The sequence below is a fragment of the Micromonospora sp. DT53 genome, assembly GCF_049841535.1.
In the GTDB taxonomy this organism is placed as follows: domain Bacteria; phylum Actinomycetota; class Actinomycetes; order Mycobacteriales; family Micromonosporaceae; genus Micromonospora.
Window position 1 is genome coordinate 351,810 of sequence record NZ_JBNCKM010000005.1, and the last position, 55,845, is coordinate 407,654.

Here is a 55,845-nt window from a genome sequence, read left to right on the forward strand (position 1 = left end):
CGACTACCGTCCGCGCACCGTCGTCAGCGGCGGCGCGACAGAGCTGGCCGTCATGTGGGGTGGCTTCCCGCTGGCCGGCGCCGGCCTCGGATGGCTCCTCGCGGCGACGACAGGTTGGCTGGCCCGGCTGCCCTGGGTGCCGTTCGGTGACCTGATCGAGTGGCTGGACCGGCTACCCGAGCCGCAGGCCACCGCCGGCGCGGTCGCGGTGGGCGTCCTGGGCGGCCTGGTCGTCGCCGGGATCGGCACCGCCGAACGGCTGATCGTCACCGTCGACGCGGCGCAGGTCCGGCTGCGCCGCTCCAACGAGAACCGGACCGTCGCGCGGGCCGACGCCCGGGTGGTGTTCCTCGCCGACAAGCACCTGGTGCTGCTGCACGCCGACGGGACGGAACTGGTCCGGGAGTCGACGGACCTGCCGGCCGCGAAACTGGCTGCGGCGTTCCGGGCGCACGGCTGGGGTTGGGCCGACGAGGACCCGCACCGGCCGGCGTACCGGCTGTGGGTTCCGGGCCTGCCCGGGTTGCCCGCCGGCGCGGACGCGCTGCTGCGGGCCCGGGAACGGGCGATCGGGCGGGACCGCCGCGACGACGCCCGTGAGCTGCGTCGCGAGCTGGGTCTGATCGGGGTGGTGCTGCGCGACGAGGGCAAGCGGCAGTACTGGCGGTTGACCGCCCGGGCCCTCGCCTCCGGGCCGGAGCAGCCGACTTCGGCCGAGCGGGAGCCGGACGGGCGGTAGCGTCTGTCCCAGCAGACCCTGGGAGCCGCGCGATGACCGAACAGCAGCCGTACCGGGTGGTGTCCCGACACCCCGGCTTCGAGCTGCGTCGGTACCCCGCCCACCTGGTGGCCGAGATGCAGATCCAGGCGTCCTTCACCCGGGCGCCGATCGAGGCGTTCCGGCCGCTGGCCGCGTACATCAACGGCGCCAATCGGGCCCGGCACCCGATTGGTTCCGCCGCGCCGGCGATGTCGGCGGCGGCCAGCGGCTCGGAGAAGATCGCCATGACCGTGCCGGTGGTCCAGATCGAGGGCGAGTGGCCGGGCGCGTACCTGATCCAGTTCGTCATGCCGGCCACCTTCACCACCGCCACCCTGCCCGAGCCGGTGGATCCCCGGGTGCGGATCCATGCGGTTCCGGCGCGGCTGGCGGCGGCGATGCGGTTCTCCGGACGGTGGACGGAGCAGGCGTTCAGCCAGCGGGCCACCATCCTCGGGCGGTCGGTGACCGCGGCCGGGCTGCAACCGACAGGCGCCATCCGGTACGTGCGCTTCGACCTGCCGTGGAAGCCGTGGTTCCTGCGCCGCAACGAGGTCGTGCTGCCGGTCGTCGAGTGACCTACCTGAGCTGTCGGCGGTCCTCGACGCTCGGTCGCGCCAGCAGCACGGCCATTCCCAGCCCGGAGAGCAGCCCGGCCAGGGAGATCAGCAGATCGGAGTCGGCGGTGCTGATCGGGCTGTTGCCGGCCAGCTCGGTGAGCGTCGCGCCGATCGGCAATATGGTCATCATGGTGATGGCCGTGGCCACCAGGAACACCACCGGGCCCACCAGCGCGATGAGCGCGACCAGGGCGTGGTGCCACCAGATCGGCCGGCCGCCCGGCCAGTCCCAGGCCAGCAGGGTGACTCCGGTGAGCAACACCGCCCCGAGAGCGGCCTCCGGGAGGAGTCGTTCGCCAGGAGCGACGGCACGGACCCACCCGACGCCGAGCAACGCCACCACGATGAGGCCGGCCGCCAGCCCGACCCGAGCCCGGCTCCGCGCCGGAGCCGCCGTCAGCGCGGCACCGACGGCCAGGGCCACCAGCAGCGCGGCGGTGGCCAGGGCGCCCTGGTTCAGCTCCGGCTCCCGGTCGGTCGGTGACTCCATCCCGGCCGCCACCAGCGTCAGCACCCCGGCCACGCAGGCCGCGCCGGTCAGCACCCGCCGGTCGGCCGCCGACGGCCTCCCGCGCTCCCCTGCCGAGTACGTGTCGGGATCCGACGCCGGCGGGGCGGCGCGCTCCCACCAGAGCAGGATCGCCGCGACCAGCCCGAGCACGGCGTAGCCGGCGACGGCGAGCCGCACCGTCGCGTCGACGCCGATCAGGTCGGCCCGGTCGATCGCCACGTCGGCGGCGACCCAGCAGCCGCCCAGCACCACCGCCGGGCCGCTCCACCGCACCTGCCCCCGCCCGGCCAGCACCAGCCCGGTCGGCACCGCCATGATCGCCATGAACCGCAGGTCGCGCGCCCAGTAGGAGTTGTTGCCCGGCAGGTGCTCCGACCACGGGCCGAGAGGCTCGGTCAACGGTTGCCACGTGGTCATGCCGTACGCCCAGAGCGCGACGGCGGCGGCGGAGAGGAGCAGCCCGACCGGGCGTGCGGATCGCATCCGTGGACGGTAACCGCCCGACCGCCCACGCGGGGGGAACGGTCATCCGACCAGGCCGACCGGCGACCGGGCCGGACGGTGTCGTAGCAGCCGCCACGTCGGCAGCACGCTGGACACCACGGCGAGTAGCAGGCACAGCCCCACCACCCCGGCGACCACCGGCCACGGCACCACCAGGTCGACGGGGGCGCCGACCTGCTCGGCGAGACCGGCACCGATGCTGAGCAGACCGACGAACGCGACAGCCCCACCCAGTAGCGCGCCGATCAGGACCACCAGGACGGACTCCGCCGTGACCAGCCAGATGACCTGCCGTCGGGTCGCCCCGGCCATCCGGATCAGCCGCAGATCCGCGGCACGGCCGGCGGCGGCCAGCAGCAGCGTGTTGGCCACCGCGATGGCCCCGTAGCCGGCGGACACCCCGATCAGCAACAGGGTGAAGAGCCAGACGAGGCGGTCCTCGGCGGCGTCCGCCTCGGCCGCCCAGCCCGGGACGTCGAGGATCCGAGCGCCGACCGGCGGATCGATCCGGTCCCGGAGGTACACCGTGGACGTCAGCGCCGACGGGTCGTGCGTCCGCACCACCGCCCGGGGCACGAGCAGGTCGCCGGGGATCGAGGTGTCGCTGACCACGGCGACGACGCGCAACGACACCGACGTCCCGTCGGCGAAGATCACCGGGTACGGCTCGGACGGCAGTCGGTTCGCCGAGGCGGTGACCACCACCGTGTCGTCGCCCCCCAGGTCGTTGAGCGAGCCGGCGACGACGGTGAGCACCCGGTTGGCGGCGGTGAAGCCCTCCGGATCCACACCGAGCGCGGTCATCGGCCGGTCCCGCGGCGACGTTCCGGGATCGGTGCGGTAGACGGTGGTCGGCAGCAGGGCGGTGCCGCCGGTCGCGGCGACGGCCCGGTCGGACAGGCCGGGCGCACGGTCGGGCACGACGATCCAGCCGGCGTTCACGTTGTCCGCCCGACCCGCCGCGTACGCGGCGGTGGTGGTGCGCACCATCCCGGACACCAGCACCGCGAACGCGACAGTGAGCAGCACCGGCGCGGCGATGGCGGCGGTTCGCCGGGTCGCGGTCAACGCCCCGCCCCGGACCAGCATCCCGATCGCGCCACCGGGACGACGCACCGGCGAGCGCAGCAACCACACCAGCGGCCCGATCACCACAGGGGCGAGCACGGTGGCGCCGGCCACCAGCGCCATCACCGCGTAGAGCGCGTACTGCGCCCCGACCCGAGCCTCGTCGGCGGTCGCCGTGCCAACACTGAGCGCGGCCCCCGCCGCGACGAGCAGCCCCCCGGTGGCGGCGCGCAGCCACCCGATCGGCCGCTGTTCCACCGCCGCATCACGTAACGCCTCCAACGGGCGCACCCGCGCCGCTCGGCGGGACGCCGACCAGACGGCCAGCAACGCGATCACCGGCCCGGCGGCGAGCGAGACGGCGATCGGCCAGAGTTCGTAGTGGACCCGGAAGGTCGACGGCTCGTAGCCGACGTCGACAAGCAGCCGACCCAGCAACGGGGCGAGCGCCGCGCCCACCAGCAGGCCGACGAGCCCCGCCGAGACGCCCACGACGAGCGCCTCCAGGTACACCATGCGGCGCACCTGGCGTCCGGTGGCGCCGACGGCGCGCAGCAGGCCCAGCTCACGGCGGCGCTGCGCGATGGTGAACGCGAAGGTGGAGGCCACCACGAACACGGTGACGAAGCCGGCGAGGGCCGCCGTGGCGGTGAGCACCTGCATGCCGATCCACCGGGTACGGGCGTCACCGCGCGGCTCCAGCGCACCACGGGCGTCGCCGGTCAACACCCGTCCGTCGCCGCCGACGACTCCGCGAGCCGCCACGGCGACCCGTTCGGGATCGGCGCCCGGCGCGAGCACCAGCCCGATGGCCCGTACGCCGGGCGCGAGCGCGGCGGCGACCTCGTCCGCGACATGGACGCCGGGGCCGTCTACCAGCCCGGAGACCGTGTACGACTCCGGGCCGACGGCGGTCAGCAGGGTGACCGGGGCGCCGGCGCGCAGCCCGAGCGCGCGGTCGACGACCACCTCGCCGGGCCTGCGGGGTGGCTCTCCGGCCGTGAGGCGCAGTCCGCCCAGCTGGGCGCTGGACCAGCCGTGCCCCTGGTAGGCGTCCTCCCGACGGGTGTCGGTTGCCGAGGGCCGGCCGTCGACGAGCGGCTGAGCGTAGAAGGTGCGGTCCGGCACCGCCGCCACGACGTCCGGCAGACCTGCCAGCCTGCCGACGAACTCGGCCGCCGCGCTGGCGGACCAGGGCCGGGTCGGCACGAACTCCTCCGCTGACGCGCCCGCTTCGGGGCTCTGCACCACGACCGCTGCCCGCGCCAGCCGGTCGGGCACCTGTGGTCGCCCGGAAGCGAGCAGCAGGGTCGCCGCCGCGACGAGCGTGACCCCGATGGCGACGGCCACGAACGCGCTGGCCGACCGCCGGACCCTCACCACGACGACTCCGCGACGGTCTCCCGCTCGGCGATCCGCGCGGCGACGGCGGCGGCGGCGATCGGGCCGGTCAGCTCGTCGACGACGCGGCCGTCGGCCAGCAGGAGGACCCGATCGGCGTACGCGGCGGCGGCGGGATCGTGGGTCACCATCACGACGGTCTGCCCGTGGTCGTCGACAAGCGCACGCAGCAGCCGAAGCACCTGCCGGGAGGACGCGCTGTCCAGCGCGCCGGTGGGTTCGTCGGCGAAGACCACCGCCGGACGGGTGATCAACGCTCGGGCCACGGCGACGCGCTGCTGCTCGCCGCCGGACAGCTCACTCGGCCGGTGCCCGGCCCGGTCGGCGAGTCCGACGGCGGCGAGAGCGGCGGCGACGTCCCGGGCCGGCGGGCGCCGGCGGGCCAGGCGCGACGGCAACTCGACGTTCTGCGCGGCGGTCAGCGTGGATACCAGGTTGAACGCCTGGAACACGAAGCCGATCCGGTCCCGCCGCAGCCGGGTCAGCTCGTCCTCACCGAGGTCGTTGAGGCGGATGCCGTCGATCGTGACGGTCCCCTCGGTCGGACGGTCCAGCCCCGCCGCGCAGTGCAACAGGGTGGACTTTCCCGAACCCGAGGGGCCCATCACCGCCGTGAACGTGCCGCCCGCGAAGCCGGTGGTCACGCCGTCGAGCGCCGTCACCCGCCGGGTTCCGGTGCCGTACACCGCGCGCAGCCCCGTCAGGGTCACCGTGTGTGTGGTCATGACCGATACGGTCCCGAATGCGGGGCTGCGGCGCGTCGTGCCAGGACTGGCACTTTCCGACCCTCCCCCGGGTGGAGTCGGCGGCCCGCAAGCGCCGGCGCGTCGTCCTCGGGGATGACCACCCACAGGCGGACGCGGCCGGCCCACCCGGCCGATACCGTTCGACGGGTGACCGCTCTCCTGCTGACCCGACGGATGCGACCGGTGGACCTGTACACCGTGGACGCCCTGCTGGCGGTGGCCGTGGGCGGGCTGCTCTGCCCGTACGCGGCGCTGGAGTCGCCGCTGCACGGTGGCGTACGCGAGCCGCTCTGGGTGTCCGTGCTGGTCGGGATGGCCCTCGGGCTGCCGTTGGCCGTCCGGCGACGGTGGCCGATGGCGGTGGCCGGCGTGATCAGCTCGATCACCACCGTCGCCCTGATCACCGGGGTGATACCGGACTTCGCGGCGGCCGCGCCGGCGTTCGCCATCGGCCTGTCCTTCTACACGGTGGCCGTGTCGACGCCCACGCGCCGGTCGATGCTCTGGGCTGCCGGTTGTCTCGCCCTGGTGAGCGTCGCCCTGGTGCTGACCGCGGGTGACCTCTGGTCGCGGACGGGCGCGGTCGTCTACGCCGCCGTCATGGTCGCGCCGGCCTGGGTGATCGGCTGGCTGGTCCGGGAGCGACGCGCCCTCGCCATCCGGCAGAGTGACCAGCTGGTCCGTCAGGCCGCCACCGAGGAGCGGTTGCGGGTGGCGCGCGAGCTGCACGACGTGGTCGCGCACACGCTGAGCCTCATCGTGGTGAAGGCGGCCGTCGCCAACCACGTCGCCGAGGCCGACCCGCGTGAGGCGGGCGCCGCTCTCCGGGTCATCGAGGAGACCGGCCGCACCGCGCTGACCGACGTGCGTCGCGTGCTCGGCGTCCTGCGGGAGGACAGCCCGTACGCGCCGACGCCCGGGCTGGACGAGTTGCCGGTCCTCGCCCGGCAGGCGGCGATCGGCGGGGTCGACGTGCGGCTCGACGTGCGGCGGGAGGAGCCGGCCGGCGCGGTGCCGGAGTCGGTGGGCCTCGCGGTGTACCGGATCGTGCAGGAGGCTGTGACGAACGTGGTGAAGCACGCGGCGCCGGCCGCCTGCCGGGCTACGGTGACCGTCCTGCCCGACGAGGTGCGGGTGGAGGTGACCGACGACGGCCAGCGGCCGGTCCTGCTCGGCGGGGAGGGGCACGGGTTGATCGGCATGCGGGAACGTGTGGCGTTGCACGGCGGGGAGTTCCGCGCCGGCCCACGCTCCGACTGTGGCTTCGCGGTGACGGCCAGCCTGCCCTACCGGGTGGCCGCGTGATCCGCGTGCTGATCGCCGACGACCAGGCGCTGCTGCGCGGCAGTTTCCGGCTGCTTGTCGATCTCAGCCCGGACTGCGAAACCGTCGGCGAGGCGGGCACCGGCGTGGAGGCTGTCGCGTTGACCGGGCAGCACCGGCCGGATGTGGTGCTGATGGACGTCCGGATGCCGGAGATGGACGGCATCGAGGCGACCCGGCGGATCTGCGCCGACCCGGCGACGGCCGGCACCCGGGTCATCATCCTGACCACGTTCGACCTCGACGAGTACGTCTACGGGGCGTTGCGCGCCGGAGCCAGCGGCTTCCTGCTCAAGGACACCCCACCGGCGGACCTGCTCACCGGGATCCGGGTGGTCGCCGCCGGGGAGGGGCTGCTCGCGCCGACGGTGACCCGCCGGCTGATCGACGAGTTCGCCCGGCAGCCGGAGCCGACCCGGCCCTTGCCCCGCCAGCTCGACGGGGTGACCGATCGGGAACGCGAGGTGCTCGCGCTGATCGCCCGGGGCCTGTCCAACACGGAGTTGGCCGCGCACCTCAACCTCAGCCAGGCCACCGTCAAAACGCACGTCGGGCGGCTGCTGACCAAGCTGGCGGTACGCGACCGGGCGCAACTGGTCATCGTCGCGTACGAGACGGGCCTGGTCGGGCCGGGCGGCCTACGCTGAGCCGGTCGGCCGCGAACCCAGGAGGAGCCATGAACCGCTACGTCGCCCTGCTGCGCGGGGTCAACGTCGGCGCCACCACCCGGCTGGCGATGGCCGACCTGCGCCGGATCGTCACCGGCCTCGGGCACGAGGACGTCAAGACGTACCTGCAGAGCGGCAACGTGGCCTTCGGCAGCACTGTGCGCGACGCGGAGAAGGTGGCCGCCGGCATCGCGCGGGCGCTCACCGCCGAGCTGGCGCTGACCGTGCCGGTGCTGGTGCGCAGCGGTCGGGAGTTGGCGGCGATCACCGACGGCAACCCGTACGCCGACCGGGAGGACGACCCGACGCGACTGTTGGTGGCCTTCCTCGCCACCGCGCCGAAGAAGTCCGCGGTGGACGCGCTGGCCGTGCCCGGTGGCGAGAACGTGTCGTTCACGGTGACCGGTCGGGAGGTGTTCCTGCACTACGTCGGCGGCGGTTACGGGAAGTCGAAGTTCACAAACGCGTACCTGGAGAAGAAACTCGGCGTGGTGGCCACCACCCGCAACTGGAAGTCGGTGCGGGCCCTGGCCGAGATGACCGCCCCCTGACCGGGGTGGGGGCCGCGACGCGACGACCCCCACCGACGCCGCTCAGAAGTGGTACGCGGTCTCGTACTCGGGCACCAGCACCCGGCTGCGCGGCGAGATCCGGCGCACCGCAGCGATCATCTCGTTCAACCGGGTGCGGTCGGTCGGGGCGACCGGCGGCGGGTTCTGCAACGCCGTCTCGAAGTTGTCGTAGTGCACCGGCACCACGACCTTCGGGTGGTCGAGGCCGGCCAGCAGCCGGGGCAGGTAGTCGCCGGTGGTGGTGGCGTTCTGCATGGCCACCATCGCCACGTCGGGCGCGAGGCCGGTGAGGTTCCGCTCGGCGACGTCGCTGGCCCCGGTGAAGTAGACCGACGGGCCGCCGTCGACTCGCAGCAGGTAGCCCAGCGTGTCGCCCTCCGGCAGGTCGGCGATGGTGGCCGGCTGCGGCGGCGGGCTCACCCGCACCCCGGGAAAGGCCACCGAGTACGACGGGTTGCGGCTGTGCAGCGAGCCGACCACCTCGACACTGTGGTCGCCGAAGTCCAGCACCTCCCCGCCCTTCACGGCGCTGAGCTGCGTCGCCGGCAACCCGTAGGCCAACCCCAGGTGGTACGCGGTAAGCGTGCCGAACACCCGCGCGCCGGTGCGCTTGGCGATGTACGGCACGTCCATGAAGTGGTCCCAGTGGGTGTGCGTGACCAGCACCGTCATGGCCCGGTCGACGCGCGGGTCGATCACGTCGGGGCGCACGGTCAACGGGGTCTCCGTCTTGAACGCGCCGGTGAACAGCCCGGTGTCGATCCGGCTGAGGAACGGGTCGACGAGAACCGTGCGGTCGCCGATGTCGACGCGCCAGCCGGCCGTACCCCACCAGCGGAAGCTGACCGCGCCCTTGCGGCGGGCGGTCGGCGCGGCTGCGGCGGCCGGCGTGGGTGCGGCGGCCGAGGGCGCGGCCTGGGCCGGGGTGGCGACGCCGGCGGCGAGACCACCGGCGGAGACCAGGGCGGTGGTGGCGGCGGCGTCGCGCAGGAAGCGTCGGCGGTCGAGATTGGGCATGCGGATCTACTCCCCGTGGTCGGGCGATGTGTCGACCACGAGCCAACCAGCGCCACCGGGCCGCGGTCCAAGATCGAGGGCCGCCGGCTTCGATACGCCACCGGATATCGGTGCTGGTCGGTGGGGGTGCGGCGGCGCTCGGACCGGCGGAAAATCAGTCGCCGCGCAGCGCCTCGACGGCCGTCCGGGCGGCCTCCCCCATCGCCAGGTCCACGTCGATGCGACGCGGGGTCAACTGTTCGGCACGGGCGAAGACGGCGATCGCGTACCGGCCGCCGTCGGGGTATTCGGCGACCCCGGCCTCCAGGTGGAACCCGGGCAGGGTTCCGGTCTTTCCGGAGACCCGGACGCCCGGCGGGAAACCGGCCGCCAGCCGGGTCCAGAAGATCTGCCGGGCCATCCAGGTGCGGACCGTCGCGCAGGCCGCCGCCGGCCCGGCCTCGTCCCGCCAGATCAGCGTGAGCAGCCGGGTGATCTCCCGGGCGGTGCTGGACGTGGTGTGCGCGGGGTCGAAGACCCGCATGGCCCGGACCCGGTCCACCGGCAGGGTGGGGAAGATCCGGGCGAACTCCGCCTCGGTCCGGGCGCCCACGTCGGCGAGCATCATCTCGACCAGCTCCCGAGGACCACCGAGCACACGGGTACGGGTCAGCCCCAGCTCGACGGCGAGCATCGGCAACAGGTCCGGGCCGACCCGGCGCAGCAGCAGGTCGGCGGCCGTGTTGTCGGTCACGGACATGGCGAAGTACGCGAGGTCGCGCAGCGACACCTCGGCGTCGTCGGCGCAGCCGGCCAGGCCCCACCCACCGAGCCGGTCGGCGGCGGTGACCACTACCCGCTCGGTCGGGTCCAGCTGACCGGCCTCGACCTGCCGGGCGAACTCCAACACCAGCAGGATCTTGAAGATCGAGGCGATCACCACCTGCTCGTCGGCCCGCACACCTACCTCACGAAGACCGCCGACCGGGCCGCCGCCCTCGACGGCGCTCAGGTCGACGGCGTCCAGGTCCACGACGTGCAGGCTGGCCGTCACCCCGACGGCGGCGAAGATGGCCTCGATGCGTTCCTCCACGTCCACGACAGCACGGTATCCAGCGTCGCCGTGGCGGCGCTGGCGTAGGGTCCCGGCCGTGGATCTGCTCCGGCACCTGCGGCACTTCGTGGTGGTCGCACACGAACTGCACTTCGGGCGGGCCGCGGAGCTGCTCGGGATGGCCCAGCCACCGCTGAGCCAGTCGATCCAGCGGCTGGAACGGGAGCTGACGGTCGAGCTGTTCGACAGGTCCCGTCGCCAGGTACGCCTCACCACCGCCGGTGAGCTGCTGCTCGGCGAGGCGGAGGAGCTACTCGCCGGGGAGGGTCGGCTCCGCAGCCTGATGGGGCAGATCCGCGCAGGTGAGCTGGGCGTACTCCGGGCCGGGGTGCCACCGGAGACGCCCGCCGTGACGCTGCGCTCGCTGCTGGACGGGCTCACCACCCGGGCGCCCGGCCTGGACGTGGAGCTGCACGAGCTGACCACGGCCGAGCAGGTGCGGATGCTCGCCGAGCGGACCCTGGACGTGGGGCTCGTGCATCACCCGGTGCCGGCGGAGGGGCTGCGTTTCGGCGCCCCGGTCGACGTACCCCTGGGGGTGCTGCTGCCGCGCACCTCGCCGCTGGCCCGCGGCCGTGCGGTGACGCTCGCGTCGCTCTCCGACCTTGATCTGGTGGCCGCGCCCCGCGCCACCGCCCCCGGCTGGCACGACCATCTGCTGGCGGTGTGCCGACAGCACGGTTGGCGCCCGACCCGGGTGCGCCCGGCCCGCAACCCGGAGTTCCTCTTCGGGTTGGTGCTGGCCGGAGGCGGGGTGGCGGTGGAACCGGCGGCGGTGGCCCGTCGGGAACCCCGGATGGCCTGGCGGCCGATCACCGACACGCCGCTGGCCAGGCGCACCTCGGCGGCCTGGCCGGAGCGGGCCGCGCACCCGGCGGCCGCGATGTTCGGCCAACTCGCCGCGGAGGTGCTGGCCGACGCCGAGCCCACCGCGACCGCGCCGCCCGCGACATCGGTGCCGGCGGAACGGCCGTGGCCGGTGCTGTTCGACACGACCGGGTGAACAGATCCGCCGTTGCGCTCGTCACCCGCGGTTGGGCGGTGAATCGTCCACCCACCCGGGTATGGATGACAGCTAACGAAGACGCGAAGGAGCCGCAGTGGCAATCACGATTCCCGACATCAGCCTGAACGACGGCAACACCATTCCGCAGCTCGGCTTCGGGGTGTTCCAGATCGAGCCGAAGGACACCGTCGCGGCGGTGACCACCGCGTTCGAGGTGGGCTACCGGCACGTCGACACCGCCCAGATGTACGGCAACGAGGCCGAGGTCGGCGAGGCGGTACGCGTGTCCGGCCTCGACCGGGGCTCGGTCTACGTGACCAGCAAGCTGAGCAACGCCTTCCACCGCCCCGACGACGCCCGCAGGGCGTTCGACTCGACGCTGGCGGCGCTGAAGATGGACTACATCGACCTGTTCCTGATCCACTGGCCGCTGCCGACCCTGTACGACGGCGACTACGTCTCGACCTGGAAGGTGCTGGAGGAGTTCCAGCGCGACGGCCGGGCCCGCTCGGTCGGCGTGTCGAACTTCCAGGTGCCGCACCTGCAGCGGCTGGCCGACGAGACGAGCGTCGTGCCTGTGGTCAACCAGATCGAGGCGCACCCGTACTTCGGCAACGACGAGGTCCGCGCCTACGGCCGTGAGCACAACATCCTCACCGAGGCGTGGTCGCCCATCGCGCAGGGCAAGGTGCTCGACGACCCGACGGTGGTCGACATCGCCGAGCAGCTCGGCCGGACCCCGGCGCAGGTGGTGCTCCGCTGGCACGTGCAGCGCGGCGACATCATCTTCCCGAAGTCGACCACCCCGAAGCGGATCGCGGAGAACACCGGGATCTTCGACTTCGAGCTGGACGACGCGGCGATGGAGCGGATCACCTCGCTGGACAAGGGCGAGGCCGGCCGGCAGGGCGCGAACCCGGACACCTTCGCCTACCTGCCCAACTGACCCGGGCCGCCGGCCGTCCGGCGGATGATGTCCCGGAGAGCGCCATACCTCAGAGTCTTGCGAGGTGTGGCGCTCTCCGGCGAGGTCAGGAGCCGACGCGCTCGGCGATCCGGCGGAACGCCGCCTTAGTCGGTGAGCCGGGTTCGGGGACGTAGACGATCATCCGCTGGTCGGTCTCCGGCACCAGCAACACACGGCACTCGAACTCCAACGGCCCCAGGTCGGGATGCGGCACCCGCTTCACGACAGGTCGGCGTTCCCCGACCTCGTGCTCAGCCCAGAGCTGGGCGAATCGGGGTGAGGTGCCGAGCAACTCGGTGACCAGCTCCCGGATCGCCGGGTCGGCCGGGTAGCGGCCGTAGGCGGCGCGCAGGTCCGCCACTGTGCTGCGCACGAACCGAAGCACCTCGGCGTCGTCCCAGTAGCCGTTGGTCGCCGGCTGCCGAAACGTCCAGCGGATCATGTTTCGGTCCGCGTCCGGCACGGCCGCGAGATCCCCCACGAAGTACGTGGCGAGCCGGTTCCAGGCCAGCACGTGGTACGCGGCGTCGACGAGGTACGCCGGGGTCTCGGTCATCGCGTCGAGCAGGTGCCGCAGCCCGGCAGTCACCTCCCGGCTCGGGCCGACGGTCGGCGGCGGGTGCTCCCCGGCGATCCGGAACAGGTACTCGCGCTCGTCCCGGCTCAACATCAGCGCCCGGGCCATCGCCGCGAGCACCTGCCGGGACGGGTGCGGCCCACGGCCCTGCTCCAACCGGATGTAGTAGTCGATCGACATCCCGGCGAGCTGGGCGACCTCCTGTCGACGCAGGCCGGGGGTGCGCCGGCGTACCCCGTCGGGGAGGCCGACCTCGGCGGGCCGCAACCGGGCGCGGCGGGTGCGCAGGAACGCCGCCAGTTCGTCACGCCGCAGGCCGCTGCTCGTCATGCCCCCAGCATGCCTCGGCCCGGGTCAGCGAGGGTGGTACCGCTGGTCCCAGCCTCGGCCCGTCTCTCCCCGCGTGGCGCCCACGCGGACAGGCTCGACGGCATGACGAACACGACAGCCCTGATCACCGGGGCCAACAAGGGAATCGGCTTCGCCACCGCCCGACAGCTCGGCGGGCTCGGAATGACCGTGCTGGTCGGCGCGCGGGACGCCGATCGGGGCCGGGCAGCGGAACGGGAGCTGCGCGACGGCGGCGCGGACGCCCGGTTCGTGCCGCTGGACGTCACCGACGCCGAGTCGGTGGCGGCCGCCGCGAAACTGGTGGAAACGGAGTACGGCCGGCTGGACGTGCTTGTCAACAACGCCGGCATCATCCTCGCCGACGGCACGCTGGGGCTGCCCAGCGAGACGACAGTGGCCACGATGCGCGGGGTGTACGAGACGAACGTCTTCGGGGTGGTGACTGTGACGAACGCGCTGCTGCCGCTGCTGCGGCGGGCACCGGCGGCCCGGATCGTCAACGTCTCCAGCGAGGTCGGCTCGATCGCGGCGATGACCGACCCGAACGGCGCGTTGTTCGAGTTGACCTCCGTGCCGTACCCGTCGTCGAAGGCGGCGCTGAACATGCTCACCGCGATGTACGCGAAGGAGCTGCGGGACACCCCGATCAAGGTGAACGCGGCGAACCCCGGCTACTGCGCCACCGACCTCAACAGCCACCACGGCTTCCGCACCGCCGAGCAGGGCGCCGAAGCCAGCGTGCAGCTGGCAACGCTCCCCGCCGACGGGCCGAGCGGGCTGCTCTGGGGCTTCCAGATGGACGCCGGCGGCGGGTACGGCGTGCTGCCCTGGTGAATGAGCGCTTGACCTCGAGCGCGCTCCAGCTTGCAGGGTGACCTGTGCGCCCACCGGTAGGGCGCACGAGAGGAGATCCCCATGCGGTACCGCACGATCGGCGCCGACCCGGCGACCCGGCGCGAGGTAAGCGTGCTCAGCCTCGGCGCGATGCTCTTCGGCAGCGCCACCGACGAGGCCACCTCGTACGCGATCCTCGACCGGTACGTCGAGGCCGGCGGCACGTTCATCGACACGTCGGACAACTATGCGTTCTGGATGGACGACGGGCAGGGCGGGCAGAGTGAGGAGCTGCTCGGTCGCTGGCGGCGCAGCCGGGGCGTCGGCGCCGAGATCGTCATCGCCACGAAGTTGGGCGCGCGACCGTTGGCCCCGGGCACCGGCTACCTGGACAACGCCGAGGGCCTCTCCGCCAAGGTAATCCGCGAGTCGGCGGAGCGCAGCCGCGACCGGCTCGGTGTGGAGCGACTGGACCTGCTCTACGCGCACATCGAGGACCGGACCGTGCCGCTCCAGGAGACCGTGGAGGGCTTCGCCGAGCTGGTCGCCGAGGGCACTGTGGGTCTGCTGGGCGCCAGCAACCACCGGGCCTGGCGGGTGGAGCGGGCCCGCGCGTTGGCCGCCGCCGCCGGCCTGCCGGGCTACGAGGTGCTCCAGCACCACCGCAGCTACCTGCCGAACCGCACCGACCTGGTCAGCGAACTGGACCCGGACGGCGAGCCGGGCGGCGTCAGCGGTGACCTGCTCAGCTACCTGCGTGCCGAGCCCGAGCTGACCCTGGTCGCGTACTCACCGCTGCTCAAGGGGGCGTTCACCCGGGCGGACAAGCCGCTCAGCTCGGCGTACGACCTGCCGAGCGCGCCCCGGCGACTGGAGGCGCTGCGGGAGGTGGCCGGGCAGAGCGGCGCGACTGTCAACCAGGTGGTGCTCGCCTGGTTGCTGGGCGGCGAACTGCCGTCCATTCCGCTGGTGGGCGCGTCCTCGGTGGCGCAACTGGAGGAGAGCCTGGCAGCAGTCGACCTGGAGCTGACCGCCGAGCAGCGGCACCGCCTCGACACCACCTGGTGACCCGACCTGACCGCCCCGCCGACCTCAGCTTTCGGTCGGTGGGGCGGTCAGGTCGAGCTGCCAGTCGTTGGCCCGCATCATCTGCCCCGGCGGGTATTCGAAACCGGTCTCACCGAGCAGCGTGAAGCCCGCCTTGCGACAGACCGCGTTGGAGGCGGGATTGTCGACCGAGGGGTAGGCGTGGGCGTAGCGCCGGTCCCGTCGGGCGCGGGCGACGTCCAGCACCGCGCGCACCGCCGCCGTGGCCAGCCCTCTTCCCCGGTACGCGGGCAGCACCGCCCAGCCCAGCTCGTACACCTGTCGCTCACGCCACTCGCGGGCCCAGTAGCCGACGCTGCCCGCCCGTGCCCCGTCCGGCAGCACCAGCGTGAACATGCAGCCCTGCTCGGTGCCGGAGAAGTGCACGTACCGGTCGTGGCGGGCGAGCACCTGCTCGTCGGTCTCCGGGCCGCCGGTGTGCCTGCGGGTGTCCGGTGAGTTGAGCTGCCGCAGCAGGTCGAGGTCGTCCTCGTGCCACGGCTCGATGCGTACCTGTGCCATTCCACTCCTCTGTTCGTCGACCCCAGTCAAGCCGATCCCACCGACATTCCGCCCCGAAACCGCGCCCGCTAGATCGGATCTAGCGGGCGCGTGTCGTCACCTCGCGCCTTCCTGGTGGAAGGGGGGTGGGCATGACACGGTCGACCAACTCCGCACCGTATTCACCGCACTGCACGCCGTGACGGTGCGCGACGTCGTCGGGATCGACCTGCTCGCCGGCGAGCCGACCGCCCAGTGCACGGACGAGCTGCGCCGCGACGTCGGCGTTCTGCTCGATCAACTGCGCTGGTGGGGCCTGGCACTACGCGACGGCCGGGCGGCTCGACCCTACGTCTCCTGACCACGTCCAACACGAAAGGCAAGGATCATGAGTAGACGCACCACCGGTCTGGCCATCGAGGCCGAGGGGCTCACCCGTTCGTTCGGGGACACCCGGGCGCTGGCCGGCATCGACCTGCGGGTGCCCGCCGGCACCGTCTACGGCCTGCTCGGCCCGAACGGCGCGGGCAAGACCACAGCGGTCCGGGTGCTCGCCACGCTGCTGCGACCCGACGGTGGGTCGGCCCGGGTCTTCGGGCACGACGTGGTCACCGAGGCCGACAAGGTCCGGTCCCGGGTCAGCCTCACCGGCCAGTACGCATCGGTCGACGAGGACCTGACCGGTACGGAGAACCTGGTGCTCCTCGCCCGCCTGCTCGGCCTGCGCAAGCCGGCCGCCCGGGAGCGCGCGGCGGCGCTGCTTGCCGCGTTCGGTCTGACCGATGCGAGCGACCGCCAGGTGAAGAAGTACTCGGGCGGGATGCGGCGACGCATCGACATCGCCGCCAGCATCCTGAACACCCCGGATCTGCTCTTCCTCGACGAGCCGACGACAGGTCTCGACCCGCGGAGCCGCAACCAGGTGTGGGAGATCGTCCGGGCCGTGGTGTCGCACGGCACGACGGTGCTGCTGACCACCCAGTACCTCGACGAGGCCGACCAGCTCGCCGGGCGGATCGCGGTCGTCGACCACGGCCGGGTGATCGCGGAGGGCACGCCGGGAGAGTTGAAGTCGTCGATCGGCTCCGGCACCGTCCACCTGCGACTGCGCGACCCCGCTCAGCGGCCCGAGGCGGAGCGGTTACTCCGGGAGGCGCTCGGCGTGCCTGTGCAACTCGCCGCCGATCCGGTGGCGTTGACCGCTCGCGTCGGTGAGGCCGGCACCGACCTCGACGCCAGCGCCCAGGCCGCTCGCGTGCTCAACGACCTGGCCCGCGCCGGCATCGCCGTCGACAACTTCTCCCTCGGCCAGCCGAGCCTGGACGAGGTCTTCCTGGCCCTGACCGACCACCCCGCCGTGCCGACCGACGAGCGCGACGACGAGCTGGAGGCAGCCCGATGAGCGACACCACGACCACCACTACCGAGCGGGCGCCCTCCGTCTACGTCCCGTCCGCCGAGGCGCTGGCGACAGTGCTCGCGCCCGGTGCCCGACCGCCCCGGCCGAGCGCGCTGGGCGCGTCGATCACCTTCGGCTGGCGGGCCATGCTGAAGATCAAGCACGTGCCGGAGCAGCTCTTCGACGTGACCGCGTTCCCGATCATCATGGTGCTGATGTTCACGTACCTGTTCGGTGGCGCCCTCGCCGGCAGCCCGCGCGAATACCTGCAGTTCTTCCTGCCCGGCATCATGGTGACAAGCGTCGTCATGATCACCATGTACACCGGTGTCGGCCTCAACACCGACATCGAGAAGGGCATCTTCGACAGGTTCCGGACGCTGCCCGTCTGGCGTCCGGCCGCCCTGGTCGGCATGATCTTCGGCGACGTGTTGCGCTACATCCTCGCCGCCGTGGTGATCCTGGGCCTCGGGCTGGTGCTCGGGTTCCGCCCCGAAGGCGGCGTGGTCGGTGTTGCCGCCGGGATCGGGCTGCTCGTGATCTTCTCGTTCGCGTTCTCCTGGGTGTGGACGTTCTTCGGGCTGATCCTGCGCAGCGAGAAGTCGGTGATGGGGGTCAGCATGATGGTGCTGTTCCCGCTGACGTTCCTCAGCAACGTCTTCGTCGATCCGAGCACCATGCCCGGCTGGCTCCAGGCGTTCGTGAAGGTCAACCCGGTGACGCAGCTGGTGGCCGCGATCCGGGGCGCGATGAGCGGCGATTCGGACCCGTCGGCCACGATGTGGCTGCTGCTGTGGAGCGCCGGCTTCGTACTCGTCTTCGGCACCCTGACCATGTACAAGTACAACCGCCGTTAACCCCTGACCTCGCCCCCGCGATCTTGCACTTTCGGTCGGGACAGCAAGTGCAAGATCGCGGAGGGCTGGGTGTGCGGCGCGGGGCTTAGAGCTGCCAGGGCGGGGGCTTGGACGGCAGGTAGCGGCAGGTGGCGCCGGTGGAGACGGAGTCGCGCAGGTGGCTCGCCAGGGCCGGGTGCCGGTCGTCGAGCTTGCGGAGCGTGTCGCGGATTCGCGCGGTCACCGTCTTGCGGGCCCGCTCGGCCTCGTCGCCGAGGCGGCGGCTCCGGCCGGCAAGGCCCGCCGCGGCACGCAACTCGTCGAGCAACGCGCCCCGCTCGACGTCCAGCGTGGACACCTTCTGGTCGTCGTCGCGAGCGGCGGCCCGGTCGATCTCCTCGTCGAGGCGGGCCAGGTGCCGCCGGTAACGGGCCTTCGCCTCGTCGTCGAGGACCGGGTCGGCCCCCATCCGGCGGGCGGCGACCAACTCCGCCCCGGCGGCCGGGTCGAGCAGTTCCACCGCCGGAACGTCGCTGCCCGGGCGGCCGAGCAGCAGGTGCAGGTCGTGCAGGCCCTTGGCGTCGGGCAGGTGCACCACCACACCGTCGTACGCGAGCTGCCAGACCGGCCCGTCGCGCCGAAACTCGTACCCCTCGATCGCAGGCGCGACCGGCGCGGCCCGGCCGGGCGCGACAACCCGGCCCGACCCGACACCCTGGCCCGACCGGACGGTCTGGCCCGATGCGCGAACCTGGCCCGACCCGACGGCCTGGCCCCACCCAACGACCTGGCCCGACCTGGCGACCCGGATCGAGTCGGCGGCCCGGTCTGGGCGGTCGGCGTCGTCGGCCGTCGGGGCGGTGAGCCGGTGGAGCACCTGCGTCATGCCGAGAGCTGTCGCATCCTGGATGGTCGCGCAGCGCAGCGCGGTCAGCGTCGCGGCGTCGCCCGGGTGGCCTCGGCCGGCGAGGGCGTTGACCAGGCCGGTGCGGGCGAGCAGCGACCAGGGTCGGGAGCCCATCCGGTCGGCGGAGTCCCGGGCGGCGGTGAAGCCGGCGATGGCGTCGTCCCAGCGTTCCTGGGCGGCGTCGATCAGCGCCAGCCAGTGGTCGACGGGACCGCTGATGTCGCAGCCGAACAGCCCTACCGTCCACTCTCCACGGTGTGGGGCGAGCGCGGCACGCGCGGTGTCGCAGCGCTGCGGGTCGGCGGACGCGGCCGCGGCCTGCGCGCGGAGCCGTAGCCAGAGTGGTGACACCGGGCGCGGGTACCGGGTGGCCGCGGCCTCGATGCCGGCGGTCAGCCGGACCGCCGTCTCGCCGTCGCCACGCTCGGCCGCGGTGATCGCCCGCAGCAGCTCCCGGTAGGGGTAGTCGGTCGGGGCCAGCCCGTCCACGAGAGTGGCGGCCTCGGCGATCCGGCCCTGGAGCAGCAGCCGGGACCAGCGCAGGTGGTGGCCCATGAACCCGAACTCGGCGTGGTTCGGGTCGGTGTCGTCGCTGAGGACGGAGAACCGCTCGTCGGCACTGGTGAAGTCCCCCCGGAACGCCGCGATGATCCCGCTGTCGACGGCGGCGGCCATCCGGTGCCGGGCGAAGCCGCCGTGCTGTTCGGCGTCGACGAAGGTGGTGAACTCCTCGGCGAAGCGCGGGTCGCCCAACTCCAGCAGGGCCACCCAGCGCAGCGAGGTGGCCCACAGCTCGGTCTCCCGGTCGCCCGTCCGGCGGGCCACGTCCCTGATCTCGGCAGTGAGCGCGGCCCGGGTCGCGGCGGTGCCGAGCCCCCAGGTCGTGTCGTGGCGGGCCCACAGGCTGAAGGTGAGCGCCTCGTCGTCCTGCCCTCGACGGGCGATCGTCTCGCTGGCGGTGATCAGGTCGGCGACCAGGGCGCCGACCGTCGCGGTGGCGTCCGGCTCGCCGATCAACCGGCGGTACGCCTCGCGCACCAACTCGGCTGCCTCGATCGACTGGGCGGTCTCCACCTGGCGGGAGCGGTTCACGGTGAGCGCGACACGGGCCAGCAGCACCGGGTCGTCGAGCGAACGGGCCAGCCGGGCGGCCTCGGTCAGCAGTCGCGTGACCTCTTTTCGGTCGGCGTGGTGATAGTGCGACTCGGCGAACTCGACGAGGATCCGCACTCGTTGTGTCAGGTCTTCGACGACCTCGAGGGCTCGGCGAAAGTGCACCGACGCCTCGTCGCCGGCCAACCGGGCGAACGCGTCCCGCCCGGCGGCGACCAGCAGCGTGGCCACCCGGGCCCGGTCGAGCGCGGGGCCGGCGAGGTAGGCGTGCCGGGCGAGGTCGGCCGGGATCAGCCGATCGGTGAGCTCCCGTAGGTCGTCGACCGCCCGGACGACAGCGCCGTGCCGGGCCCGCCGGTCGTCGTCGGCCAGCCCGTCGTAGAGGGTTTCGCGAACCAGGTCGTGGGCGAAGGCGAAACGGCCACCGCCCCGGGCGACCACCAGTCGGGCGGTCACCGCCCGGTCGAGCAGCCGATCGATCTGCGCCGCCGGGGCCGCCGCGCAGGCCGCCAGGACCTGACGGTGGAACTCACGACCCAGCACGGCGGCGACCGTCAGCGCCTCGACCACGGCCGCGGGCAGTTGGGCCAGGCGCCGGCGCACCGCCTCCCGTACGCCGGGCGCGATCGCGTCGACCGCGTCGTCGGCGTGCCACAGCCGCGCGGTCTGCTCGACGAAGAACGGGTTGCCGCCGGTGCGCCGGTGCACCTCGTCGACCATGCCAGCCTCGGGCTCCCGGCCGGCGGTCCGGGCCATCAGTGCGGCCACCTCGTCGCGGGAGAAACCGGTGAGGGTGATCGTGGTGGCCTTCGCGACAAGCGGCATCAGCAGCGGGCGCAGCGGATGCTCCCCCGACTCGACCTCGGCGTCCCGATAGGTGCCGACCAGCAGGAGCCGCTCGAACCAGGTGTGCTGCGCGGCGAAGCTCAGCAACCGCAGCGAGGCCGGGTCGGCCCAGTGCAGGTCGTCGAGGACGACCACGACCGGCCGGTGCTGGGAGACCGCGACCAGCGCGGCGGTCACCGCGTCGTACAGGGCGAACGCCTCCTGGTCGGCGGCGTCCGGGCCCGGGTCGACACCGGCCCAGCTGACGAGGCGACCGGCCTGCTCGCCGCCGGCACCGGACTGGCCGAGCAGCGCGACGAGGGCCGGCTCCGCCGATTGGCGCGCCACCGCCCAGTCGTCGGTGGAGCGCCGCAGGGCACGCAGCACCTGCACCCACGGCCAGTAGCCGGGGGCGCTGTCGGAATCCCAGCAGGCGGCGCCGAGCACCAGCGCGCCTCGCTGCCGGGCCTCCCGGGCCGTCGACGTGACGAGAGTCGTCTTGCCGATGCCCGGCTCGCCGGTGACCAGGACGAGACCGCCGTGGCTGCTGGTGGCGCGCTCCAACTCGGCGCGCAGCAGGCCTGCGGGGTGAGCCCTCCCGATGATGGCGTCGTCGAGCGCGTCCATGGTCCCCAGACCGTACTGGAACCGTCCGACGGTGTACGTCGAGATTTGACACTGCCATAGCTAGCGGTTATCTATTAGCGGTCTATTCGAGGGGTGTGCCGGGGTGCAGGACGTGGTGCTGGCGATGCTGGCCAAGGAGCCGGCGCACGGGTACGAGTTACGCGGCCGGATGCGGAACGCGCTCGGCCCGCTCGGCGAGGCGATGAACGCGGGGCAGGTCTACGTGACGCTGGCCCGGTTGACGAAGGCCGGTCTGGTGACCTCGGAGCGGGCCGACGGCCTGCCGGACCGGCCCGACCGACGGGTCTACGCGTTGACCCCGGCCGGGCAGGAACGTGTCGCCGGCTGGTTGACCGAGGTGAGCTGGCCGAAGCCGGACCTCACGGAGTTTCACCTCAAGCTGGTGGCCGCCGCGGCTGCCCGGTTGGCCGATCCGGTGGCGTTGGTGGACGCGCAACGGCGTGAGGTGCTGCGCCGTCTGCGCGACGCGCAACGCGCGGCGTTGGAGCGGTCGGTGGATCCGGTTGCCGGGTTGCTGTTGGAGGGCGTCGTGTTGCGGCTGCGGGCTGATCTGGAGTGGCTGGAGGCGTGCGAGCGCATGTGGTCCGAGCGTGGTCGAGCGGGACGGAAGGCGGAGGCGTGACCGGGTCGATGGCCGTGCGGACGCGTGGGCTGAGCAGGTGGTACGGCTGGGACAGTGCGTTGGTACGCGCGGTCGACGAGGTCGACCTGGACGTGCCTGCCGGCCAGACGTTGGCGATCATGGGGCCGAGTGGTTGCGGCAAGTCCACCCTGCTGCACCTGCTGGGCGGGCTGCAACGCCCCACCGACGGCGAGGTGTGGTTGGCCGACCGCCGGATCGACACGATGAGCGAGCGCGCCCTCGCCCGGCTCCGGCGCGACACCATCGGTCTGGTCTTCCAGTCCTTCCACCTCATGGACGAACTCACCGCTGTGGAGAACGTCGAGATGGCCGCCCTGCTGGCCGGGTGGTCGCCGGGTCGCGCTCGGCGGCGCGCCCTGCACCTGCTCGACCAGGTCGGGCTGGGCGACCGCGCCACACATCTGCCCTCGGCCCTGTCCGGCGGCCAGCGCCAACGCGTCGCCATCGCCCGCGCGTTGAGCAACGAACCGCAGGTCGTCCTCGCCGACGAGCCGACCGGCAATCTGGACAGCGCCGCCACCCTGGAGGTGCTGCGGCTGTTCGAGGAGTTGCGCACCACCGGGCAGACCCTCGTGGTGGTCACGCACGACGCCCGCATCGCGGCGGTCGCCGACCGGGTGATCTCCATGCGGGACGGGGCCTTCGCCGACGACAGCCTCCTCAGCGACACCGTCCACGGCGGGGTGCGCTGACGTGCCTGGCCGTCTGCTGCTGATCTGGCGACTGCTGATCCGAGGGCTGCGTCGGCACCGGACCGAGAACGTGTTGCTGCTGGTCGCGATCACCGCCGCGACCGCGACGCTGACCCTCGGCCTCACCCTCAACGAACTCGTCACCCGCCCGTACGAGCGGACCAGGGTCGCCACAGCGGGCCCGGACCTGGTGGTGGAGCCGGGCTTCCCCGGGCCGCAGGCGCTGGACGCGCTCGCCCCGCTGACGACCATGGCCGGCGTCACCGACCACAGCGGGCCGTACCCGCTGGCCTTCCTGGCGTTGACCGCCCGCGACACCACCGTCCGGGTCGTCGTCGAGGGCCGCGACGGCACGCCGGCTGCCGTCGACCGACCGGCGGTGACCGATGGCACCTGGGTACGCCCCGGCGGAGTGGTCGTCGAGCGCACCTTCGCCGACGCCCTCGGCATACACGTCGGCGACATGGTCAGCGTCGACGGCCACCCGCTGCACGTGGTCGGGTTCGCGGTCACCGCCGCCAGGCCGGTGTACCCGCAGGTCCGGTGGCACCTGCCCGGCTCGAACCTGGTCGACAAGGGCGGCCTGGTCTGGGTCGATCACCGTGACATCGCCACCCTCGCCGGGAAACAGCGGCTGTCGTACACCTTGAACCTCACGCTTGTCGACCGAGAAGCCGGCGCCAGGGTCGTGGACCCGTCGGGCAGCGATCTCCGCTACCGCGGTTGGATCTTTCGGTCGGCGCGCGACATCGCCGAGAGCAGCGGTCGACAGAACAGTCAGGCGGAGACAGCCCTGGTCGTCGGCAGTTGGTTGCTGACCGGCCTCGCGGTGGTCGGCGTCGCCGGCATCGTCGCGGGCCGGGTCATCGCCCGGCGCCGCCGGGTGGGGCTGCTCAAGGCCGTCGGCGCCGGGCCCGCCGTGATAGCCGCCGTCCACCTGGCCGAGTACCTCGTGATCGGGCTGGCCGCTGCCGGGGCCGGCCTGGCCATCGGTTGGTTCACCGCGCCTCTGCTGTTCCGTCCCAGCGCCGGATTCGTCGGCTCCGTCGGCATGAACCCGCCGCTACGCGTGGTGGTCACCGCCACCGTGTTCGCCCTCGCTATCGCCGTCGCGGCGACCCTGGGGCCGGTGCTGCGCGCCGCCGCCACCAGCACCGTCCAGGCGTTGGCCGACGCCCCCACGCCACCACGTCGCCGCCGGTGGACGATCTGGCTGTCGCGCCGGCTGCCCACCGCCCTGCTGATCGGGGTGCGTATCAACGCGCGCCGGCCACACCGCGCCCGGCTCGTCACGGTGAACACCCTGATCAGCACGGCCGCGCTCGCCGCCGTCCTCACGATCCTGGCGCAGGACGACGATCCACTGAATCTGGGCTACTCCGAACTCCCCGACCCCCGCAACGAGCGAACCCTCCAGGCCATGCTCATCGTCGCCGGCGTGGCCTGCTTCCTGGCGCTGCTCAACACGATCGTGAGCACCTGGACCGCGGTCCTCGACACCCGGCACCCGCTGGCGGTCGCCCGCGCGCTCGGCGCGACCCCCGCGCAGGCCGGCCTGGGCCTCGCCGTGGCACAGCTCCTTCCCGCCGTACCCGGCGTCGCAGCCGGGATCCCCTTCGGCATCGGGTTGTACCTCTTCTTCGACGGGGAGCGATACCCGCCCGCGTCCTGGACGGTCACCGCGGCATGCGGACTCCTGTTCGCGGTCGCCGCGGTCACCGCCATCCCCGCGCTGGTCGCCGCACGCCGCCCGGTCGCGGAAGCCCTCTGATCTTCCATCAGTCCCTAAACATCCCTTGTATGGGTAGGATAGGGAGCGATGACGGAAGAAATGTACTCAGTTGAGCAGGTGGCCGACAGGCTCAACCTGCATGTGCGCACGGTGCGCGGCTACATCCGCTCGGGCCGGCTGCGCGCGGTGCGGATCGGCAAGCAGTACCGGATCGCCGCCACCGATCTCGACGCGCTGACCGGCCAGGCCCCAGCCGCGCCCAGCGCCGCCAGGCAGGCGGAGGTGTCGAGCATCGTCCAGATCGACGGCGTCGACAGGGCCGCCGCCGACCGGCTCGGCACGCTCGTGCTCACCAGCGCCAACACCGGCCACGACCAGGCCAACCCGCTGCGGGTGCAGGCCGTGTACGACGAGCAACGCCACCGCCTGAAGATCATCATCCTGGGTGACCCGGCCGCCACCGCCGAGTTGTTTCACCTGCTCGACGCCGTGCTCAACGCCGACAACGGCCTGCTCGACCGGGAGGTTCACGATGTCTGACGAGATCCAGGAACGCGCTGGGGTGCCGGTGCTGGTCTGCGACCCGGCGGGGCCGTCGGTGGCCACCGAGCAGGACGCGCTGGACCTGATCGGGGCGGCGTTCCTCGGCGCCCAGGTGGTCGCCGTGCCGGCCAACCGGCTCGACGAACGCTTCTTCTCGTTGGGCACTCGCTTCGCCGGCGACGTGATGCAGAAGTTCGTCAACTACCGGGTGCGACTGGCCATCGTCGGCGACATCTCGGCGCAGCTCGCGGAGAGTGCCGCGTTGCGCGCACTCGTGCACGAGTCGAACCAGGGCGGGCAGATCTGGTTCGTCCCCGACCTCGACGCGCTCGACAACCGCCTACGCGCCGCCCGGTAGCCGCCTCACCGCTCGGGCACTACCGCTCTGCTCGCTCCCCCGGGCACTGGAGCTGAGGAGGGCTCAGGACTAGCCGCACAGTGACCGGGTACGCGCGATCCATGGGTAGCCACAAGCAGAACAAACACGACAGCGGCGGCGAGTCGGCGCGAGGCCGGCGGCATTCGGGCAGCGGCGCTCCGGGCCGCCAGGGCTCGACCGTGGAGCACTCGCCCGACCAACGGCACCGCCGTACCGCGACCGGCCCGGCCGGCACCGAACGCGACCTGGGCCGGGCCAAGGTCTCGGGCGACGGGCGGATCCAGCGCCAAGGCGGCTCCTGAGCCGAGCATTCAGCCGGTGCAGCGGCTCGCACGTTCGCAGGGCTGCCGCACCGGCTGAGCGGTTTCTACGGCGTGGCGCAGATGGCGTACGCCGTGTCGGACCAGTTCCCGGCGAACGCGTCCTCCTCGTACGCGCCGGACGCGGCGGACGTGGGGGCGGTCGCGGGGCCGCCGTTGGGGCGGAAGTCGTCGACGATGCCCTCACCGGTGACCCCGTTCAGCTCGTAGCCGGCGCCGGTCAGCACCTTCCCGACCGGGCACGTCGCCGTGACGCTGCGGAAGTCGAGGGAGTTGCTGGCCCCCAGGGCCGAGGTGCGCACCAGGCCCGCGAGCGGGTTGGCGCAGATCGCGTACGCGGTCGCGGACCAGTTCAGGGCCGTGGCGTCCGACTCGTACGCGCCGACGGTGACCGCGGTCGGTGCCGTGGCGACGCCACCGTTGGGGCGGAAGTCGTCGACGACGCCTTCACCGGTGAGCCCGTTCAGCTCGTAGCCGGTGCCGGTCAGCACCTTCCCCACCGGGCAGGTCGCCGTGACGCTGCGGAAGTCGACCGAGTTGCTGACGCTGGCCGTGGAGACCCGGACCAGACCGGGCACCGGGTTGGCGCAGATCGCGTACGCCGTCACCGACCAGTTCCCCGCGAACGCCTCGGTCTCGTAGGCGCCGACGGTGACCGCTGTCGGTGCCGTGGCGACGCCGCCGTTGGGGCGCAGGTCGTCGACGATGCCTTCGCCGGTGACGCCGTTGAGTTCGTAGCCGGTGCCGGTGAGCACCTTTCCGGCCGGGCAGGTCGCCGTGACACTGTGGAAGTCGGCCGAGTTGTTGACGCTTGTCGCGGCTACCCGCACCAGACCGGGGACCGCGGCGGACGCCGGGCTCGCCGGGACGAGCACCGCTCCGGTCGCGACAAGACCGAGCACGAGTACGGACGCTCGGGCGCCGAGCCGCCGACTTTTGTTCTGAGTACGCATGTGTTTCTCCCGTCTGAGGCCGGACGGGGCGGCAGGTGCGACGCCGACGTCGGGCCGTTCGTGATGACGGGTTCACGCTAGGTAGCCAGCCGACCAGGCATTATCTCCAAGCCGACTACGTCGCGTAACGGACTGGACCTGCCTTCAGTGCCTCTGGCCTGACGGACGATGCGCAGCCATCGATGCTTGTGCATACCATTCGGCTATGCCCGCTCGTCGCGTCGCCGCCACCATCGCCCTCGCCGCGCTGGCGAGCCTGCTCGCCGTCAACGCCGCCCGCGCCGACGGGCCGGCGATCAGCACCCCAGGCACCCCGACGGTGGTGAGCAACGAACCGCATCAGCTCACGCTCAGCTGGGCACCCTCCGCCTGGGTCGAGCCCGGCGCGGAGCAGCCGATCAACTACGAGGTGCAGGTGCCGCTGGGCCCGAACACGTACCGCTTCCTCGGCTCCACCACCGACACCACGATCACGCTGACCGACCTCGCACCCGGCACGACGTACCGAATCGCGGTTGCCGCCCGCGCGCTCGGCGGCTACTCCGACACCTCGCCCACCACCACAGTGCGCACCACGGCAGGTCGCGCGACGCTCAGCTACCTCAACCTGGACTGGTCCCCCACGAACAACCAGATCCAGCACCTCCTGAAGGTCACCAACACCGGCACCGCGCCGCTTGACCTGAGCACGGTGCGGGTGCGCTACCACCTGCGCTTCGAGGGCGCCAACACCTCACTGGTGCCGAACTGCGACTGGGCCGCGCTGGGTTGTGACCGGATCCGGCAGACCGTGCAGTTCTTCATCCCGCCGGGCGGGCCGCCCGGCGCGATGACGACGCCAGCGCCGCCGGGTTACCCGATCCCGGGAACGCCGGTCCCCGGCTGGGTGGAGCTGACCTTCACCGACGGCACGCTCGCTCCCGGCCAGTCGACCGGGCCGATCCAGCTACGCCATCACCGGCACAGTTGGAGCAACATCGACGAACGCGACGACCCGAGCTGGACCGCCGCCACCGGCCGGTGGACCGAGAACGACCGGATCACGCTGGACGTCGACGAGGTACGCGAATTTGGCGACACCAACAGTTGACGTACCAACGGCACCGCCTCCTCTGACCGTCGAACGCCTCAACCCCTGGCTTGACCCGTCACCTTACGATCCGCTCATGCGGCGCGAGGAGATAGACGGAGTTGCTGTCATCCAACGCAATGTGCCTGGCACCCTGGCCGCGTCGCTGACATTTAGCTGCGGTGCGCGCGACGAAGAGATCGACTCCATCGGCCTGACCCATCTCGTCCAGCACCTGGTGGGCTGGACCGAGGATCACATCGCGGAGAATCACCAGGACAACAGTTGGATGAACGACACGTCATTCCTCGCAGGTGGCCCACCTGATCAGGTCGTGCGGCATTTCGCAACCATCTGCTCGGCTATCAGTAATCTTCCGCCGGAGGATCTGTCCGACGCCGTCGCGGGCCTCGACGCGGACAGCCGATACGTCTCGAACATCGAAGAGGGTCTGCGCGACCCGTGGGGAGCGCTGCTGTCGAGGCGTTTCGGGCCAAGCGGACACGGCCTGTCGCGCTGGCCCGCGGTGGACTACAAGCTCTTCACGGCGGACGAGGTCCGACGGTATGTCGAGAGGTTCTTCACCAGCGGCAACGCGGTCCTCACCGTGACGGGTGAACCGCCTGAGGCGATGCGACTCCCGCTGCCCACTGGCCCGCGAGTCACTCGCGGCCCGTCACTCGCCAACCACCAGATGGGGCCGATCTGGTACGCCGACGAGGTCCATGGTGTCGCGCTGATCATCAGTGTCGAACCCAGCGTGGAAGCGGTCTTCCTGATGTGGGCTCTGCGGTCGCGAGTCGCTGCGGCGGTACACCGGGCCGGGGTGTGCATCGGTGCCGAGTTCATGTGCGAAGTCGTCGACAGTACGCGGCACGAACTCGGCCTGAGGATCTCGCCAGATTTTGGCAGGAAGGGCAAGAATTTTGACGCCGCCGTCGCGGCGGAGCTGCTCTGGGCCGAGCTGCAACGGTTTGTCGCTGACGGAATCGATCGCGTGGAGATCGCTGACCTGATGCCAACGCAGGACGAGGACTTCACAGGCGACGTTGAATGGGAAGATGCGATCCGTAGCCTTGAATACTTGACACACAGGGAGTTGCTCGGCACGGCGGAGATCTACTGCTCGGAATCGCCCATCGAGCTGGCTGGAATCACTCCGGAATCGGCGCGGGACGTCGTATCGGGTTGGCTCGCATCCGCCATGATCGTTGTGCCGTACCTGTCGAAACCGAACCTTCCTGGCGCCACCGACGATTCCTGCCCGACCACTCGCTTCGTACCGGCAGGCGAGGTGGTCAGGCCGCCGTTCTCGAAGCGGTTTCGCAACAAGGGCTCGCTGGTCATCGGCATCGACGCAATTTCCACTGTGGATGGCGACGGAAACGTGCACACCGTCCCGCTGTCCCAGGCACTCGTGGTCGAGCGGTTTGGCGTCGTCCAGCTCGCCCACCTCGGCCATGGTTGCGTCACCACGATCTCGGACTTCGCTGACGCCGCCGACAAGCTCCGGTCCGTTCTGCCGCCGCGGCGTTTCCGCCAGGCCGTCAGGCAGCTCAGTTCCCGCTTGTAGCCGAACGTCGAGGATCATGATCGGTGGGCGTACGCGGGTCGGCCGGAGTCCGTCCGGTAGGCAAGCCATCAGCGCGTACGCCGTCACCGACCAGTTCCCCGTGAACGCCTCGGTCTCGTAGGCGCCGACGGTGACCGCTGTCGGTGCCGTGGCGACGCCGCCGTTGGGGCGCAGGTCGTCGACGATGCCTTCGCCGGTGACGCCGTTGAGCTCGTAGCCGGTGCCGCGACGAGACCGAGCACGAGTACTGACGCTCGGGCTTGATTCTTGGTACGCATATTTATCTCCCGCCTGAGCCCCGAGCGGCGGCTGTCATGACGCCGACTCCAGGGCCATTCCTGATGACGTTTTGACGGTGCGTAGTTGCCTGACCAGGCATTATCCGCAAACCGACTACGTCGTGTCACGGAGCAATGGTGCACGATCCGGTCCAGATATTGGTCGGCGGCTATCGAATTCCGCTCCTCGGCCCTAGCATCCGGACTGCCTTGGCCTCCCGGGACTGCAGCACCAACGACGACACGACGCCGATGAGCGCCAGGGCCGCGAGGATCGCCGACGCGGCACCGTACGTCTCACCGACGTTGCCCAACAGCGGCCAGTCGTACCCTGGACGCCTTCCGATCCAGAGCAGCACGGCGGGCGAGAACAGGACGGCCGCAAGCATGGCCAGGACGGCAACGAGCAGCATCGTTGGCGTAGCGGATCGACGGGCCAGATCGGAGACCATCCGGAGTCGGGGCACAGTGCCTCCACGCTCGCTGGTGGAGGCAGGCTACTACAGGTGGGGCACCCCTGGGCTTGTCCCGAAGACCTCTCGGCGGAAGAAGGATTCGAAGGGCTCGGCCCGGTCAAGCAGCGTCAGGACCTGGCTTCGACAGCCTTGCACGACCGCCGGTTCGACCGATTTCTCCGCACCGATCGGCGTGCCTGAGCTGTCGTACAAGACCTCGTAGACGGCCTGACGGCCCACCACCATCAGCTCAGGGATCGGACCGGCCGCCGCCTCGAACTCGGTCACCGATTGGGCATCCAGCACACTGATCCGCTCGCCCGCTTCCGCCCGGTGGCGAAGGAAATGCAGCTCCCAGACCAGGTAGGGCGTCAGTGGCAACTCAACGATCCGCAGGCGCCGGAGCCCGGAACCGAGCTGGTCAAGGTACTCGAAGAACGCCACCAGCTCCGGATTCGGCTCGGCAGCGATCTGAAGAGCGTCCTCCCAACGACCGTCGGCGTACGCCTCCCAGCTCGGGCTGCCTGGCTCGCGGAAGGTCTGGATCCGCTCGGTCTTGAGGATGGGGCCGTTGGTCGACTCGACCGTCGCGTAAAAGTCGGCGTCGTACTCGGCGAGGCTGAGCCGCTGGCGGCTGCCCGATTCCAGCAGGTCACGCATCCGGGATGTCCGGCTTGGCCGCCACGAGCATGCTTCGCGGAATGACGACTACCCGTTCGTCGGCGCCCACACTGACGCCATCGGGCAACCGCGCGGCGAGGACGTCGGTCAGGTCGCGACCGATGACTGCGACATCGCCGTTGGACAGCTCCCAGACGTCGGGGCAGGTGGTGGTCCCCCCGCTCTCACCTAGCTCCGCGGCGGACTTACCGAGTCTCCGAGAGAAACTGGCGGTGCGATCTGCTTCCCAACGTCCGGCCATGTTCATCTCCCACCTTCGTGGACTGGCGGTCAGGCTAACAAGGCCAGGGCCAAGGCCCGGACCGAAATGCTGGTGTTTTCGGATAGGGGCAAGTGGATCTGTCCGGATGCCAGGACCGCCGCTCAACGACGATTCGCGTCCGGACGACCTTGCCCTGACGAGCGATATGACTGGGAGTCATATTGATGACTCACAGTCATATCGCTCTTTGGGTGGGACCAATCCCGGCCGATTCCACCGCTGCGTGGAGAGCCGTCAGCGGGTGAAGCTGCTGGGCAGGTGGATGCGGCCTGCGGAATTGCTGCGCGCGAGCAGTCGTGCCCGCGCGTCAACCAGCATCGCCGGTGGGCCGCAGAGGTAGATGTCCTGGCCGGGCTGGTGGTGTTCGAGGGCGATGGTCAGGGCGTCGCCCCGCTCGGCCGGCTCCGCGCAGGGGTCGTTGGACAACGCCGGCACGATGGTCAGCCAGTCGTGGGCGCATTGCAGCTTGTCGAGGGCGGTCGCGTCGTACAGGTCGGTGAAGGTGCGCGCGCCGACGATAAGCGTCACCCGTCGGCCGTTCGGTGCGGTGGCGACCTGCTCGACCAGGGCGCGCAGCGGCGCCAGGCCGGTGCCACCGGCGACGAGGAGCAGATCGCTCGTGCTCGCCGGGTCGAGGCTCAGGCCGGTGTCGCGCGGTGGGCCGAGCCAGAGCAGTTCGTCGGGGCGTACCTCATGGACCAGGCGGTGGGAGACGGTGCCGGCGGGTACGGCGCGGACGTGCAGCTCGACGGTGCCGTCCGCGCGTGGGGCGTTGGCCAGGGACAGCCAGCGCCAGTGGCCGGGCAGGCGCGGCGTGCAGACCGGTACGGCCTGACCTGGCTGGAAGGGCAGTCGCCGCCAGGGACGTACCGTCAGGGTGGCGATGTCGGGCGATGGCCGGTCATGGCCGATGACCTGGACGTGCCACCAGGCCGGGCCGTTTTCGGCCTGCGCGGCGGCGCGGCAGAGGGCGCGGGTGGCGCGGCACAGGGCGCGCTCGGCGGCGAGGGTGTGCCGCGGAGTCCACAGTGGGCGCGTGTGGCGGGCAACCGTGGCGAGCAGCGCGTCGCCGATGGTGGTGGCGTGCGGGAGCAGGTCGAAATGACGGTACGCGCGGCCGAGCACCAGGAGCAGCGCCGCCCGGCTCGCCGGAGCGTCGCCGCCGACGAGGAGGCGGCCCAGCGCGGTGAAGAAGAGCGGCGCGTCGCGGTGTGGGAGCAGCCCGGGTCGGCGGTCTTCGACTGTGCACCAGAAGTCACCGGCAGCTCGCGCGTCGACCGCCTCCCAGGCGGCGGCCAGGCTCACGCGGGCCGGGTGGTCGTCGTCGATCACGGTGGGCATGCCGGCTCCAAGTCGTTGACACGTGGGCTGGCACCGGGGCGGGCGGGAGGAGCTGCGCCGTTGAGGGCCAGCGCAGCTCCGGGACAAGGCACCCGCCCCGGGCCATGCGTTGACTGTGGCGGCTGACCAGGTACAACGGGATGTCACGGTGATCATTAGCGGCATGCGCGATCGGTATGCGGTCGACGTCGCGGCTGTCGAATCGGGCAGACTGCGGGCATGACGGAACGCCCGGTGCTGTATCTGGTCGTCTGCGCCGCGGGTCCGGCGGAACACATCGACGAGCTGGTCGACCTCCTGATCGCCGACGGGTGGCGGGTGTGCATGATCGTCAGCCCGACCGCCGCGCCGTGGCTCGACCGTCAGGCGTTACAGGACAAGACCGGCTATCTGGTACGCGTGGAGTGGCGGATGCCCGGCGACCCCGAGCCGCACCCGCCCGCTGATGTGGTGGTGGCCGCGCCTGTCACGTTCAACACGGTGACGAAATGGGCGTTGGGCATCAACGACACGCTGGCGCTCGGCGTCCTCAACGAGTCGCTGGGCGCGGGGCTGCCGATCATTGCGTTTCCGCACGTCAAGGACGAGCTGGCCGCCCATCCGGCTTATGCCGGTCACCTGGCGGTGCTACGCGCTGCCGGCGTGGTCGTGGCCGACGGGAAGCCGCTGAACTCGGTGAACGGGCCGGGGCGTTGGAGCGTGGTCGTCGAGGCGCTGCGGGCGGCGCGCCCGTCCTGAGTAGTTGTCGTCCGTTCGCTTGGCCGGTGGCCCTTTGACGATATGCGTCGGGCGTATACCGACCCTCCACGCAGCGTGTTCAATGGATAGGCTCGATGAGGCGAGACGGACGGAGCCGCCGGTGACACACGCGAACTGCCCTCGGTGCGGCGGACGGCTGGCCCGGGACAACGACAGCGGACGGTGTACGCCGTGCCAGGCCGCCGAGCGAGACCGGTTGAGCGCGCCGCCGGTGGTGCCGGCGAGCTTCTGGGAGCACGAGCCGGTGCGACAGGCTCTCGCCGAGCGGCATCTGGGGCGGGTGATCAGGGCGTACCGCTGCCATCCGTATCACGGGCGGGTCGCCTTGCCGCAAACCGTGGTTGCGGGGTGGTTGGGGATCACGCAGGCACAGCTGAGTCGGGTGGAGAACGGCCCGCCGCTGGTGCACCTGGACCGGCTGGCGCACTGGGCACAGCTCCTCGGGATACCCGCTTCCTGCCTATGGTTCGCCCTGCCCGGGCAGCCTCACCGGTCGGTGGACAAAGCCGAGAGCGGCCGCACCTCAACCGACCCACAGGGTGCTGAGGCGAACGAGGGTCGGCGGGCCTTGCTGGCCGGTATCGCCGCCGTCGCTGCGGGAGCAGGTCTGCTCGGCGGCAGCGAGCTGGTCCAGCCTCGGCGAATCGGCACGGCGGATATCGCTCGACTGAACGCAGTGCTGGAGCTTTATCGGTCGGTGGACCGCGAGAGTGGGGGCGGCCTGCTGTATCGAGAGGTGGCGCGGTTCGCGGAGTCGGTTTACCGGATGCTTGATTGGTCGCACCCGGCCGGGCTCACTTCGCCCCTCATCGCGGCGGTGGCGACAGCACGACAACTGGCTGGCTGGACCGCACTCGACGCGGGCAGACACGGCGACGCGCAACGGCACTTCGTCGCCGGAGAGCGCGCGGCGCTGACTGCCGGAAACGCGCCGCTGGTCGCAATGATTCGATACGCACAGGCCAAGCAGCTTCAGCACCTTCGGCACAACCGGGATGCCGTCACCACACTGCAACTCACGCACGCGCAGTTGGGATCGCACGCAACCCCGGCGGCCAAGGCCCTGCTCTGGGGCGCGGAGGCAGCCTCCATCGCGGCACTCGGCGACCACGAGACTGCCGTGAGGACCCTCGGGAAGGCGAGTGACCAGTTCGAGCGCATCAACCAGGGTCGAGAGCCGGCCTGGATGGGCTTCTACGACCGCGGTGAGCTGTTCGCTCAGTACGGGCGCGTATATCGAGACATGGCACGGCGAGACCGCAGGCACGCATCCGAGGCTGTGCGCTGGGGCAGGGATTCCATCGCGGCATTCGGCGCCGCGAACGTGCGAAGCACCGTGCTCAACGAGGTCGGACTGTGCAGCGCGCTGTTCTTGGCCGATGAACCTGAGCAGGCGCTCGCCGTGGGTGCGCGGGTGTTGACGCAGGCCCGGACGATGAGCTCCAAGCGAGTGGTTGATCGGGTGGTCAATCTACGTCGTGATCTCACTCAGCATCGAGCGCTTTCTGATGTGGCCGCCTTCGAGCGTTCCCTCAGGGCAGAGGCTGCGCTGGGCGCATGAGCGGACGGTTCTCCGAGGCGGCGATGACAGCGGCAATGCGGGGCATCGCCAGCGCCCTGGGAGTCCCGGCCGACGACGCCCAGTTGCTGCGACTGACCAACAACGCCGTCTTCGCGTTGCCCCGGGCCGGAATCGTCATCCGGATCGCGCGAACTCATCAACTTCAGGACCGGGTGAGGAAGGTAGTACAACTCGCGCGCTGGTTCGCGAAGATCGACGCGCCGACGATCCGTCTGGCGCGGGACGTCGAGCAGCCAATCGAAGTCGGGGATCTCGTCGCTTCGGTGTGGCAATACGTCCCGCCGCAACCACCTACCCTGACGGTCGAGGACCTTGGCACGGTGCTTCGCGAATTTCATGCACTCGGCGCGCCATCCTTTCCGCTGCCCATCTGGGACCCAGTTGGCGACGCACGGAGACGGCTGGCCGACGCTGACGGGCTCAGCAAGCCCGACCGGGACTTCCTGGTCGACTGGTGTGACCGCCTGGAGCCGCACGTCACGACCCTCATCGATCGCGGCACACAAACGTTGATCCACGGGGACGCCCACGCAGGCAATCTGCTCAGAGAGACTTTTGGTCGGATTGTCCTATGCGACTTCGATGCCACGTGCATCGGCCCCTGGCAGGTTGATCTAGCAGCGGTTGCGGTAGGCGAGGCAAGGTTCGGAGGATCAGGGCGGCACCGCTCGTTGGCCACCGCCTATGGCTTCGACGTCACCTCGGATCCGTTATGGCCCCTTCTCCGGCAAGCACGGGAGTTGAAGATGGTCGCAGCCGCCGTACCGCTCCTGACGACCTCGGCGGCCGTGGCTGCGGAATTCGCCAATCGCCTCAACTCGCTGCAAGAGGACAGCCATGCCAACCCCTGGCGGCCATTCGCCGACCTGGTCGGGCCTCAGCCCGATCGGAAATCCTAGAAGTGGCTGCCGCTAGCGCCAGAGCGAGGGTGAAAGCGCGGCTCGACCTCGGTGTACGAGATGCTGACGTCATCGCCGTGTCCGTCGATGTCAGGCCCAACTGGTACTAAGGATCACCATGGGGAGGACACGGACTTGATCACTATCGCGCAAGGCAACCTACTGGCCGCTGACGCCGAGGCTTTGGTCAACGCGGTCAACACCGTGGGTGTGATGGGCAAGGGGATCGCCCTTCAGTTCAAGCGCGCCTACCCGGCCAACTACGCCGCCTACCGGGCAGCATGCGCCGCCACAGAGATAAGACTTGGTCAAGTGTTTCTCTATGACTCGGCGCGTCCAGGACCAGGCCGCTACGTGATCAACTTCCCGACGAAGGGCCACTGGCGTACCAGCTCGAAGGTGGCAGATGTCCAGGCCGGGCTCAGCGACCTCGTCCGCGTCGTTCGGGCGCATGGAATCTCCTCGGTGGCGGTGCCGGCGCTGGGCTGCGGTAACGGCGGTCTGGACTGGGGCGAAGTCCGACCGTTGCTGGAACGGGCCTTCGCTGACCTCGCAGATGTACGGGTGCTGTTGTTCCCGCCGGATGGTGCTAGCGACAGCCCGACGTCCTCATCCACAGCGCGGCGGAGGGCACTGCCGCCACAGAAAGAGTTACCGTGCGGTGATGACGGATCTTGAGCGGGGCGTCTATGAGCATCTGATCACCCGTGAGCTGGCCGACCGCCTTCAGCATGTCGACCCCGCCCTGGTCCACCAGCACAAGCTCGACCCCGCCGACGCCCACCAAACCCTCGCCCGCCACATCGCCACCCTGGCCGCCCGTGCCCTGCAAGCCGTCCCGAGCGGCGACGACAAGCTCCACCACCAGGTCGCAATGGCGAACCAGATCGCCGAAGCCATCGCCACCCTCAGCCCAAAGGCGGCCACAGAGCAGGACCAGGTAACCGACGCCAAACACCTGCTCCACGCCATCGCCGCCCCACCAACCCCACCAGCGCTGCCAGCCTTCCCGCAGCGCCCCACCACTCCCCTCTCCACCGGCGCACTCCTGGTCAACGGCCGCCACCAGCCCCGCATCGGCCACGAGGTCAACCACGAGATGGCGTCGGCCGAGAGCGTTGATCTGCTCTGCGCGTTCATCAAGTGGTACGGCCTACGCATCGTCGAGCCGGCCATCCGCGAGCTGATTGCCCGAGGTGGCAAGGTCCGCGTCATCACCACCACCTACCTCGGCGCGACCGATCAAAGAGCGCTAGACCGGCTCGCCGAGTTGGGCGCCGAGATCAAGGTGTCGTACGAGACGAGGACCACCCGCCTGCACGCCAAGGCGTGGCTGTTCCGCCGCAACAACGGCACCACCACCGCGTACGTCGGCTCGTCGAACCTGTCGAAGACCGCGCTGGTGGATGGCGTGGAGTGGAACGTGCGCATCTCGAACATGGAGCAGCCGCACGTCATCGACACGTTCACCGCGACGTTCGAGGACTACTGGAACGATCCCGCGTTCGAGACGTACGACGCGATCCGGGATGCCGAGCGGTTACGGCACGCGTTGAGCGGGGAGCGTCGCGACGATGCGCCGACCGCAATCTCGAACCTGGACGTGCGCCCGTACCCGTATCAGGCGGAGATCCTGGCCGACCTGGACGCCGAGCGACTGGTGCACGGGCGGTGGCGCAACCTGGTGGTGATGGCGACCGGTACCGGCAAGACCGTGGTCGCCGCTCTCGACTACCGCCGGCTGCACCGCAGCAAGAAGGCGGACTCGCTGCTCTTCGTGGCTCATCAGGAGCAGATCCTGCGGCAGAGCTTGTCGACGTTCCGGCAGGTCATGGGGGACGGCAGCTTCGGCGAGACGCTTGTCGCGGGCGAGAAGCCGAACGGTTGGAGGCACGTCTTCGCCTCCATCCAGTCGCTGCACCGCCGGGAGGTCGACCCCGAGGCGTACGACATGGTGATCGTGGACGAGTTCCACCATGCGGAAGCCCCGACGTACACGCGGCTGTTGGAGCGGCTGCGTCCCCGCCTACTCCTGGGCCTGACCGCGACCCCCGACCGGTCCGACGGCGGCGACGTGCGCCGGTGGTTCGACGGGCGCGCGGCCGTTGAGCTGCATCTGTGGGACGCGTTGGAGCGGCAGTTGTTGGCGCCGTTCCAGTATTTCGGGCTACACGACAACGAGGACCTCTCGCACCTCACCTGGAAGCGCGGCCAGGGCTACGACCCGACGCAGTTGAGCACCATCTACACCGGCAACGATGCTCGGGCGAAGACAGTGCTGCGCGCGGTCCGCGAGAAGGTGGACGTCGGGCGGATGCGGGCGCTCGGGTTCTGCGTGAGCATCGGGCACGCGGAGTTCATGGCCAACTCGTTCAGGAAACACGGTGTCGAGGCGGCGGCGGTGACCTCGCGGGCCGGCACCGATCGGGCCGCGCTCCTGCGGGACTTCAAGGCCGGCAAGCTGCGGGTGCTCTTCACTGTGGACCTGTTCAACGAGGGCGTCGACCTGCCGATGGTCGACACGATCCTGATGCTGCGGCCCACCGAAAGCGCCACGATCTTCCTGCAACAACTCGGCCGTGGCCTGCGCCTCGACGACGACAAGCCCTGCCTCACGGTGCTCGACTTCATCGGCGGGCAGCACGCCAACTTCCGCTTCGACCTGCGCTGGCGCGCCCTGACCGGGGTCAGCCGGCGGGGGATCACCGAGGCGGTCCGGGACGACTTCCCGAGCCTGCCCAGCGGCTGCCACATCGAACTGGACCGGGTGGCGAAGGAGATCGTGCTCGCCAACCTGCGATCAGCACTGCCCACCTCGAAGACCGGCCTCGTGTCTGAGCTTCGGCAGCTCGGCGACGTCACCCTGGCGACGTTCCTGCGGGAGACCGGCCTGGAGATCGAGGACGTGTACCGATCGGCCAGCATCGGCGGCTGGACCGGGCTGCGGCGGCTCGCCGGCATCGAAACGTCCGCGCCAGGGCCGGATGACCGGGAGTTGGGCCGGGCCATCGGTCGCATGCTGCACACCGACGACCTCGACCGGCTAGACCTGCTGACCCAGGTCACGGCCGGACCGCCCGCGCCAGGTCAGCAGGTGTACGCGGGCAGCAGCCGACTGCTGGACATGCTGCACTTCAGCCTCTGGGGGCCGAACGCCCCGCTCGCGACGCGGGACGAACGGCTGGCGCGGCTGTGGAAGGAACCGGCCCGCTGCACCGAGCTGCGGCAGGTCGCCGAGGTGCTGCGGGACCGCATCCACCGGGTCACGCCAACCGCCGCTCCGGGTGCGGTGCCGCTGCGGGTGCACGCCCGCTACAGCCGCAACGAGGCATGCGCCGCCTTCGGAATGACCAACCCGGGCTCACTGCGGGAGGGCGTGAAGTGGCTGCCCGACGCCCAGGCCGACCTGTTCTTCGTCACCCTGGTCAAGTCCGAGGCGCACTACTCCCCCACCACCATGTACGCCGACCGGGCCATCACCGACACGCTGTTCCAGTGGGAGTCGCAGAGCACCACGTCTGCGACGTCGACGACCGGGCAGCGCTACACGTCGGGCGGCTCGACCGTGCACCTCTTCGTTCGGGAAACCCGCATCGCCGACCGCGACCTGGGCGCACCGCCCTACCTCTACGCCGGCACCATGACGTACGACTCGCACACCGGCGACCGACCCATGCGCGTCCTGTGGCAGCTCCGCCACGCCCTACCAGCCGACGTGTACGCCACCGCCCGAACGATCGCCGCTTGATGCTCCTCGCGAGCCCGACCCGTCTCGCTGCTCACGGGCAGGGCTGAAACTCCCCTGGCTCAGTCGAGCTCAGACAGGAAGGCACCGACCGCAGCGGCGAACTGCGCTTGAGCATCGTGATGCACGACGTGACCTGCTGGCAGCTCGACGAGCCGGGCCTGGCCGGGGCGACGGGCGATCATCTCGCGAGCGTGATCGGCCGTCAGCTCGTCACTCCGTGTCCCGCGGATCAGAAGGGTGGGGCAGGTCACCGCTACCCAGTCCGTCCAGTGGTCACCGTTGAGCGCTTTCTGGGACGCCACCGTGTCATCGATGTCGAACGAGAAGCCCCAGCCGTCCTTCGACTGGCGGAAGGAGCACTCCAGATAGGGAGCCGCCCCGCCCAGGGCCGAGGCCAGTGCATCGCGGGATGGCGCGCGGCGAGGAAGGCTGGTGGTGAACGACCAGTCGCAGTCCACGACTGCGCCGATGTCCTCGACGATCAGCGCGGTGACCCGATCGGCGTGCCGGCTGGCGTACTGGTAGGCGTTCACGCCGCCGAGTGAGTGACCCAGCACCACGGCGGGGCCGACCTTCAGATGCTGGTGGAGCGCGGCGACGTCGGCGACGTAGTCGTCCCGCTCATAGCTCTCGGCACGGTCGGACTCTCCGTGCCCACGCTGGTCGAGCGCGATCACCCGCCATTGCGGTGCCAACGCCTCAGCCAGCGGCGCGAATGCCGACGCCTCGTTGTAGTGCCCGTGCAGAGCCATGAGTGGGTTACCCGGACCGCCAAAATCGAGATACGAGAGGCTCCGACCACCAACCGTGAAGAACTTCCGCATGACCTGGAATCCTAGATCAACGGCCCTCGGCTGCCGCTACGCGAACACGTCTGCCGTTGATCGCGATGAACGTCGGAGGCAGTCAGGCTGCCTCCGCGTTCGGTGTGAACCTGACGTCCAGCCGCCGGTCCAGGGCCCGGGCTAGCCGCTCCAGGACCGGCAAGGTCGGCACGATCCCGCCTGCCTCGAAGCGAGCCACCGCGGACTGAGTCATGCCGGCGGCGCGGGCCAGCTGGCTCTGACTCCAGCCATGCCCTTCGCGCAGGTGGCGCACCTCCTGACCAAGCTCGAAGGCGATCCGAGTGGCCTCGTAGGTCTCGGCCGCCCCTGGCTCCGCCATCCGACGCTCACGCAGGTCGTTCCAGTCCAGGCGATCACTCATCGCTTCACCTCCGCCATAGCATCGATGCTATGGGTTGGATCGTTCCCACCGGACTTCATCCGAATGCGTGTAGGCGATGACTTCGGCGGTGCTCTTGCCGCGCCTAGAGCGGCAACAACGTCGAGGCCGCCTGCAACGCCCCTGAGTGATCGCGCGTTAGGTTGAAGACCATGGAACAGCGCATAAGCCTGATCACTCTGGGAGTCGCGGACGTAGCCCGCGCGAAGGCGTTCTACGAGCAGCTCGGCTGGCAGGGCCAGGAGGTCGAGGAGACTGTCTTCTTCCAGGCCGGCGGCCTGGCGGTCGTCCTGTGGGGCCGCGACAAGCTCGCCGCCGACGCGGGCATCGAGGAGCTGGGCACCTGTGCGATGACCCTCGCCCAGAACGTCCGCTCGCGGGCCGAGGTCGACGAGGTGATCGCCGCCGCAACGGCCGCCGGTGCCACGGTGACCAAGCCGGCCAGGGAGACGTTCTACGGTGGCTACGCCGGTTACTTCGCCGACCCGGACGGTCACCTGTGGGAGATCGCCTGGAACCCGGGTTTCACCCTCGCTGAGGACGGCTCCCTCACCGTCCCCGACTTCAGCGCCATGAGCTGAGCCACGCAGGCAAAGACGCTGATCAGGGCGCCGGAGACGGGCAGAGCAGCGGGTCCAGCAACGGCAGTTGAAGAGGATCCAGGCAGATCGCCAGCAGCCCCGGATCCGGCGAAGGCGAAGGCGTACCCGTCGCCGAAACAGTCGGGCTCGGGGTCGGCGAGGCCGACGTGACGGGCGGCGTCGGCAGGGCTGACGCGGGCGGGTCCGTGGTGGGGACCGGCCCAGGCGTCGGCACCGAACTCGCCGACGGGGCCGGGGCGACAGACGGCGCCGGAGCCGGCGGCAGGGCCACCACGACAGCAGGTACCACCACTGTGGAGACAGCCGCCGGCGAGGCAGCCGGGACGTTCGGCGGGCTCCATACGGCACCGTCGGCCGAGCCCACCCGCGACCTGGGTGCCGCCGGCCCGACGGGACCGATCGGAACAAGGACCGCCCCAACCCTCGGCACGTCCATGGCCACGGTCTTCGCCGACGACACCGGCTCGCGAGGGCCCCACTCGCCAGGCCCCAAAGCGCCGGGCCCCAAAGCGCCCGGGCCGAGCGTCACGAGCACCACGGCCGCGACGGCGGCAGCGCCGAGCGCCCGCCGGTCGGGGCGTACCGCCGTCAGCGGCGCGTCGTCGGGTTCCACCAACAGGAAAGGCGCAGGCCGGGCTGCCTGATGCGCGGCCAGCAGCGCGTCGACCTGCCCGATGACGTCGGCGCGGTCGTCGGCGGCCGCGACTGTGAGATAGAAGCGGAAGTTGACCGCGGCGCTGGCCGGGACCAGCAGCCCTTGCAGTCGACAGCGGTCGGGCAGCAGGGTGACCGGCACGTCGGGGTGGTGGGCGGGGCCGACGAGGTCCGCGTACCGCCACTCGCGCCGGTGCTCGCGGCCACCGAAGGCGACCCGGTGGCTGGTCACCACGGCCATGCCGGTGTCGACGACCCGCAGGCCCGCCGGCAGCGCCATGGAAGAAGCCTCAGCGAAGGAACAGCAGCCGTCGGGGGTGGGCAGGCCGGGGACGTGCCGCGCCTCGGCTTCGACGAGCGTGGCGACGGGGAGGACGCGGAAGACGAGTTCGTCGTCGTCGAGGTCCACGGGTAGGCCGGTGCGCGGCTGCGTACACCCGAGGAAGCTGGCGGCTTCGATGCGGAGCCGGCCCAGATGGTCGTCGCGGCGTCGCCAGGCGTCGGTGGCGTCGCGGTACGCGCGCTGCCGGCGCTCGTTCTCGCGCTCGGCCCAGGCGATCCGCCAGGGGGCGCAGGCCACAGAGGTCACGGTCACACGCGGTACAACCGCTCACGTATGTGACAGGGAACGCAGTCGGGATCGATGCATCCCGTTGCGTCCGAAAGGAGAGTATTGACGGACACCAGAGTCGGTGCGGCGAAGCTAGCCTGCCCAGGACCCCGGCGGCCGAGGAGCTTCCCGATGCTTGATGACCTGTGCGTGCTGCGGAACGCGGTACGCGACTATCGCCTCGCGGCGACGGCCGTCGGCCTCGACTGGCCTGACCAGGGCGAGTCGCCGACCGGGCAACCGCCGGACGTGGTTCACCGGATCTTCGGCGTGGATCGCATCGCGGAGCAGCTGACCTGGTTGCAGTCGCAGCGCTGGCCCGAGCGGCGGTTGCTGCCCAACGGCGGATGGCTGATCTCCTGGCCGGAAGGCCCGGACGCGCTGGACGATCTGGGGCTGTCGATTGGCACGCCGTTCCCCTGGCGGCACCAACTGCCGCTCTTCCATTTCGAATACGCCATCTTCACGTTCGTCCTGGCGGGCGAGCACGAGGGTGAGATCTGGCGCTACGAGATCTCGCCCGACGCGTGGGATTCGGTGCGCGCCGCCACCAGCCTGGCCACGCTCTTCGACCAGTGGACCAGGGGCATCGCCGCCGGTGTGATCGTCTACGAGGGCGAGTACAACAAGTGGCTCCAGATCGAGGACCTGGGCTCCGCGCAAGGTCTCGACCCGCTCGCCTTCCCGGTAGCCCCGGTGGAGGAGACCCTGCTGCGGGCGCGGCAGCGCGAATGCGGGGTGGACATGGCCATCGTCGAGGAGGGCTTCGAGCACAACGAGGAGTTGCTCGATGCCATCGACGCAGTCAAGGCGTCGCTCGGCGGCGCGTAGCCCGGTGCCGGCGGCCGCTCCGGCGAGACCAGAGCAGCCGCCAGGCAAAACAGGAAGGCGAACTACAGCAACTACGCGCGCAGCGAGGTGTAGAACTCCCTCAGCTCAGCGGCGAGCAGATCCGGCTCCTCCAGCGGCATGAAGTGCCCGCCCCGGCCCGGTTCGCTCCAGTGCCGGATGTCGGTGCAGGCCCGCTCGGCGATCGAGCGGGGGAAGTTGGTCTGCGAGGGTTCGGTGCTCACCGTGAACGCGGCGGGCACGGTGATCATTGGTCGTGGGGTGTTGTGGTCGAAGTCGGCGTACTGCCGGAACGACGAGCCGATAGTGCCCGTCACCCAGTACAGCGTGATGATGGTGAGCAGGGCGTCTCGGTCGATGCTGTTCTGCAGGTCACCGTGGTTGTCGCTCCAGTCCCGGTACTTGTCGACGAGCCACGCGGCCAGCCCGGCGGGTGAGTCGGCGAGCGCCGCCGCCAGGGTGTCCGGGCGGGTGCCCATGATGGCGCTGTAGCCGCCGTCGGTCTCGTCGTACGCGGCCTCGGCGTCCAGGTACGCCTGCTCTGCCGGCGACAGCGGACGGGCATCGAAGCTGGCCGGAAACGGCGGATGGATCATGTGGATGCCGGCCACCTGCTCCGGGTACAGGGCACCGAGCCAGCCGGTGACCACTCCCCCGACGTCACCGCCGAAGGCGCCGTAGCGCTCGTAGCCGAGCACGTCGGTCATCAACTCGTGCAGCGTCCGAGCCAGCAGCGCCCGGGTCACCGGCTCGTTCGGCGCCTCCGAGAAGCCGAAGCCGGGCAGTGAGGGCACCACCACGTCGAACGCGCCGCCGGGCCGGTCGGGGTCGGTCAGCCGGTCGACCAACGGCAGCATCTCGACGAAGCTGCTGGGCCAGCCGTGGCTGAGCAACAACGGCAACGGCGCGGGCGCTCCGGCCGGGCGCGCGGCCCGGACGTGCAGGAAGTGCAGCTTCCGGCCGCCGACGAGGGCCAGGTGCTGGGGGTACGCGTTGAGCCCGGCTTCACGAGCCCGCCAGTCGAACCCGCCCTGCCAGTAGGACACCAGGTCCCGCAGGTAGTCAGGATCGACACCGCCCTGCCACGACTGGGTGCCGCTGCGGTCGGTGAAGCGGGTACGGGCCAGTCGAGCCCGCAGGTCGTCGAGAACCGCATCGGAGACGTCGATGCGGAACGAAGAGACAGACATTGGTCCTCCGATAAGGAGGGCGCTCCCCGACGCGAAAGGTCAGCTGAGGGGGACGGCCGGGAGGAGCGCCCAGGAATGACGATGGGTGGTCACCGGGCTCACCTCCTCTCGTGGCTGACGAAGATCACCCTACACAGGCCCGCGCCGCCACCCCAACGCTGAGGTGGCGGCGCGGCGTGGTCAGATCAAGCTGGCGGCGTGCCTTCCGGCATTTCGAAGACCTTGCGGACGTCCACCTCGACATCGCCGACCGTGTCGGCGAAGACCTCGGTGAACCGCCGCCCCCACTCGACCGCCTCCTCCTGGGAGCGCACGTCCAGCAGGGCGAACCCGGCAATCAGCTCCTTGGTCTCGGTGAACGGCCCGTCGGTGACGGTGGTCTTCCCGCCGGTCACGGTGATCCGGGTCGCGCCCTTGGAGGTCTCACACAGCCCCTCCGCGGCGAGCAGCACCCCGGCCTGCGCCACCTCCTTCATGAAGCCCTCCATCCGGGCCATGAACTCGGGGCTCGGGTTGAACGCCTCCGGCCGGGTCTCGTCGAGCTTGTGCATCAGCATGTACCGCATCGGTGTGGTCCTCTCGTGATCGATGAATGACGGTCAGCGGGTCAGCGGTCGAGTGCAGAGCGTCGTGAGCCAGCCGAACGTGACGACGCAGGCAAGTGCCATCCGGACGCTGAGGGTGTCCTGGTCGGGCCAGGCCAGGATCGCGACGACGGCCAGCGCGCTACCGACGGAGAATGCCGCCCAGCCGCGCTGCCCGGCCCGCCACCACGCGCGGGCGAAGACCAGGCAGGCGATGGGCAGCGAGCCGAACGCCAGCCCCGCGCCGACGCCGTGCCCGACGGCGTGCCAGCTCAACGTCGCGGGCGCCCCCTCCGGCGCACCCGCCGGCCAGCCCATGCTGGGGTCGGAGACCAGCACCCCACCGATGATCAGGCCGACGCCGTGCACGGCGATCAACGCCGGCCCCCACGTCCCGCCCAGCTCGCCGCGCAGTGCCCGGCGCAGCCCGACCGCGCCGGCCAGGGCGAGCAGCCCGGTCAGCACGAAGTTGGTGATCTGGATCCAGCCGAGATCACCCAGAGCCAGCAGGCTGAGTGGCTGCCGGCTCAGGTCGAACCCGTCGCGGGTGAGCACCTGAGCGGCGGCCACCACAATGAACAGCGGGCCGGCGACGACTCCGCCGGCCAGCAGCGCCCTGGTCGTCGTACGCCGGGAGTCGACGCCCGCCACCGCGGACCCTGCGCTCGTCTCGTTCGCGGTCGTCGTCATGTCGCTCTCCTCGTCTGTGCCGGCCGGTCGCCGGTCCCGCGCGCCGGCGCGAGCCGGCTTGTCACTGACGCGTCGAGCGGCCGGCGCGGGATACGACATGACGGCCGGAGATTTTTTCAGCGGGTCGGCCCGACGCCTCGGGCGCAGTCGGCGGCGCGGGCGAGCAACAGCGCGCGCTCGCGCTCGTTGCCGGTGAGCTGGGCTGCCCGGTCGAACTCGGCGCGCGCCTCGTCGTAGCGACCCAGCTTGGCCAACAGGTCGCCGAGCACGCTGGGCAGCAGGTGGTAGCCGGCCAGCGCCGGCTCGTCGGCCAGCGCCCGGGCCAGATCCAGGCCGGCGGCCGGGCCGTCGGCGAAGGAGACCGCGACGGCCCGGTTCAGCTCCACGACCGGCGACGGTACGACCCGGGCCAGCTCCGCGTAGCCGGCGGCGATCCGCGCCCAGTCCGTCTCCTGCGGGTCGGCCGCGCGGGCGTGGCAGGCCGCGATCTCCGCCTGGAGGGTGTACGGGCCCGGTGGGCCGTCCGCCGCTTGGGCCCGGTCCAGGGCGGCGAGGCCGCGCCGGATCAGCAGCCGGTCCCAACGGCCCCGGTCCTGCTCCAGCAGCAGGATTGGCTCGCCGTTGGCATCGACGCGGGCGGCGGTCCGCGACGCCTGGATCTCCAGCAGCGCCGCCAGCCCGTGCACCTCAGGTTCCTCGGGCATCAACTCCTGCAGGAGGCGGGCCAGCCGCAGCGCGTCCGCGCAGAGCGCCGGGCGCATCCAGTCGTCTCCGGCGGTCGCCGAGTAGCCCTCGTTGAAGATCAGGTAGATGACCTCCAACACGGAGGCGAGCCGTTCGCCGCGCTCGGCCGCGCTGGGCACCTCAAACGGCACCTTCGCCTCGGCGAGGGTCTTCTTGGCCCTGGTGATCCGCTGCGCGACTGTCGTCTCGGGCACCAGGAAGGCTCGGGCAATCTCCTCGGTCTTCAGACCGCCGAGCATGCGCAGGGCCAGTGCTGCCCGTGCTTGCGGCGACAACACCGGGTGGCAGGCGGTGAAGACCAGCCGTAGCAGGTCGTCGTCGATCCTCTCCTCGAAGGCGGCGTCGAAGTCGGGGGTGAACTGCTCGTCGCCGAGGTCGCGCCCGAGGTCGACGACCCGGCGTTCCAGCAGGTGTCGGCGGCGCAACGCGTCGATTGCCCGCCGCTTGCCGACGGTGGTCAGCCAGGCGCCCGGGTTGGCCGGCACGCCGTCGCGCGGCCACTGTTCCAGGGCAGCCACCACAGCGTCCTGGGCCAACTCCTCGGCCCAGCCGACGTCACGAACCAGGCCGGCCAGCGCGGCGATCACCCGCCCGGCCTCGATCCGCCAGACCGCCTCGACCGTGCGACGCACCCGCTCGTCCCCCATGACCGCCCATCACAGCAGGCCGGTCCCGTTGGGACAAGGAAGGCCGCGTCAGCCGGCCTGCCGCCGGTACGGCTGCGGGCCGTGGGTCGGGAACCGCGACTGGGTACGCGGCGGGTACGCCTCGCAGTGCTCGGCCCAGTGCTCGGCGGCGGTGGCCAGGGCGTCCGCGGAGACGGTGAGGATCAGCGGGTAGATCGCCGTGGACGGGCGGCGCATCCACGGTGGCAGCGACTCGGCGGAGAACTCCACGATCAGCTCCAGCCGGCGGCGGCGCAGCACCCGGCTGCGCAGGGCCAGGTTGGGTTCGGTGAAGCGGACCATCGCCGGCGGCGCGCTGAGCCCGAGGGCGGCGGTGGCCTGCCCGTGCAGCCAGCCGCCGAGGGCGCGGGCCTCCTCGACCATGAGGCTCGGGTAGTGGTGTGACCAGGTCTGACCGTCGGCGGTGCGGGCGTCCACCTCGATGAGCAGCCAGTCGTGCCAGCCGGTCGTGGCCCCGTCGGGGTCGTCGAACGGGTCGATGCCGGGCTGGTAGCCGACGGGGCGTACCCGCACCCGAGCGCCATCGTCAGACCGGATCTCCACTCGATCATTCTGGCCGAGCAAAGCGGACTTTTAACCCCGAATCGGTCACTTGGTGATGGTCCGCCGCACACCCTTGTGGTTGGCGCAGGCCTTGGACCCGCCGCCGGCCAGGCTGACCGAGCCGTCGCGGCACTGCACGAGGTAGCCGCGTCCGGCCCAGAACTGCGGTACGCAGTCGAACCAGTCGCACACCTCGGCGGCCGGCTTGCGGATCCGCGTGCCGCCGCAGAAGTCGTACCCCAGGGGGTTCTCCGGTGCCCCGCAGCGCGGGCCCTGGGTCGCGCTGGGCGAGGGGCGTGGTGACTTCGTCGGCTTCGGCGGCGGGGGTTTCAGGGCAAGCGCCGGGCCGATCCGCGGCGGCGCCACGCTGGCGGTGGGCGCCGGGGTGGCTGCGGCGGCGACCTCCGCGCCACCGGTCGGGTCGGACGGGTCCGACTCGATAAGCGCCGCCGGCACCAGCAGCGCGAGGGCCGCCGCCACCGCGATGGTCCGCCGACCACCCGGCACCCGCGCGGAGAACCGGGCCTGCGCCGGGGTGTTCACGGCCGGCCGGAACGGCTTGAGCTGGGCGTGCTCGGCGATCAGCTCGTCGAGTTGGGCGAGCACCGCGGGGCGCTGTTCGATCGCGTCGGCGAAGGCCAGCGTGAGCTTGAACCGGAAGTCCGGCGCCGCGTCGGTGGGCAGCAGCAACCCGGAGGTCCGCCGCCGGTCCAGCACCTGGATCAGGGTGACCGGCGCCGCCGGGTCGTGGGCCAGGCCGGTCATTCGGCCGTACGCCCAGTCGCGTCGGCCCCGCCCGCCGAGCAGCACGAGTCGACGGCTGGTGATCACGGCCATGCCGGCGTCGGTGACGCGTACGCCGTCCGGGCGGCGCGGGCGCAGCGGCCCGGTTCGCGGGGCGACCGTGAGGTCCGGCGCGGGCAGCACCGTGGTGTGCCGCACCTCGACCAGTTGTGCCGCGGGCAGTGCCCAGAGCACCACCTCGTCGGCGGCCAACTCCAGCGCCAGACCGCTGCCGGCGGCCGCCGAGCCCTGGAAGTCGGCGGCCAGGGCGCGCAGCCGCCGTAACTCGTCGTCGCGTCGCCGCCACGCCGCCTCCGCGCCGCGGTACGTGCTGACCCGCCGCACGTTCTGCCGGTGCGCCCACCGGTACCGCCAAGTGGAACCCGTCGATTCAGTCTTTGCCACGCCGACTCCTTCGCCGCGTAGGCCACCAATCTGGGGGTGTCACACGGTTAACAGGCGCGGCGCGGCGGCCGGACACGCGGAAACGGGCGAAGTGGCCGATCGGCGGAGCAACCTACACGATAGGGCGATACTGTTGCGTCGGTTCATGTTCTCCGAGGGAGGTGACGGTCGTGCCGCACGTCACGCTGCCCGGGGTCGTGATCGGGGTCGACATCGGCACCACGAGCACCAAGGCCGTCGCGTACGACACCGAAGGGCGGCAGCTCGGCAGCCACCTGGTCGGCTACCCGCTGAACAACCCGCAACCCGGCTACGCCGAGCAGGAGCCGCAGCTCATCCTCGAAGCGGTGCTCAAGTCGATAAGCATGGTCGTGGCCGAGCTGGTCCAGCCGGTGGCCGGGCTGTCGTTCGGCTCCGCCATGCACAGCCTGATCGGGTTGGACCGGGACGGCAATCCGATCACCCCGTCGGTGACCTGGGCCGACTCGCGGTCCACCCGGCAGGCCGAGCGGCTGCGGGCGGTGCCGTCGGGGCTGGCCCTGCACCGGCGTACCGGCACGCCGATGCACCCGATGTCGCCGCTGCCCAAGTTGCTCTGGTTCGCCGAGCAGGAGCCGAAACTCTTCGAGCGGGTGGCGCACTGGGTGGGCATCAAGGAATGGGTGCTGCTGCGGCTCTGCGGCACGCTCGTCATCGACCACTCGATCGCCTCGGCCACCGGCCTGCTCGACATCCACACGCTGGAGTGGGACGGCGAGGCGCTGGGCATCGCCGGCATCACCGAGGAACAGCTCCCGCAGTTGGTCGCCACCACCGCCGTGCTGCCCCACCTCACCCCGCAGAGCGCAGCCGAGACCGGCCTGCCGGAGCGGACCCCGGTGGTGGTCGGCGCGGGTGACGGGCCGCTGGCGAACCTGGGCCTGGGCGCGGTGCACCCCGGCATGGTGGCCTGCTCGATCGGCACCAGCGGCGCGATGCGGGTGATGGTCGAGCGGCCTGTCGTGGACCCGCTCGGCGGGGTGTTCTGCTACGCGCTGACCGAGCAGCGCTGGGCGGTCGGTGGCGCGATCAACAACGGCGGCATCGTGCTCAAGTGGGCCGGCGCGGCGCTCGCCCCGGATCTGGGCGAGCACTCCGAGGAGGACCTGGTCGCCCTGGCGGCCCACGCGCCGGTCGGCTCGGGCGGGCTCATCATGCTGCCGTACCTGCACAGCGAACGGGCGCCACACTGGAGCGCCCTGCCGCGTGGCGCGTACGTGGGGTTGACGCACGCGCACCGCCGCGAGCATCTGGTGCGGGCCGCGCTGGAGGGTGTCTGCCAACAGTTGGCGCTGGTGCTCAGCTCGGTGCGCGCGGCCGGCAACGAGGTCCGCGAGGTTCGGGCCGGTGGCGGCTTCGCCCGCAGCGGCCTGTGGCGGCAGATGCTCGCCGACGTGCTCGGCCTGCCGGTCAGCTTCCCGGCCGCGCACGAGGGGTCGAGCTTCGGGGCGGCGCTGCTCGGCATGGAGGCCCTCGGGTTGATCTCCAGCATCGACGTCGCCGCCGACCTGGTGCGGATCGAGGAGACGGTCCGCCCCGACCCGGCCGCCGCCGCCACCTACGCGTCGCTGCTGCCGCTCTTCGCCGAGCTGTACGACGCCCTCACGCCCACCTTCGCCTCGATCCGACGGATGGCGCCCGGCCTGCCCACCGGCCCTCTACCACCGACCTGAGCGGTGCCGGCTCGCCGTTGCCTCAGGGCGCCTCGACGCCGGCGATCAGGTAGCGCTGCACGTCGGCGTCGAGGATGGCCGCTTCCTGCACGTCGTCCGGCCCGGAGCCACGGAACGCGGCCAACTGCTCTGCGGACTCCCAGCGTTCGTAGACGTGGATCCGGCCGGGCTCCAACGGGTCGGCCGCCAGCAGGAAGTCGAGGCAGCCGGCGGTCGCGCGGGCCTGCGCGATGACCGGGCCGCAGCCGGACAGGTAGGCGTCGCGGGTTTCCGGTTCGACACGCAAGCTGCCTGCGATGATCAACATTGTGGACCTCCAGGAGTCGAGGTTACTGGTGAGCATGATGCCTGTGAGTCATCGTGATGTCTCTGCGTCATCACGCTCGTCGGGACATCGCCGCCCAGACGGGTGACACCGGTCCCGCCGGCCTCACGCGCCACCAGCGCTTCATATCGTGCAAACGTGAGAAAAAGCGACAAGAGGCGCTCATCTTCCCTGCTGGGAAACTCTGCCCGCGTACCCCTGAAGGTGCTGTCGGCGGCGGTCGCGCTCGCGGTGCTCGCGACGACCGGGCCGGCCACCGCGGACGGCCCGGGACGCGAGCCCGCCGCGGAGAGCCACGAGCCCGGGGTGGACCCGACGCCGGAACGCCCGCCGACAAGCGAGGTGTCCTGGCTGTCGTTTCCCGGCGGAGCCTTCGCGGTGGACTCGCTCGGGCACACCGTGCGCTACCGCGCCTGCGACGGCGACACCGGTCGGGTCGCCGACCCGACCATGCGGGTCGCCGCCGGGGTGGCCAGCGGGGCGGTCGTCGTCGGCGGCACGGCCTACCGCTACCGGGTGCCGCTGGTCGGGCGCAGCGAGGGCACGCTGGAGGTGATCCAACGGCACCGCCCGCCGACGACGCTGACCGGCGTGGTGGTCACCAGCCCGCAGCCGCCCACCGACCCGGACGCCGGGGCCCAACTGTTCCCCCTCAGCGGGCAACTGGCCCGGGTGGTCGCCGACGCGAGCCTCAACCCGGCCGGGGTCACCGTCCGCGACCTGTCCGGCCGCTACGGCGACCAGCAGATCGCCGTCAACGGATCGCTGCGCCCCAAGGCGGCAAGCGTCATCAAACTGTGGATCCTCGTCGAGCTGCTGCGTCGAGTCGACTGTGGACAGGTAGCCCTCGACGACGGGGTGCTGGTCACCCCGGACGACGTGGTCGGCGGCACCGGTCAACTGCAGTTCGAGACGTTCCCGCAGGTGGTCACCCTGCACCGGCTCGCCCAGTACCTGATCAAGTACAGCGACAACGTGGCAGCGAACGTGCTGATCACCTACCTGGGTGGGTTCGCCCCGGTCAATGCGCTTATCGACTCGATGAACCAACGCTCCACCATCCTGGCCCGCCGGATGCTCGACAGCGCGGCCGCGCAACGCGGCGAGGAGAACTACACAAGCCCGGACGACGTGGTGTCGCTGTTGGGCGCGGTCTGGGACGGCGAGATCCTCACCCCCGCCTCCCGCGACCTGATGATCGGCTTCATGCGGGAACAGACCCTGAACACGAAGATCCCGGCGGCGTTGCCACCCGGCGTGCCGGTGGCCCACAAGACCGGTGACCTGCCGGACGCCTCACACGACGTCGGCTACTACCTGATCCCCGGCACCGAGACCGCCGTCGCGTTCCTCACCGCCGGACCCATGGCCACCGGCGACGAGACGGTCCGGCGGATGGCCCGCACCGTCTACGACTTCCTGGTCACCCCGGTCGGCGGGGCGGTCGAGGAGTGAACCGACGTCAGGCGCCGGGAATGTTCGCCGGCGGGTCCTCGCCGACCAGGTCGGCCGCCGGCGGGTCCGCCGACACCGACAGCCCGAAGTCCGAGTACGTCAGGTCGAGCTGGGCGGTCTGCGACTGCTCACTGGCCAACTCGATGCGGTAGCGGACCAACCGCCCCTGCTCGTCGACGGCCGCGGTGAACGGCACCGCGCCGGCCCGGTCACCGAGCACGCCACCGACACCGCTGCCCAGCACCGCGCCGCTCTGGCGCAGGTCCAGCGTGCCCGCGTACTCCCGCTCGGCGGTCTGCCGGACCCCCGCCGGCGTGCCCAGCGTGCTGGCCAGCCGGGTGTTGTCCAGGCCCTGCTTCGCCGCCGGGGCACCCGGGGCGCCGACGTGCCACCAGGTCTTGCCGTCCCACACCGGCACGCGACGGTCCGGGGCGGTGACCCGCACGTACACGTCCGGCCCGGTGGTCAACCGCTCGATCTTCACCACACCTGTGGGCACCTTCAGCGACGTGGTCTCCAGACCGCACTTCGCCCTCGGGTCCCAGAGCAGCACAGTGGCGTCCCCGTCCGTGCCGCCGGTGCCGACAGTCAGCTTGTACGGCTGCTCGTCGGCCTTCCCGGCGGCGGCCTTCAGCACACCGACCGGGTCGGCACTCGCCGACGCCGCCGGGCGACCCGCGTCCGGCTCGTCGTCGCCGGCGGCGACCAGCGCCCACGCCCCGGCACCGACCGCCACCACGAGCACGGCGACAGCGGCGATCAGCTTCGGATTCGGCACGGTCATCTCCCCCGGGCGGTGCGGTCCGGCCAGACTAGCCGGACCACACCGCGTCACGCCCGGCTGATCGCGTTGGCGTGGATCGCCTCGTTCAGGTACACGTCGGCCAACCCGGTGTGCCCCTCGTACGTGCACTCGTAGAACCAGCGACCGATGCAGGCTCCCGCCTGCCGCTACGTGAGGGTCAACTCCGATTCTGGCCCACCATGGCGGGGGCGTCCGGCCGCCCGTACAGATAGCCCTGGCCGCGGGGGCAGCCGATCGCGGTGACCGCCTCGTGCTGGCGCTCGGTCTCCACCCCCTCGGCGACCACCGCCAGGTCGAACGCGCCGGCCAGGCGGGTGACCATCTCCACCGTGGCGTACGCCCGGTCGTCGGTGCCCAGTCGGGCCACGAACGACCTGTCGATCTTCAGCTCGGTGGCCGGGATGCGGTGCAGGTAGCTCAGCGACGAGTAGCCGGTGCCGAAGTCGTCGATCGCGATCTTGATGCCCAGCTCCCGGAGTTGGTGCAGCCGCTCCAGCACCGCCTCGGTGCCCTCGATCAGCGCCGACTCGGTCAGCTCCAGGGTCAACGCCCGCGGCGCCAGGCCGGCGGCGCTGGTGGCCGCGGTGACCGTGGCGATCAGGTCCGGCCGACGCAGGTGCGCCGCGGCGATGTTCACCGCGACTGTCGCGTCCGGCACCCGGCCCCGCCAGGTCGCGGCGGCCCGGCACGCCTCGTGGATCACCCAACGGTCGATCGGCAGGATCAGCCCGGTCTCCTCGGCCAACGGCAGGAACTTCGACGGCGGCAACATCCCCAGCCGGGGGTGCCGCCACCGCACCAGCGCCTCGGCGCTGCGTACCGCGCCGGTGGCCAGGTCGACGATGGGTTGGAACTCCAGGTGCAGCTGGTCCTCGTCGACCGCCCGCCGCAGGTCGGCGATCAGCTCGGCGCGGGAGACGGCCGACTCGCGCAACACAGGCGTACACGTCCGGTACGCGGACTTCCCGGCCGCCTTGGCCGCGTACATCGCGATGTCGGCGTCGCGCAGCAGGTCGGTGTGGGAGGCGTGCTGCGGGCCGTACTCGGCGATACCGATGCTCGCCGACGGGTGCACCCCGACGTCCTCCTCGTCGTCGGAGGGCCGCAACGCGTCCAGCAGCCGCTCGGCGAGCCGTTCGGGTGACACCGGCCGTTCACCGTCGACAAGCACCGCGAACTCGTCACCGCCGAGCCGGGCGATGGTGCCGTCGCCGTCGACGGCAGCGTGCATCCGGGCCGCGAGCCCAGTCAGCAGGGTGTCACCTGTGGCGTGCCCGAACCGGTCGTTGACCTGCTTGAAACCGTCCAGGTCGAGCAGCAGCACGGCCACCGGTCGCCCGTCGCGCAGGGCCAGGCGCAGCCGCCGGTTGAACAACAGCCGGTTGGGCAGCCCGGTGAGCTGATCGCCGTACGCGAGCCGACGCAGCCGGACCACCAACCGGAGGTTCTCGTTGGCGGCCAACCCCTGGCGGACGGCGAGGGCCGCCAGCAACACCATCATGGTCACGAACACCAGCTGTGGGGTCTGCCCGGTGGGCCGCCGCGCCAACACCACCGCGATGATCGCCCCACCCACCGGCAGGTACGGCAGCGCCACCCGCCACCATGGCGGCAGCGGAGACTCGGCGGTGTCGTCGGTGCCGTCACAGTCCGGTGGCGGCGGATTGCGGGTGGCCAGCCCGATCAGCAGGTAACTCAACGGCCAGCACAGGTCGATCGGGTGACCGGCGGCGTAGTCGGCGCGGGCGACAAGCGACACGTAGACGACGTCGGCGACGACCCGCAGGGTGAGGCTCGCCGCGAGCATGCTCATCGGCCGCCACATCGGCCGGGCCGGGCCGGACACCGCGACCAGGATGGTGAGCTGCATCAGGTCGAACATTGGGAAGAGCAGCCCCAACGTGCGCGCCGGGTCGGCCAGCTCGGCGGCGGCGACCCCACGGAAGACCAGCACCCAACCGATCGGCACCAGGGCCAGGGCGACGATCACCCCGTCCAGCAACGTACGGGCCCGCCCAACCGCGGTCCGCGGCGCCGACGGCGAGCTGAGCAGCGCGGCCGTGCCGGTCAGAATGCCGGCGGTGAAGACCACCCCGACCACCGGCGTGTGCGGCAGGTCACCGCCGACGAGCCGCTGCACCGTCCAGATCGCCCGGCCGATCGCCGCGAGCGCCATGGTGACGGCGAGCAGCGTCCAGAACCGGCGCAGCGGCGCCGGATGCCGACGGGCCACCCCGACGCACGCGAGCGTTGCCCAGCCGGCGACCAGCATCGCGCCGATGTCACTGACCAGCGCGGCGCCGGGCAACGCGGCGACCAGCCAGCCGGCCTCCAGCAGGATGACCGCAGCCGCGACGAAGGCACCAGCGGGGTTGAGCGCCCCCGCAGCCTGCTTTCCGTCCTGTCGGGACACGGTCGCTCCGGCTCTTTCGTCGTGCGTGCACCCTCGGCAGGACCGGTCCACGGCAAACCCCGAAAGCCTAACCAGCGCTCAGAAACGCCACCAGAGCCGAACGTGCACGCCGCCCCCGCCCCCGGGTCACCGGCCGGCCGATCGGTTCCAGGGTGAACGGGGCAGAGCGGTGCCGGCCAGCGGACGGCGTGCGCGGCGGCGTCTGCGCCGGCCGGGGGTGCAGGGCGGGCGAGCGACTGTGTGCACGGCCACGTCGACCGGCGGCGTTGGTCGGCCGATCAGCCAGCAGAGGAAACGTTCCATCGTCAGATCAGCCGACCGGGAGACGC

Annotated in this window: 54 protein-coding genes and 1 pseudogene (1 of these 55 cut by a window edge); 29 read left to right on the plus strand and 26 right to left on the minus strand. The window is 71.3% G+C overall.

Annotated features, from left to right (window positions below; translation table 11 throughout):
* Both ACLQ3B_RS18575 and ACLQ3B_RS18580 read left to right on the plus strand, forming a co-directional pair.
* Window positions 1–739: the 3' portion of a YqeB family protein gene (locus ACLQ3B_RS18575; protein WP_425781983.1), read on the plus strand. 11 nt of this gene lie to the left of the window's left edge; 739 of the gene's 750 nt are visible here — the last part of the coding sequence; the start codon falls outside the window, past its left edge; its stop codon occupies window positions 737–739.
* Between the two features lie 32 nt (window positions 740–771).
* Complete coding sequence (locus tag ACLQ3B_RS18580) at window positions 772–1,338, plus strand: SOUL family heme-binding protein (protein WP_425781984.1); 567 nt, start codon at window positions 772–774, stop codon at window positions 1,336–1,338.
* Between the two features lies 1 nt (window position 1,339).
* Here the strand turns inward: ACLQ3B_RS18580 and ACLQ3B_RS18585 are convergent, their stop codons facing one another.
* The 3 genes from ACLQ3B_RS18585 to ACLQ3B_RS18595 are packed head-to-tail and all read right to left on the minus strand — an operon-like array spanning window position 1,340 to window position 5,589.
* Entirely contained in the window at window positions 1,340–2,374 is a 1,035-nt protein-coding gene (locus ACLQ3B_RS18585; protein ID WP_425781985.1) for a hypothetical protein, read from the minus strand.
* 42 nt (window positions 2,375–2,416) lie between these two features.
* Window positions 2,417–4,846: an FtsX-like permease family protein gene (locus ACLQ3B_RS18590; protein ID WP_425781986.1), complete on the minus strand. Its 2,430-nt coding sequence runs from the start codon at window positions 4,844–4,846 to the stop codon at window positions 2,417–2,419.
* On the minus strand, window positions 4,840–5,589 hold the full coding sequence (locus tag ACLQ3B_RS18595) for an ABC transporter ATP-binding protein (RefSeq protein ID WP_425781987.1): 750 nt from the start codon (window positions 5,587–5,589) through the stop codon (window positions 4,840–4,842). The genes ACLQ3B_RS18590 and ACLQ3B_RS18595 overlap by 7 nt, the downstream gene beginning before the upstream one ends.
* A gap of 168 nt (window positions 5,590–5,757) precedes the next feature.
* Between ACLQ3B_RS18595 and ACLQ3B_RS18600 the strand changes: the two genes are divergently transcribed.
* From ACLQ3B_RS18600 to ACLQ3B_RS18610, 3 genes are read left to right on the plus strand one after another with little or no spacing between them, the layout of a single operon-like run.
* Entirely contained in the window at window positions 5,758–6,915 is a 1,158-nt protein-coding gene (locus ACLQ3B_RS18600) for a sensor histidine kinase (protein WP_425781988.1), read from the plus strand.
* On the plus strand, window positions 6,912–7,580 hold the full coding sequence (locus ACLQ3B_RS18605) for a response regulator (RefSeq protein WP_425781989.1): 669 nt from the start codon (window positions 6,912–6,914) through the stop codon (window positions 7,578–7,580). The genes ACLQ3B_RS18600 and ACLQ3B_RS18605 overlap by 4 nt, the downstream gene beginning before the upstream one ends.
* 29 nt (window positions 7,581–7,609) lie before the next feature.
* Window positions 7,610–8,152: a DUF1697 domain-containing protein gene (locus tag ACLQ3B_RS18610; protein ID WP_425781990.1), complete on the plus strand. Its 543-nt coding sequence runs from the start codon at window positions 7,610–7,612 to the stop codon at window positions 8,150–8,152.
* Between the two features lie 42 nt (window positions 8,153–8,194).
* Here ACLQ3B_RS18610 and ACLQ3B_RS18615 read toward each other — a convergent pair whose 3' ends face one another.
* A complete protein-coding gene (locus tag ACLQ3B_RS18615; protein WP_425781991.1) occupies window positions 8,195–9,190 on the minus strand; it encodes an MBL fold metallo-hydrolase in 996 nt (331 codons plus the stop codon).
* Window positions 9,191–9,344: 154 nt separating this feature from the next.
* Complete coding sequence (locus ACLQ3B_RS18620; protein ID WP_425781992.1) at window positions 9,345–10,268, minus strand: serine hydrolase; 924 nt, start codon at window positions 10,266–10,268, stop codon at window positions 9,345–9,347.
* Window positions 10,269–10,320: 52 nt separating this feature from the next.
* On the opposite strand from ACLQ3B_RS18620, the gene ACLQ3B_RS18625 reads away from it, so the two are divergent.
* Window positions 10,321–11,286 (plus strand): LysR family transcriptional regulator, encoded by a 966-nt coding sequence (locus ACLQ3B_RS18625; protein WP_425781993.1) that lies wholly within the window; start codon window positions 10,321–10,323, stop codon window positions 11,284–11,286.
* A 97-nt stretch (window positions 11,287–11,383) separates the two neighbouring features.
* A complete protein-coding gene (locus tag ACLQ3B_RS18630; RefSeq protein ID WP_425781994.1) occupies window positions 11,384–12,235 on the plus strand; it encodes an aldo/keto reductase in 852 nt (283 codons plus the stop codon).
* 85 nt (window positions 12,236–12,320) lie between these two features.
* Here ACLQ3B_RS18630 and ACLQ3B_RS18635 read toward each other — a convergent pair whose 3' ends face one another.
* Window positions 12,321–13,163, minus strand: a complete 843-nt coding sequence (locus tag ACLQ3B_RS18635; protein ID WP_425781995.1) for a helix-turn-helix transcriptional regulator — start codon at window positions 13,161–13,163, stop codon at window positions 12,321–12,323.
* A gap of 102 nt (window positions 13,164–13,265) precedes the next feature.
* On the opposite strand from ACLQ3B_RS18635, the gene ACLQ3B_RS18640 reads away from it, so the two are divergent.
* Window positions 13,266–14,018 (plus strand): SDR family oxidoreductase, encoded by a 753-nt coding sequence (locus ACLQ3B_RS18640; protein ID WP_425781996.1) that lies wholly within the window; start codon window positions 13,266–13,268, stop codon window positions 14,016–14,018.
* 81 nt (window positions 14,019–14,099) lie between these two features.
* On the plus strand, window positions 14,100–15,086 hold the full coding sequence (locus ACLQ3B_RS18645; RefSeq protein WP_425781997.1) for an aldo/keto reductase: 987 nt from the start codon (window positions 14,100–14,102) through the stop codon (window positions 15,084–15,086).
* 24 nt (window positions 15,087–15,110) lie between these two features.
* On the opposite strand, the gene ACLQ3B_RS18650 is transcribed toward ACLQ3B_RS18645, so the two are convergent.
* On the minus strand, window positions 15,111–15,626 hold the full coding sequence (locus tag ACLQ3B_RS18650; protein WP_425781998.1) for a GNAT family N-acetyltransferase: 516 nt from the start codon (window positions 15,624–15,626) through the stop codon (window positions 15,111–15,113).
* 178 nt (window positions 15,627–15,804) lie between these two features.
* Here ACLQ3B_RS18650 and ACLQ3B_RS18655 point away from each other — a divergent pair, with 178 nt between their 5' ends.
* Genes ACLQ3B_RS18655 through ACLQ3B_RS18665 form a run of 3 tightly spaced genes read left to right on the plus strand, consistent with a single transcriptional unit; the run spans window position 15,805 to window position 17,861 of the window.
* Entirely contained in the window at window positions 15,805–15,966 is a 162-nt protein-coding gene (locus ACLQ3B_RS18655) for a hypothetical protein (protein WP_425781999.1), read from the plus strand.
* A gap of 27 nt (window positions 15,967–15,993) precedes the next feature.
* Window positions 15,994–17,007, plus strand: coding sequence for an ATP-binding cassette domain-containing protein (locus ACLQ3B_RS18660; RefSeq protein WP_425782000.1), 1,014 nt, complete (start codon window positions 15,994–15,996; stop codon window positions 17,005–17,007).
* Window positions 17,004–17,861, plus strand: a complete 858-nt coding sequence (locus ACLQ3B_RS18665; RefSeq protein WP_425782001.1) for an ABC transporter permease — start codon at window positions 17,004–17,006, stop codon at window positions 17,859–17,861. Before ACLQ3B_RS18660 ends, ACLQ3B_RS18665 begins: the two co-directional genes overlap by 4 nt.
* Window positions 17,862–17,946: 85 nt before the next feature.
* On the opposite strand, the gene ACLQ3B_RS18670 is transcribed toward ACLQ3B_RS18665, so the two are convergent.
* Complete coding sequence (locus tag ACLQ3B_RS18670) at window positions 17,947–21,312, minus strand: ATP-binding protein (protein WP_425782002.1); 3,366 nt, start codon at window positions 21,310–21,312, stop codon at window positions 17,947–17,949.
* A 103-nt stretch (window positions 21,313–21,415) separates the two neighbouring features.
* On the opposite strand from ACLQ3B_RS18670, the gene ACLQ3B_RS18675 reads away from it, so the two are divergent.
* The 6 genes from ACLQ3B_RS18675 (at window position 21,416) to ACLQ3B_RS18700 (ending at window position 25,624) form a co-directional block, all read left to right on the plus strand.
* On the plus strand, window positions 21,416–21,955 hold the full coding sequence (locus ACLQ3B_RS18675; RefSeq protein ID WP_425782003.1) for a PadR family transcriptional regulator: 540 nt from the start codon (window positions 21,416–21,418) through the stop codon (window positions 21,953–21,955).
* Entirely contained in the window at window positions 21,952–22,668 is a 717-nt protein-coding gene (locus ACLQ3B_RS18680; RefSeq protein WP_425782004.1) for an ABC transporter ATP-binding protein, read from the plus strand. The genes ACLQ3B_RS18675 and ACLQ3B_RS18680 overlap by 4 nt, the downstream gene beginning before the upstream one ends.
* A 1-nt stretch (window position 22,669) precedes the next feature.
* A complete protein-coding gene (locus ACLQ3B_RS18685) occupies window positions 22,670–24,439 on the plus strand; it encodes an FtsX-like permease family protein (protein WP_425782005.1) in 1,770 nt (589 codons plus the stop codon).
* 48 nt (window positions 24,440–24,487) lie between these two features.
* Window positions 24,488–24,940, plus strand: coding sequence for a helix-turn-helix domain-containing protein (locus tag ACLQ3B_RS18690; protein ID WP_425782006.1), 453 nt, complete (start codon window positions 24,488–24,490; stop codon window positions 24,938–24,940).
* A complete protein-coding gene (locus ACLQ3B_RS18695; protein ID WP_425782007.1) occupies window positions 24,933–25,301 on the plus strand; it encodes a DUF4180 domain-containing protein in 369 nt (122 codons plus the stop codon). Before ACLQ3B_RS18690 ends, ACLQ3B_RS18695 begins: the two co-directional genes overlap by 8 nt.
* A gap of 101 nt (window positions 25,302–25,402) precedes the next feature.
* Window positions 25,403–25,624, plus strand: a complete 222-nt coding sequence (locus ACLQ3B_RS18700; protein ID WP_167362310.1) for a hypothetical protein — start codon at window positions 25,403–25,405, stop codon at window positions 25,622–25,624.
* 65 nt (window positions 25,625–25,689) lie between these two features.
* Here the strand turns inward: ACLQ3B_RS18700 and ACLQ3B_RS18705 are convergent, their stop codons facing one another.
* Window positions 25,690–26,595 carry a hypothetical protein gene (locus ACLQ3B_RS18705; RefSeq protein ID WP_425782008.1) on the minus strand — a complete coding sequence of 302 codons (906 nt, stop codon included), beginning with the start codon at window positions 26,593–26,595 and terminating at the stop codon, window positions 25,690–25,692.
* Window positions 26,596–26,800: 205 nt separating this feature from the next.
* Here ACLQ3B_RS18705 and ACLQ3B_RS18710 point away from each other — a divergent pair, with 205 nt between their 5' ends.
* Window positions 26,801–27,685 (plus strand): fibronectin type III domain-containing protein, encoded by an 885-nt coding sequence (locus tag ACLQ3B_RS18710; RefSeq protein WP_425782009.1) that lies wholly within the window; start codon window positions 26,801–26,803, stop codon window positions 27,683–27,685.
* Window positions 27,686–27,761: 76 nt separating this feature from the next.
* Window positions 27,762–29,237, plus strand: a complete 1,476-nt coding sequence (locus ACLQ3B_RS18715) for a hypothetical protein (RefSeq protein WP_425782010.1) — start codon at window positions 27,762–27,764, stop codon at window positions 29,235–29,237.
* Between the two features lie 448 nt (window positions 29,238–29,685).
* On the opposite strand, the gene ACLQ3B_RS18720 is transcribed toward ACLQ3B_RS18715, so the two are convergent.
* The 4 genes from ACLQ3B_RS18720 to ACLQ3B_RS18735 all read right to left on the minus strand — a co-directional run bounded on the left by ACLQ3B_RS18720 (window position 29,686) and on the right by ACLQ3B_RS18735 (window position 32,254).
* Complete coding sequence (locus ACLQ3B_RS18720; RefSeq protein ID WP_425782011.1) at window positions 29,686–29,982, minus strand: DUF6082 family protein; 297 nt, start codon at window positions 29,980–29,982, stop codon at window positions 29,686–29,688.
* 33 nt (window positions 29,983–30,015) lie between these two features.
* A complete protein-coding gene (locus ACLQ3B_RS18725; protein ID WP_425782012.1) occupies window positions 30,016–30,630 on the minus strand; it encodes a DUF6879 family protein in 615 nt (204 codons plus the stop codon).
* Window positions 30,623–30,898, minus strand: coding sequence for a hypothetical protein (locus ACLQ3B_RS18730; protein WP_240639223.1), 276 nt, complete (start codon window positions 30,896–30,898; stop codon window positions 30,623–30,625). The genes ACLQ3B_RS18725 and ACLQ3B_RS18730 overlap by 8 nt, the downstream gene beginning before the upstream one ends.
* A gap of 249 nt (window positions 30,899–31,147) precedes the next feature.
* Window positions 31,148–32,254, minus strand: a complete 1,107-nt coding sequence (locus ACLQ3B_RS18735; RefSeq protein WP_425782013.1) for an FAD-binding oxidoreductase — start codon at window positions 32,252–32,254, stop codon at window positions 31,148–31,150.
* 219 nt (window positions 32,255–32,473) lie between these two features.
* Between ACLQ3B_RS18735 and ACLQ3B_RS18740 the strand changes: the two genes are divergently transcribed.
* The 5 genes from ACLQ3B_RS18740 (at window position 32,474) to ACLQ3B_RS18760 (ending at window position 39,242) form a co-directional block, all read left to right on the plus strand.
* On the plus strand, window positions 32,474–32,992 hold the full coding sequence (locus ACLQ3B_RS18740) for a flavoprotein (RefSeq protein WP_425782014.1): 519 nt from the start codon (window positions 32,474–32,476) through the stop codon (window positions 32,990–32,992).
* Between the two features lie 217 nt (window positions 32,993–33,209).
* A complete protein-coding gene (locus ACLQ3B_RS18745) occupies window positions 33,210–34,574 on the plus strand; it encodes a helix-turn-helix domain-containing protein (protein ID WP_425782015.1) in 1,365 nt (454 codons plus the stop codon).
* Entirely contained in the window at window positions 34,571–35,494 is a 924-nt protein-coding gene (locus tag ACLQ3B_RS18750) for an aminoglycoside phosphotransferase family protein (RefSeq protein ID WP_425782016.1), read from the plus strand. The genes ACLQ3B_RS18745 and ACLQ3B_RS18750 overlap by 4 nt, the downstream gene beginning before the upstream one ends.
* 135 nt (window positions 35,495–35,629) lie before the next feature.
* The gene (locus ACLQ3B_RS18755; protein ID WP_425782017.1) at window positions 35,630–36,172 is read left to right on the plus strand and encodes a macro domain-containing protein; all 543 of its coding nucleotides are present in this window, start codon (window positions 35,630–35,632) and stop codon (window positions 36,170–36,172) included.
* Window positions 36,159–39,242 carry a DUF3427 domain-containing protein gene (locus ACLQ3B_RS18760; protein WP_425782018.1) on the plus strand — a complete coding sequence of 1,028 codons (3,084 nt, stop codon included), beginning with the start codon at window positions 36,159–36,161 and terminating at the stop codon, window positions 39,240–39,242. Before ACLQ3B_RS18755 ends, ACLQ3B_RS18760 begins: the two co-directional genes overlap by 14 nt.
* A gap of 59 nt (window positions 39,243–39,301) precedes the next feature.
* On the opposite strand, the gene ACLQ3B_RS18765 is transcribed toward ACLQ3B_RS18760, so the two are convergent.
* Window positions 39,302–40,066, minus strand: a complete 765-nt coding sequence (locus ACLQ3B_RS18765; RefSeq protein ID WP_425782019.1) for an alpha/beta fold hydrolase — start codon at window positions 40,064–40,066, stop codon at window positions 39,302–39,304.
* 82 nt (window positions 40,067–40,148) lie between these two features.
* A complete protein-coding gene (locus tag ACLQ3B_RS18770; protein ID WP_425782020.1) occupies window positions 40,149–40,448 on the minus strand; it encodes a helix-turn-helix domain-containing protein in 300 nt (99 codons plus the stop codon).
* A gap of 170 nt (window positions 40,449–40,618) precedes the next feature.
* Between ACLQ3B_RS18770 and ACLQ3B_RS18775 the strand changes: the two genes are divergently transcribed.
* Window positions 40,619–41,047: a VOC family protein gene (locus tag ACLQ3B_RS18775; protein ID WP_210820854.1), complete on the plus strand. Its 429-nt coding sequence runs from the start codon at window positions 40,619–40,621 to the stop codon at window positions 41,045–41,047.
* Between the two features lie 22 nt (window positions 41,048–41,069).
* On the opposite strand, the gene ACLQ3B_RS18780 is transcribed toward ACLQ3B_RS18775, so the two are convergent.
* Window positions 41,070–42,311 carry a hypothetical protein gene (locus ACLQ3B_RS18780; RefSeq protein ID WP_425782021.1) on the minus strand — a complete coding sequence of 414 codons (1,242 nt, stop codon included), beginning with the start codon at window positions 42,309–42,311 and terminating at the stop codon, window positions 41,070–41,072.
* Window positions 42,312–42,464: 153 nt separating this feature from the next.
* Between ACLQ3B_RS18780 and ACLQ3B_RS18785 the strand changes: the two genes are divergently transcribed.
* Window positions 42,465–43,163, plus strand: coding sequence for a hypothetical protein (locus ACLQ3B_RS18785; RefSeq protein ID WP_425782022.1), 699 nt, complete (start codon window positions 42,465–42,467; stop codon window positions 43,161–43,163).
* 71 nt (window positions 43,164–43,234) lie between these two features.
* Here ACLQ3B_RS18785 and ACLQ3B_RS18790 read toward each other — a convergent pair whose 3' ends face one another.
* From ACLQ3B_RS18790 to ACLQ3B_RS18815, 6 genes are all read right to left on the minus strand, one after another.
* The gene (locus tag ACLQ3B_RS18790) at window positions 43,235–44,371 is read right to left on the minus strand and encodes an epoxide hydrolase family protein (protein ID WP_425782023.1); all 1,137 of its coding nucleotides are present in this window, start codon (window positions 44,369–44,371) and stop codon (window positions 43,235–43,237) included.
* Window positions 44,372–44,556: 185 nt separating this feature from the next.
* Window positions 44,557–44,937, minus strand: coding sequence for a YciI family protein (locus tag ACLQ3B_RS18795; RefSeq protein WP_124820037.1), 381 nt, complete (start codon window positions 44,935–44,937; stop codon window positions 44,557–44,559).
* 33 nt (window positions 44,938–44,970) lie between these two features.
* Window positions 44,971–45,645: a DUF998 domain-containing protein gene (locus ACLQ3B_RS18800; RefSeq protein WP_425782024.1), complete on the minus strand. Its 675-nt coding sequence runs from the start codon at window positions 45,643–45,645 to the stop codon at window positions 44,971–44,973.
* Between the two features lie 116 nt (window positions 45,646–45,761).
* Window positions 45,762–47,036: an RNA polymerase sigma factor gene (locus ACLQ3B_RS18805; protein WP_425782025.1), complete on the minus strand. Its 1,275-nt coding sequence runs from the start codon at window positions 47,034–47,036 to the stop codon at window positions 45,762–45,764.
* Between the two features lie 48 nt (window positions 47,037–47,084).
* Window positions 47,085–47,618: a WapI family immunity protein gene (locus ACLQ3B_RS18810; RefSeq protein WP_425782026.1), complete on the minus strand. Its 534-nt coding sequence runs from the start codon at window positions 47,616–47,618 to the stop codon at window positions 47,085–47,087.
* A gap of 45 nt (window positions 47,619–47,663) precedes the next feature.
* The gene (locus tag ACLQ3B_RS18815) at window positions 47,664–48,806 is read right to left on the minus strand and encodes a hypothetical protein (protein ID WP_425782027.1); all 1,143 of its coding nucleotides are present in this window, start codon (window positions 48,804–48,806) and stop codon (window positions 47,664–47,666) included.
* A 170-nt stretch (window positions 48,807–48,976) separates the two neighbouring features.
* Here ACLQ3B_RS18815 and ACLQ3B_RS18820 point away from each other — a divergent pair, with 170 nt between their 5' ends.
* Window positions 48,977–50,518 (plus strand): gluconokinase, encoded by a 1,542-nt coding sequence (locus ACLQ3B_RS18820; RefSeq protein WP_425782028.1) that lies wholly within the window; start codon window positions 48,977–48,979, stop codon window positions 50,516–50,518.
* A 22-nt stretch (window positions 50,519–50,540) separates the two neighbouring features.
* On the opposite strand, the gene ACLQ3B_RS18825 is transcribed toward ACLQ3B_RS18820, so the two are convergent.
* A complete protein-coding gene (locus ACLQ3B_RS18825; protein WP_425782029.1) occupies window positions 50,541–50,825 on the minus strand; it encodes a putative quinol monooxygenase in 285 nt (94 codons plus the stop codon).
* Between the two features lie 222 nt (window positions 50,826–51,047).
* On the opposite strand from ACLQ3B_RS18825, the gene ACLQ3B_RS18830 reads away from it, so the two are divergent.
* Window positions 51,048–52,298 carry a serine hydrolase gene (locus ACLQ3B_RS18830; RefSeq protein WP_425782030.1) on the plus strand — a complete coding sequence of 417 codons (1,251 nt, stop codon included), beginning with the start codon at window positions 51,048–51,050 and terminating at the stop codon, window positions 52,296–52,298.
* A 7-nt stretch (window positions 52,299–52,305) separates the two neighbouring features.
* Here ACLQ3B_RS18830 and ACLQ3B_RS18835 read toward each other — a convergent pair whose 3' ends face one another.
* The 3 genes and pseudogenes from ACLQ3B_RS18835 to ACLQ3B_RS18845 form a co-directional block, all read right to left on the minus strand.
* Entirely contained in the window at window positions 52,306–53,076 is a 771-nt protein-coding gene (locus tag ACLQ3B_RS18835) for a hypothetical protein (RefSeq protein ID WP_425782031.1), read from the minus strand.
* Between the two features lie 53 nt (window positions 53,077–53,129).
* A pseudogene (locus ACLQ3B_RS18840) lies at window positions 53,130–53,231 on the minus strand (MerR family transcriptional regulator); the annotation flags it as partial.
* A 29-nt stretch (window positions 53,232–53,260) separates the two neighbouring features.
* Window positions 53,261–55,516, minus strand: a complete 2,256-nt coding sequence (locus tag ACLQ3B_RS18845) for a putative bifunctional diguanylate cyclase/phosphodiesterase (RefSeq protein ID WP_425782032.1) — start codon at window positions 55,514–55,516, stop codon at window positions 53,261–53,263.
* Window positions 55,517–55,845: the final 329 nt, after the last annotated feature.

Bases quoted from the DNA above. Each gene is read 5' to 3' on its own strand.
- ACLQ3B_RS18770 (WP_425782020.1), bottom strand. From the start codon at position 40,448: ATGAGTGATCGCCTGGACTGGAACGACCTGCGTGAGCGTCGGATGGCG.
- ACLQ3B_RS18785 (WP_425782022.1), top strand. From the start codon at position 42,465: ATGCTTGATGACCTGTGCGTGCTGCGGAACGCGGTACGCGACTATCGC.
- ACLQ3B_RS18740 (WP_425782014.1), top strand. From the start codon at position 32,474: ATGACGGAACGCCCGGTGCTGTATCTGGTCGTCTGCGCCGCGGGTCCG.
- ACLQ3B_RS18735 (WP_425782013.1), bottom strand. From the start codon at position 32,254: ATGCCCACCGTGATCGACGACGACCACCCGGCCCGCGTGAGCCTGGCC.
- ACLQ3B_RS18690 (WP_425782006.1), top strand. From the start codon at position 24,488: ATGACGGAAGAAATGTACTCAGTTGAGCAGGTGGCCGACAGGCTCAAC.
- ACLQ3B_RS18825 (WP_425782029.1), bottom strand. From the start codon at position 50,825: ATGTTGATCATCGCAGGCAGCTTGCGTGTCGAACCGGAAACCCGCGAC.
- ACLQ3B_RS18775 (WP_210820854.1), top strand. From the start codon at position 40,619: ATGGAACAGCGCATAAGCCTGATCACTCTGGGAGTCGCGGACGTAGCC.
- ACLQ3B_RS18670 (WP_425782002.1), bottom strand. From the start codon at position 21,312: ATGGACGCGCTCGACGACGCCATCATCGGGAGGGCTCACCCCGCAGGC.
- ACLQ3B_RS18650 (WP_425781998.1), bottom strand. From the start codon at position 15,626: ATGGCACAGGTACGCATCGAGCCGTGGCACGAGGACGACCTCGACCTG.
- ACLQ3B_RS18660 (WP_425782000.1), top strand. From the start codon at position 15,994: ATGAGTAGACGCACCACCGGTCTGGCCATCGAGGCCGAGGGGCTCACC.
- ACLQ3B_RS18635 (WP_425781995.1), bottom strand. From the start codon at position 13,163: ATGACGAGCAGCGGCCTGCGGCGTGACGAACTGGCGGCGTTCCTGCGC.
- ACLQ3B_RS18705 (WP_425782008.1), bottom strand. From the start codon at position 26,595: ATGCGTACTCAGAACAAAAGTCGGCGGCTCGGCGCCCGAGCGTCCGTA.
- ACLQ3B_RS18615 (WP_425781991.1), bottom strand. From the start codon at position 9,190: ATGCCCAATCTCGACCGCCGACGCTTCCTGCGCGACGCCGCCGCCACC.
- ACLQ3B_RS18730 (WP_240639223.1), bottom strand. From the start codon at position 30,898: ATGAACATGGCCGGACGTTGGGAAGCAGATCGCACCGCCAGTTTCTCT.
- ACLQ3B_RS18640 (WP_425781996.1), top strand. From the start codon at position 13,266: ATGACGAACACGACAGCCCTGATCACCGGGGCCAACAAGGGAATCGGC.
- ACLQ3B_RS18645 (WP_425781997.1), top strand. From the start codon at position 14,100: ATGCGGTACCGCACGATCGGCGCCGACCCGGCGACCCGGCGCGAGGTA.
- ACLQ3B_RS18710 (WP_425782009.1), top strand. From the start codon at position 26,801: ATGCCCGCTCGTCGCGTCGCCGCCACCATCGCCCTCGCCGCGCTGGCG.
- ACLQ3B_RS18715 (WP_425782010.1), top strand. From the start codon at position 27,762: ATGCGGCGCGAGGAGATAGACGGAGTTGCTGTCATCCAACGCAATGTG.
- ACLQ3B_RS18760 (WP_425782018.1), top strand. From the start codon at position 36,159: ATGACGGATCTTGAGCGGGGCGTCTATGAGCATCTGATCACCCGTGAG.
- ACLQ3B_RS18790 (WP_425782023.1), bottom strand. From the start codon at position 44,371: ATGTCTGTCTCTTCGTTCCGCATCGACGTCTCCGATGCGGTTCTCGAC.
- ACLQ3B_RS18805 (WP_425782025.1), bottom strand. From the start codon at position 47,036: ATGGGGGACGAGCGGGTGCGTCGCACGGTCGAGGCGGTCTGGCGGATC.
- ACLQ3B_RS18800 (WP_425782024.1), bottom strand. From the start codon at position 45,645: ATGACGACGACCGCGAACGAGACGAGCGCAGGGTCCGCGGTGGCGGGC.
- ACLQ3B_RS18750 (WP_425782016.1), top strand. From the start codon at position 34,571: ATGAGCGGACGGTTCTCCGAGGCGGCGATGACAGCGGCAATGCGGGGC.
- ACLQ3B_RS18695 (WP_425782007.1), top strand. From the start codon at position 24,933: ATGTCTGACGAGATCCAGGAACGCGCTGGGGTGCCGGTGCTGGTCTGC.
- ACLQ3B_RS18795 (WP_124820037.1), bottom strand. From the start codon at position 44,937: ATGCGGTACATGCTGATGCACAAGCTCGACGAGACCCGGCCGGAGGCG.
- ACLQ3B_RS18765 (WP_425782019.1), bottom strand. From the start codon at position 40,066: ATGCGGAAGTTCTTCACGGTTGGTGGTCGGAGCCTCTCGTATCTCGAT.
- ACLQ3B_RS18725 (WP_425782012.1), bottom strand. From the start codon at position 30,630: ATGCGTGACCTGCTGGAATCGGGCAGCCGCCAGCGGCTCAGCCTCGCC.
- ACLQ3B_RS18585 (WP_425781985.1), bottom strand. From the start codon at position 2,374: ATGCGATCCGCACGCCCGGTCGGGCTGCTCCTCTCCGCCGCCGCCGTC.
- ACLQ3B_RS18665 (WP_425782001.1), top strand. From the start codon at position 17,004: ATGAGCGACACCACGACCACCACTACCGAGCGGGCGCCCTCCGTCTAC.
- ACLQ3B_RS18580 (WP_425781984.1), top strand. From the start codon at position 772: ATGACCGAACAGCAGCCGTACCGGGTGGTGTCCCGACACCCCGGCTTC.
- ACLQ3B_RS18610 (WP_425781990.1), top strand. From the start codon at position 7,610: ATGAACCGCTACGTCGCCCTGCTGCGCGGGGTCAACGTCGGCGCCACC.
- ACLQ3B_RS18700 (WP_167362310.1), top strand. From the start codon at position 25,403: ATGGGTAGCCACAAGCAGAACAAACACGACAGCGGCGGCGAGTCGGCG.
- ACLQ3B_RS18595 (WP_425781987.1), bottom strand. From the start codon at position 5,589: ATGACCACACACACGGTGACCCTGACGGGGCTGCGCGCGGTGTACGGC.